This is a genomic window from Pseudomonas sp. W2Jun17 (genome assembly GCF_023127795.1).
GTDB lineage: Bacteria > Pseudomonadota > Gammaproteobacteria > Pseudomonadales > Pseudomonadaceae > Aquipseudomonas > Aquipseudomonas synxantha_A.
In genome coordinates this window covers 73,021-130,691 of the sequence record NZ_SPKO01000032.1, presented here as the reverse complement: position 1 = coordinate 130,691, position 57,671 = coordinate 73,021, and the positions used below count along the sequence as shown (strand labels likewise).

The window sequence follows — 57,671 nt, the reverse complement described above, 5'->3', positions numbered from 1 at the left end:
ACGTCATCAGGGTCACCGCCAAGCCGTGCTGGGCGCCGCTGACCACCAGTACCTGCTCGGCGGCCACCGTGAGTCCTCGATTCAACAAGTGCCGGGCCATGGCGGCGCGCTCATGCACGCGCCCTGCATGGGGCTGGTAACGCAGCAGTGCCTCCAGATCGCCCGACAACGCCAACTGGCGCAACGCCGTGCGCAACAGCTCGGCCTGCCCAGGCAAGGACGGGTAGTTGAAATTCAGGTCGAGCAGGCCCGGCGCCACCGTCATCTGCCCGCTGCCCTGCCCCGGCGGCAAGGTGATTTCACGCACGTAGGTACCGCGACCGGTCTCGCCACTGACCAGGCCCATGGCTTCCAACTCGCTGTACACCCGGCTCGCGGTGACCAGTGCCAAGCCATGCTCAGCGGCCAACTGACGATGGGTGGGCAAGCGCGCGCCGGCAGGCATCTGCCCACTGCGGATGGCCTCGGCGAAGGTATCGACCAGCAATTTGTAGCGCGCACGGGGCATCGGGATGTATCCATGACAATTTTTTGATTGTCCTAATCTTCAGCCCTAGGATGAGCCGCACGCAACCCCACTTTCGGACATACCGCCATGGAACGCATCGCCCGCTTCGGCACCCTGGATGTCAGCACTCAGGGTTGGATCAACGGTTTTATCGGCGTGGTGATTTTCAGCGGATCGCTGCCGGCCACGCGCCTGGCGGTCATGGAGTTCGACCCGGTGTTCCTGACCATGATCCGCGCCACCCTCGCCGCCCTGCTGGGGGGCTGCCTGTTGTGGCTATTCAAGCAAAAACGCCCCACCCGTCAGCAATGGGCTCCCTTGGTGATCGTCGCTCTGGGCGTGGTGATCGGCTTCCCACTGCTCACAGCCCTGGCCCTGCAATACGTGACCTCGGCCCATTCAATCGTCTTCATCGGCCTGCTGCCCCTGGCCACGGCGGTATTTGGCGTGCTGCGTGGCGGCGAGCGACCCAGGCCAGTGTTCTGGTTGTTTTCCATCCTGGGCAGCCTGTTGGTGATGGGTTACGCCTTTGCCCAAGGCTTGAGCGCCGCCCCTGCAGGCGACTTGTTGATGCTGTTGGCGGTGCTGGTCTGCGGCCTGGGTTATGCCGAAGGCGCCAAGCTGTCGCGCAGCCTGGGTGGCTGGCAGGTGATTTGTTGGGCGCTGGTGGTGTCGCTGCCGCTGGTGGCACCGTTGAGCCTGCTGCTGGCGCCTTCGACCCTCAGCGGCATTAGCCTGCCGGCGTGGCTGAGCCTGGGGTACGTGGCGCTGTTCAGCATGTTGATCGGCTTTGTGTTCTGGTACCGCGGCCTGGCCCAGGGCGGCATTGCTGCAGTCGGCCAGTTGCAGCTGCTGCAACCTTTCTTCGGCCTGGCGCTGGCCGCGGGCCTGCTGCATGAGCAGGTCAGCCTGGGCATGGTGCTGGTGACGTTCGCGGTGATCGGCTGCGTGGCCGGGGCGAAGAAGTTTGCCCGCTGACGCGTGGCCTGCTAAACAGGGAAGTCGCCTGAACAATAACAAGGACTTTGCATGACCACCGCTTCTCTCCAAGACATCACCGCGCCAGAAGGCATCTGCTACGGCTGCGGCAGCAGCAACCCCCATGGCCTGCATATCAAGAGCCGCTGGGCCGAAGATGGCGTACACGTGGTCGCCGAGCATCAACCCGAAGCCAAATATAGCGGCTGGCCAGACCTGGTCTACGGCGGCCTGATCGCCATGCTGGTGGATTGCCATTCCAACTGGACCGCCATGGCCTACCACTACCGCGCCGAACAGCGCGAACCCGGCAGCCTGCCGCGCATCGACTGCGTCACCGGCAACCTGGGGATCAAATTCATCAAGCCCACACCGATGGGCGTGCCGCTGACCCTGCGCGCACGGGTCGAAGGCGACATCGGGCGCAAAAGCCGCGTGGTCTGCGAGGTGTACGCCGGTGACGTGCTCACGGCCATCGGCGATTCAGTTTTCGTACGCGTCGACACCGGGCAATTGGCCGCGGCCGCCCATGGTCGCGAGGCGTGATCCTGGTCTACAGTGACTGCAACCGCTGATCGAGGACTGCACCCATGCCCCGTCTTACCGCCAAGGACTTTGCTCCCGAACTGCTGGAACTCTACGACGGCTACGCCCACGGCAAGATCAACCGCCGCGAGTTTCTCGACCGTGCCGCGCTGTTCACCTTGGGCGGCCTCACCGCCTCGGCGCTGCTGGCAGCCCTGAGCCCCAACTACGCCCTGGCCGAACAGGTGAAATTCACCGATCCGGATATCGTCGCCGACTACATCACCTACCCTTCGCCCAAGGGCAACGGCACGGTGCGCGGCTACCTGGTGCGCCCGTCCAAGGCTGCGGCAAAACTGCCCGCCGTGGTGGTGGTGCATGAAAACCGTGGCCTGAACCCCTATATCGAAGACGTGGCCCGGCGCCTGGCCAAAGCCGGCTTCATTGCCCTGGCACCCGATGGCCTGACGTCCGTGGGCGGCTACCCCGGCAACGATGAAAAAGGCGTGGCGCTGCAACAGACTGTCGACCCGACCAAACTGATGAACGACTTCTTCGCCGCCATCGAATGGCTGATGCACCACGACAGCAGTACCGGCAAAGTCGGCATCACCGGCTTCTGTTACGGCGGCGGCGTGACCAACGCGGCGGCGGTGGCCTACCCGGAACTGGGCGCTGCGGTGTCGTTCTACGGGCGCCAACCCGAGGCCAAAGACGTGCCGCGCATCAAGGCACCGATCATGTTGCATTTCGGGGAACTGGATACGCGGATCAATGAGGGTTGGCCGGCGTATGAGCAGGCGTTGAAAGCTGCGGGCACGACGTATGAGGCTTACATCTACAAAGGCGCCAACCACGGTTTTCACAACGATTCGACACCGCGGTATGACGAGGCAGCAGCCAACCTGGCGTGGGAGCGCACCCTGGGCTGGTTCCGCAAATACCTCGCCTAACCGCCGCCTTCCACATTCTTATTCAATACACGTCTGCAACCACCCCTTGAACGCCAACATCGCGGGTGTCTCGTTGCGTGACTGCAAACGGGTCAACCAATAACTGCCGGTCGTGATCCCCACATCGAACGGCTGGCGGATCACATCGCTTTCCAACTGGCGTGAAAACATCAACGCTGGCGCCAGGGCCACACCGCTGCCTTGCAAGGCGGCCTCCATCATCGCCAGCGACGAGTCGAACACGATACTGCGCGGCACCAGGGTGTCTGCCGGCAACCCGGCAGCCTGCAACCAAAGGCTCCACTCATCGGCACGGTAAGAGCGCAGCAAGGTGTGCTTCAACACGTCGGCGGGGCTGTGCAATTGCTCGGCAATCTGCGGCACACACAACACCGTCAGCGGGGCTTCCAGCAAAGGGCAGGCCTCGGTGCCATGCCAGGCGCCTGCGCCAAACCGAATGGCGTAATCCAGGCCCTCGGCAGCGACATCAACGCGGTTGTTGTGAGTGGACAGGCGCAAATCAATAAACGGATAGCGGCTGTGGAAATCCGCCAAACGAGGCAATAGCCAGCCCACGGCGAAGGTGCCGACCGCGCCCACTGTCAGCACCTCGCGGTAGTGACCGCCCTCGAACTGGCCCAGGGTGTGGGCAATACGGTCGAAGGCTTCACGCAACACCGGCAACAGGGTTTCGCCTTCGCGAGTGAGCATCAGGCCGCGTGGCAGGCGCTTGAACAGCGTGACATTGAGCTGCGCCTCGAGGCTTTTGACTTGATGGCTGACTGCGGCTTGGGTCACGCATAGCTCGATGGCCGCGCGGGTAAAGCTCAAATGGCGCGCCGAGGCTTCAAAAGCGCGCAGGGCATTGAGGGGCAGATGGGAACGCAACAAGGCTTACCCCAATTTTTCTAATGGCTGGTGCGAGATATCATCGTTTGCTCCGGGTATAAAATCCACCTAGATTTGCCACGCCTGCGCAGGCTCTGATCATCATTGCCACTTTTACATGGAAGCGAATCACCATGAAATATCAGCCAAAGTACCTGGTTTCAGCTTTGCTGCTCGTATCCGGCGGCTGTATGGCCGCCACCGATATACGCCAGGTCGTGGACAGCAACGTCAAACCCTTGATGCAACAGCAAGGCATCCCCGGCCTTGCAGTCGCGGTGGTGAACCAGGGCAAGGTGCAATACTTTAATTACGGCGTAGCCGCCAAGGACACCCAGGCCGCGGTCACTCAAAACACGCTGTTCGAAATCGGCTCGGTAAGTAAAACCTTCACCGCTACCCTTGGTGGTTATGCCCAGGCCATCGGCAAGCTCAAGCTGTCGGACACAGCCAGCCAGTACTTGCCGTCCCTGGCCGGCAGCGCGTTCGATCGCATCAGCCTGCTGCAACTGGCGACCTATACCCCTGGCGGCTTGCCGCTGCAATTTCCGGATGCAGCCGACAGTGCATCGACCATGCTGGGCTACTTCCAGCATTGGAAGCCCACTTACGCTGCGGGTGAACAACGCTTGTACTCCAACCCCAGCATCGGCCTGTTCGGCTACCTGACCGCGCAAAGCCTGGGCCAGCCGTTCAACGTTGCCATGGAGAAGACGCTGCTGCCCAAGCTAGGGTTGACCAACACCTATGTCAGCGTGCGCACGGACAAAGCCAGCCAATATGCCCAAGGCTATGACAAGCAGCAAAAACCTGTGCGCGTCAGCCCCGGCGCGCTGGACAGTGAAGCCTACGGGCTCAAGACCACCAGCCAGGACCTCGCCCGCTATGTCATTGCGAACATGCACCCGCAAACCCTGGAACAGCCCGTGCAACAGGCCATCGCCGCCACCCACGCTGGCTACTACACCGTGAACGGCATGACCCAGGGCCTGGGCTGGGAGCGCTACCCCTACCCCATCACCCTGCAAGCGTTGATCGACGGTAACTCCACACCGATGGCAATGGAGCCGCACAAGGTCACCTGGCTCAACCCGGCCCAGGCGCAGCCGGCCAACGTGTTGTACAACAAGACCGGCTCTACCGGTGGCTTTGGTGCGTATGTGGCGTATGTGCCGAGCAAGGATATGGGCGTGGTGATTCTGGCCAACAAGAACTACCCGAATGCCGAGCGGGTAAAAGTGGCCCATGCGATCTTGAGTGCGATGGATCAGTAAGGCCGAAACAATCAACAAATGTGGGAGGGGGCAATCCCTCCCACCTTACATCCCCAGCCAATGCGGCAGCGCAAGGGAAATGAATGGCAAGTAAGTCACCATGATCAGGAACACCAGCAAAATCATCAGCCACGGCATCGCCGCGCAAATGGTCTGCCCCAATGTCAGCCCGGTCACCGCCGAGGTCACGAACAGGTTCAGTCCCACCGGCGGATGAACCAGGCCGATTTCCATATTCACCACCATCACGATCCCCAGATGAATCGGGTCAATCCCGAGCTTCATCGCGACCGGGAAGAAGATCGGCGCCAGGATCAGCACGATGGCCGACGGTTCCATAAAGCTGCCGGCAATCAGCAGCACCACGTTGACCATGATCAGAAAACCAATCGGCGTCAGCCCTTCGGAGATCACCCACGCAGTGATTTCCTGGGGGATCTGCTCCGTGGTCAGCACATGGGCAAACAGCATGGCGTTGGCGATGATGAACATCAGCATGATCGACAAGCGCCCCGACTCCAGCAGCACCTTGGGGCAGTCGCGCAGCGTCATGTCCTTGTAGATGAACAGCGCGACAAACGCCGAGTACACCGCCGCCACCGCTGCGGCTTCAGTCGGGGTGAACATGCCGCTGTAGATACCGCCGAGGATGATCACCAACAGCAACAGGCCCCAGAACGCCCGGCGTGCGCAACTGAGCCACTCGCGGAACGTCGCCCGTGGTTGCGCGGGTAGCTTCTTGATACGCGCGACGATGTAGATCGCGATCATCAACATCAGGCCCAGCAACAGTCCCGGGATCACCCCAGCCATGAACAGCTTGCCCACTGAGGTTTCGGTCGCCGCCGAATACACCACCATCACAATCGAAGGCGGAATCAGGATACCCAAGGTCCCGGCGTTGCAGATGATCCCCGCACCAAACTCCTTCGGATAACCGGAACGCACCATGCCTGCCACGGCAATCGAGCCCACCGCTGCCACCGTGGCCGGTGACGAGCCGGACAGCGCGGCAAACAACATGCAGGCCAGCACCGCCGCAATCGCCAGACCGCCACGGATATGACCGACACAGGCATTGGCAAAGTCGATCAGCCGCTGAGCCACGCCACCAGTGGTCATAAAGGCACCGGACAGCAGGAAGAACGGGATCGCCAGGAAGGTGTAGGCATCGCTGGTTTCAAACAGCTTGATCGCCAGGGAGCTCACCGAGTCCTGGCTGAACATCAGGATCGACACCGCGCCGGACAGCCCGAGGGAAATCGCAATCGGCACGCCAAGGAACATGAACACGAACAACAGCAGAAACAGACAGAGCACGGCCATCAGTGACGCTCCTCATGGCTGCCGGCCAACTTGCTGGCCTCCCCGGCCTCATCGGCCAATCCCAACCCGACCTGGCGGTGGGTAAAAATGCGGTAGAAAATTTCCAGGTAGCGAATCAATACCAAGGCAAAACCGATAGGCACGATCACCACGATGTCACCGACGTCGATACCGAACTGGTCAAGGTCCTCGGCACCGATATGCGCGGTCATTACCGCACTCACCCACTTGTAGCTGGCGACCATGAACAGGCCGGCGTAGGCCAGGCAGCACAGGCAGGCGAGCATCCCGAGCAAGCGTTGTACCGGGCGTTTGGTCAACCTGACCAGCGCGTCCACGCCCAGGTGGCCGGCGGTGCGTACTCCGTAGGAAATGCCGAAGAAAATCAACCAGCCGAACATGGCCTTGGTCAGCGCCACGCTCCAGGTCATGTCCTGGGCCCAGGTCATGGCGGTGTCGCCCAGGGCATTGAAGAAGTGACTGCTCCAGGCCCATTTATCCGCCAGAGCAAAGAACAGGGTGTAGATGTTGTTGAGCATGACGTAGACGAATGTCACCAGGGTCATGGCGGCCAGCAGGAAGGCAATAAAGCCTTCCTCCAGGTGCTCCCAGACGCGCCTTAGCGTTTGCATGGCAAAACCTCGCGAGGCAAATGAAATACCAGGGTGGAACTTGCCCAAATGTAGGAGGGGGCTTGCTCCCGATAGCAGTGTGTCAGCTTGCAGATCTGTCTCTGATCCACCGCTATCGGGAGCAAGCCGCCTCCCACATTGGATCTCAGTACACCCTGGGATTATTGGTTGGAAGCGTCCGCTGCCTTGATCAGCTCAGCCCCGATCTGGCCTTCGAACTTCTGCCACACCGGGCGCATGGCTTCGCGCCAGAGCGTGCGTTGCTCGGGGGTAAGTTCGATGATCTCGCTGGTCTTGGCATCGATGATCTTCTGCCTGGCCGACTGGTTCAGCGCTTCGGCCTGCTTGTTCACCTCGACAGTGACTTCGGCCATGATCTGCTCCAGCGTGCTGCGCACATCCGGCGCCAGGCCGTTCCAGAACTTGGCGTTGGTGATCACCATGTAGTCGATCAGGCCATGGTTGGACTCGGTGAAATACTTCTGCACCTCGTTGACCTTCTGGCTTTCATAGTTCGACCAAGTGTTCTCAGTGCCATTCACGGTGCCGGTCTGCAAGCCCTGGTAAACCTCGGCAAAGCTCATCTTGCGCGGGTTGGCGCGGATCGCCTTGAACTGCTCTTCAAGCACGCTGGAGGCTTGCACGCGAAACTTCAGGCCACGGGCGTCCTTGGGTTCGTGCAGGGCCTTGTTGGCGGAGAGTTGCTTGAGGCCGTTGTGCCAATAGGCCAGGCCGAGAATGTTCTTGTCCTGCATCGCAGTCAGCAGTTGCTTGCCCTGGGCGGCCTGGAAACGGTCGACGGCAGCCAGGTCGTTGAACAGGAACGGCAGGTCGTAGATCTGCACCTGTTTGGTGTACTGCTCGAACTTGGCCAGGGACGGCGCCAGCATCTGCACGTCACCCAACAGCAACGCTTCCATTTCCTTGCCATCGCCGAACAGCGACGAGTTGGGGTACACCTCGACCTTGACCTTGCCGGGCAGGCGTTCTTCGGCGAGCTTCTTGAACAGCAGCGCGCCCTGGCCTTTGGGCGTGTTCTCGGCCACCACGTGGGCGAACTTGATCACAATCGGGTCAGCCGCCTGGGCCAGGCCCGCGGCGAACAAGGTGGCGGCGCACAGCAGCGCCCGAGAGAGCTTGAGCATGGGAAATCACCTTCTTATTGTTGTGTTGTAAGGCAAAGTGCCTGATGTGCTGCATATTGAGAATTTCGAATTTTAGATACCTGCGTTCGGCCTGGCCGAACACCAACCTCAAGGAGCATGTCGATCCTGTGGGAAGGCTTATCCAGTCAGGGTTGGGCAGCCAGCAGTCTTTGTGCCCGCAGCAACACCGGCGCATCCACCATCTGCCCATCAATCTGATAGGCCCCTGCCCCATGGGCACTCGCCTCCACTACCCGCTTGGCCCAGGCCAGGTCTTCAGCGCTGGGCGCCAACGCCTGATGAATCACCCGAACCTGCTTGGGATGGATACACAACGCCCCGGCAAAACCCATTTCATAGGCGTGCCGGATCGAACTGCGCAGGCCCTCAGGGTCGTCGATGGCCGGATGTACGCCGTCCAGCGGTGCCACCAGATCGGCGGCGCGCGAATGCACGATCAGTGACAGGCGCGCCTGGTCGAGGGCAAACTCAGCAGCGCGGGAATGGCTGCTCAGGTTCAGATCCAGGGCCAGGTCCAAGCCACCGAACGACAGCCGCTCTACCAGCGGAGCATGGGCAATCTCGGCCACCGCCAACAAGCCGCGAGCGCTTTCGATGATCGGCCAGATGGGTTTGCCGGTGGCAGCCACTACGGCGACCTGGGCTGCGCTCTCGACCTTGGGGAGCAGCACACCCGCGACATTTGCATGAGCCTTGCAGAACGCCACATCCTCAAAATGCTCGACGTGTTCCGGCGCATTGATGCGCACCCACACCTGAGCCTCGGGGTGGGCCTGCAGGAACATCCCCAGGTTGCCCCGGGCCTGGCGCTTGAGCGGCTCTTCCACGGCGTCTTCAAAATCCACAATGACTGCGTCGGCGCCGCTGGCCAAGGCTTTGGCGAACCGCTCCGGGCGGCTGCCCGGCACAAACAACGCTGAACGAACTAAAGGCTTTGGCATCGCACACTTCCTGATCAGATAACGCCGCGCGCACGCAGGCTGTCGATGGCCTCACCGGAATAACCCAGCTGGTCGAGAATGCCCTGGCTGTGTTGCCCCAGTGCCGGCACACCATCCATGCGCGGGGTAAACGCGGCGTTACGCGCTGGTGGCAGCAGCGAGGGCAACGGCCCGGCCGGGCTGTCGACTTCACGCCAACTGTCGCGGGCCTTGAGTTGAGGGTGGGCCCATACGCCTTGCATATCGTTGACCCGCGCGCTGGCGATCTGCGCATCCTCCAGACGCTGAATCACCGCCTCGGCGTCCAACCGGGCAAAACTGTCCACGATAATCTGGCGCAGCGCCTCGCGGTTGGCCGAACGCTTGAAGTTGGCGCTGAAACGTTCGTCCGTCGCCAGCGCCGGGGTGAGCAGTACCTTGTCGCAGAACGCCGCCCACTCGCGCTCATTCTGCAACCCGAGCATCACCGTGCCGCCATCACCAGTGGGAAACGGCCCATAGGGGTAAATCGTCGAATGTGCTGCGCCCGCACGCGGGGGCGGCGGCGCGCCGTCGAAGGCGTAATACATCGGGTAGCCCATCCACTCCACCAGGCTTTCCAACATGCTCACATCGATACGGCTGCCCTTGCCGGTCGTGCCCCGCAGCAGCAACGCCGAAAGAATGCCGCTGTAGGCATACATGCCCGCGGAGATATCCGCGATGGAGCAGCCGGCCTTGGCCATCTGCTCATCACCCGGGCCGCCAGTCACCGACAGGAAGCCGCCTTCGCTCTGGATCAGCAGGTCGTAGGCTTTCTTTTTCTCGTAGGGCCCGCCTTCGCCATAGCCGGAAATATCGCAGACGATCAGCCTTGGAAAACGTTGATGCAGTGCCTCGAACGACAAGCCCATGCGCGCCGCCGCGCCGGGTGCAAGGTTTTGCACCAGCACATCGGCATCGGCCAGCAGCGCTTCAAGGATGGCGCCCGCCTCGCCCTGCTTGAGGTCCAGGGTCAGGCTTTCCTTTGAACGGTTGGTCCAGACGAAATGCGATGCCAGGCCGCGCACGCGTTCGTCATAACCTCGGGCAAAGTCACCGGCACCGGGGCGCTCGACCTTGATCACGCGGGCGCCGAGATCGGCCAATTGGCGGGTACAGAATGGCGCGGCAATCGCGTGTTCCAGGCTGACAACCGTGATGCCGTCCAGCGGTCGTTGATTACTCATGACAAATCCCTCAAAGCCAATGGGCCATGGACGCGGTGTTACGCAGGTTCCATACCTGCTCGATCAGGCCACTGGCCTGGGCGGGGGTACGGGCTCCGCTGAAGTGAGTCAGGCGCTGGAACTTATCCGCCAGTTCGGCGCGGCTCAGGGTGTTGCCCGGGTCGCCCTTGGGCTCGTCGATGGCACCGTGCAGCGTGCGCCCGTCAGTGGTGGTGACGATGACACGGCCCAGCCAGCGTTGCGGATAGGCACTATCGACCTCAGGGTCGAGGGTCATGCTGACCTTGTCGCGAAAGGCCGCGACCGCAGGGTCGGTCAACGCCAGCTGATGGAACTCGGGCAACCCTGCTTTGCCATGCACCGCGATCAGGCCAAGCACGGTGCCCATGGAGAATTTGGCCTGGTGCACGGTGGCCGGCACCGTCACCCGGCCGAGCACATCAATGGCGCCTTGATGCACGCGGGTTTCCACTCGGGAGATTTGCGCCGCGCTCAAGCCTTCACGCTGCATCACGTCCAGTAGCGCATCCGCAGCGGGATGGGTGTGGCGGCAGGAGGCGTGGAACTTGAACGAGGTTTCCACCAGCGCCCAGCGGCTACCCAAATCAGCGGACAACTTGCTAGGTTCTGAATCACTGGACATGCCCGCCGCCAAGCCTTGATCGCCTTCAAGGATATTGCGCGCACCGGTCAATCCATCGGCTGTCAGGTAAGCTGCCAGCAAGCCATCCGCTGCGGCTTTGGCCGTGTGCAGTTGCTTGGAGTCGGCGGCATCACGCAAGAACTCCCACAGCCCTGCCGCTTGAGTGCCGGCACTGCCGAGCAGGTTGATGAACTGTTCCTGGTTGAAGTCGAGCAATTTGCCCACGGCGACCGCCGCCGCCAGGGTGCCGACGGTGGCCGTGGTGTGGAAGATGCGGTAGTGCGAGCGGCCCAGGAACTCGCCGATGCGAATCCCGGCCTCATAACCGGCCACCGCAGCCAGCAACAGATCGCGACCCGATTTGCCCAGGTCCTGGGCGGCCGCCAGCGCGGCGGGAAACACCACCGTGGCCGGGTGCAGCACCGAACTGTTGTGCAGGTCATCCTGCTCCACCAGATGCGACGATGCCGCATTGACCAGTGCCGCAAAATACGCGCTGCTGCTGGCGCCGCTGACGATCACCTGGGCCGGGCCGCTGCTCGGCCCCATCTTCTGCGCATAGCGCTCGAACAGGGGAATCGGGTGTGCGCCCTGGCTGGCCAGCGCCGAGGCGAGCCAATCCAGATACAGCTCCTCGATGCGATCCAGTACGTGCTCGGGCAACTGCGAGTAGGTCAGATCAGCGAGGAATTGGCACAGGGCTTGGGTATGACGCATGCTCAGGCCCTCAGAAACTGCGTGGCAGTTCGAGCAGATGCTCGGCCACGTAGGACAGGATCAGGTTGGTGGAAATCGGCGCCACCTGGTACAAGCGCGTCTCGCGGAATTTGCGTTCCACGTCGTATTCGCAGGCAAAACCAAAGCCACCGTGGGTTTGCAGGCAAGCGTTGGCTGCTTCCCACGACGCCTTGGCCGCCAGGTACTTGGCCATATTGGCGCTGGCGCCGGCGTTCTTGCCGCTGTCGTATTCCTCGCAGGCACGCCAGCGCATCAAGTCGGCCGCTTCGATCTCGATATGCGCTTCGGCAATCGGGAATTGCACGCCCTGGTTCTGCCCGATTGGCCGGCCGAACACCACGCGGTCGCGAGCATAGGCGCTGGCCTTTTCGATAAACCAGCGGCCGTCGCCGATGCACTCGGCGGCGATCAGGGTGCGCTCGGCATTGAGGCCATCGAGGATGTATTTGAAGCCCTTGCCCTCTTCGCCAATCAGGCTGTCGGCCGGCAGCTCCAGGTTGTCGAAGAACAGCTCGTTGGTCTCATGGTTGACCATATTGGCGATGGGCTGCACGGTCAGGCCGTTACCGATGGCCTCGCGCAGGTCGACCAGGAAGATCGACATGCCTTCGGACTTTTTCTTCACCTCGGCCAAGGGTGTAGTGCGCGCCAGCAGGATCATCAGGTCGGAATGCTGCACTCGCGAGATCCAGACTTTCTGGCCGTTGATCACGTACTTGTCGCCGCGTTTGATCGCGGTGGTCTTGATCTTGGTGGTGTCAGTGCCGGTGGTGGGCTCGGTGACGCCCATTGATTGCAGGCGCAGTTCACCGCTGGCCAGCTTGGGCAGGTAGAAGCGCTTTTGCGCCGCGCTGCCGTGACGCAACAGGGTGAACATGTTGTACATCTGGCCATGCACGGTGCCGGAGTTACCGCCGCAACGGTTGACCTCTTCGAGGATCACCGACGCTTCGGCCAGGCCCAGGCCGGAACCGCCGTACTCTTCGGGGATCATTGCCGACAGCCAGCCGGCAGCGGTCAGGGCCTTGACGAAGGCTTCGGGGAAGCCTTTGTCTTCGTCGATCCTGCGCCAGTAGGCGGCATCGAACTCGGCGCACAAGGCGCGCACGCCTTCGCGGATGGCATTGAGTTCTTCGTTGTCATTGGGGTTCATGCGCGGCTCTCCGCCTGTTGTTCTTGGGTTATTCGAAATGCACCTGGGCGGTCTGCGCCAGACCTTCAGCGTTGCCGGCCCAAAGTTCTGCGACGCCGGTTGCGCTGATGCGCCCGCCTACTTCAAACGGCTGCGGTGCAATCAACGGGCGCACGCCGCGATAGATGAAACGGCGCAGCGTGGCTTCAGGGTGCGCCCGGCAGAACGCGCGCAGGCTCAAGGTAGCGATCAGTGGGCCATGCACCACCAAGCCGCTGTAGCCTTCAGTGGCGGTGACATAGGGATAGTCGTAATGGATGCGGTGGCCGTTGAAGGTCACGGCGCTGTAGCGGAACAACAGGGTTGGTGTCGGTTCCACCGCTTCTGTCCATTCGCCCCGGACCAGGGCATCGCCGCTGCCGGGTTTGGGCGGCGTGGGCTCGCGATAGACGATGTCCTGTTCCTCGCGGATCGCCAGGCGCCCGGCCTGGGAATAGTCGTGGCGCACCGTGACAAACAACAGCGAACCGGTGCGACCGGTCTTTTCTTCGACCTGAGTGATGGTCGACACGCGGGTCGCCGCCTCGCCGGCTCGCAGCGGGTGCACAAACTCGATACGCCCACCGGCCCACATGCGATTACGGTTATCGGCCGGTGGCAAGAACCCGCCGCGAGCCGGGTGGCCATCGCTGCCCAGGGCCGACTCCGGCAGCGGGTCCTGGAAAAAGCACCATTGCCACAATGCGGGTACGGCTGCACCGTCGGCAGGCACCCCTTCACCGAACGTGGCGGCGATGCGCTTGAGCAGGTTATGGCTCAGGTGGTCGTGAGCGGTCTCGCTTCGGCCGATCCAATCAGTGGCGCTCATCGGGTGCAGATCCTCAGGCAGTGGGTGTCTGCTGCCGATCATGCAAGGGCCTGCCCGTTCTGAGAATTTGCATTTCAATAAACCAGCGTTCGGTTATGCTGAACGCTGCCACCCTGTACCGGGAGTCTTGCATGCACTTTGATCTCGCCGACCTGCGCCTGTTTATCCATATCGCCGAATCCCCCAGCCTGACCCAGGGCGCCAAGCGCGCGTTTCTGTCGCCGGCCGCCGCGAGTGCGCGGATCAAGGCCCTGGAAGGTCAGCTCGACACCCGCCTGTTGTACCGCGACAGCCGTGGCGTGGAGATCACCCCGGCGGGCGAGCGCCTGTTGCACCATGCGCGATTGATCATGCGTCAGGTGGACTACCTGAAAAGCGAGTTCACCCAATACGGCGTGGACTCAGCCGGGCATATCCGCATCTTCGCCAACACCACGGCGGTCACCGAGTTCTTGCCGGAAGTGCTGGCGGGCTTTTTGTCCCAGCGCCCAGGCGTGACCGTCGACCTGCAGGAGCGCCTGTCTCGGGACATCGTGCGCGGCGTACTCGATGGCACCAGCGACATGGGCATTATTGCCGGTCCCGTGGAAGCTGCTGGCTTGCAGGTGCTGCATTTCAGTACGGATGAATTGGTGCTGATGGTGCCCGTCGGGCATCCCTTGGCCGATCAGCCTTCGGTCACCCTCGAACAAACCCTCGCCTACCAGCATATCGGCCTGCATGAAGGCAGCACGCTGCTGAGTTTCCTGCGCGAACACGTCGAGCGCCTGGGCAAGCAGTTGTCGCTGCGCATCCAGGTGTCGAGCTTCGAGGCGATCTGCCGGATGGTCGAGGCCGGCGTGGGCATCGGGATCATTCCCGAGTCCGCCGCCCAGCGCCACAGCCGCACCATGCAGTTGGTGACGGTGAAGCTGGACGAGCCTTGGGCGATTCGCGAGCGCAGCATTCTGGTGCGCGAGTTGGAGGCATTGCCGGGGACCATTCGGGCACTGATCGCCACATTGATGCCCTGATCTTGTAGGCGCGAGCAAGTTCGCTCCTACAGTTGGCCGTTAACAGTCTTTGACAGTTTCCCGACAAAGCACTCAAAGATTCTCAGCCCCCGCCGCCCTAGCATTCCAGCATCCAAATCATCATTCGGGTGCTCTTGATGTTTCGTAGACTGCGCGGTATCCCGCTATTGGGTTGCCTGCTGAGCAGTATCGGTTGCCACTCGCAACCGCCTGCTCCGCCGCCGATTCAAAAAGGCGATTACGGCGCGATCATCCGTTACCTGCAAACCCGCATACCCCGGGAGATGGTCCGGGAAAATGTGGCAGGCTTGTCGATTGCCCTGGTCAATGGCCAGGAGTTGATCTGGGCCCGTGGCTTTGGCCTGGCCGACAAGGCCCAGGGCGTGCCGGTTACGCCCAACACGGCGTTTCGCGCCGGGGGGATTTCCAAACTGATCACCGCCACAGCGGCGCTGCAGTTGGTGGAGCAACAGCGCCTGGCACTGGATGCACCGATCCAGCAAACCCTGCGTGAATTTTACGTACGCTCGCGCTTTCATGACGACCAGGCCGAAGCAGATCGCGCCATCACGTTACGGCGTTTGCTCAGCCATCAATCCGGCCTGCCCAGTGAGCACCTGCGTGACCTGCACAGCACCTATGCCATGGGGCAGATGCCGATGCGCGTGTCGGGCGTATGGCTGAGCAGCCCGCCCGGGTTTCAGGTGGCTTATTCCAACCTCGGCTATTCGCTGGTGGGTGCCGCCATCGAGCGCAGCAGCGGCAAAAGCTTCGAAGCCCAGCTACAAAGCAGCCTCTTGACCCCCTTGCACATGAACCAGTCCAGTTTCCTCGGCACCGGCGCGCAATTGAGCTTTCGCGCCCTGGGTTATGAGGACGGCAACGCCAGCACCGACGCCCAGGTACGCGACCTTGCCGCCGTTGGCCTGTGGGCCAGCCCCAAGGATCTGAGTCACTACGTGCAGATGTTGTTTGCCAAAGGCACCTACAAGGGCAACCGCGTGCTGGGCAGCGCTTCAATAGATCAAATGTTCACCCAGCAAAACACCGGCAACGCCTTGGATTTTGACTGCCAGATGGGCCTGGGCTGGTTTCTGGCGCCATGCGGTGACGAGCCGATTGCCCCCGGTGTGCGTACTTACCAGCACAGCGGCGGCGGCGATGATTTCGCCGCCCAGGTGACCCTGCTGCCGGACCAGCAACTGGCCGTGATCATCATGGCCAACGACAGCAATGCCGAAGAGATGGTGGTGTCGCTGTCCACCGACAGCCTGCGCCTGATGCTTGAAGCACAAACCGGCGAGCGCGCCTGCGCCGACGACTGCCAGGCTCCCGGCCACGGTCTAAAACTGCGCCACGTGCCAGCGGCCGTCGACCGCAAGCGCCTGGCCGGGTTCTACGCGACCCCCTGGGGCATATTCCGTATCAAGGATGACCGTGAGCGCCTGGCCGGCGAACTGGCCGGCTACACCTTCGACTTGTTGCGCGATGACCAGGGCTGGCTGCGTGCGCAGAAAAAGGTCCTGGGTTTTTGGCTCAAGGACCTGGGCGACCTGGGTCGCATCCAGCTTGATGTAGTGACGGTACAAGGCCGGCAGATGCTCACGGCCCGCAGCCACGGCCAACGCATTGCTATCGGTGAGCGCATCGAGCCGCCGACCCTGTCTACGGCTTGGGCCGACACCATCGGCACCTATCAGGTACTCAATAGCCATGAACCCGACGCACCGTTGAGCGGTATCAGCGTGCGCCTGGAAGACGGCTTCCTGGTGATACGCGGCCAATTGCACGACGAGCCTCTGACTGACTACATCCTGCTGCCGGTCGACAACGCCCACGCGGTACTCGCCGGCACCGGCTACGGCCTGGGCGACACCGTCAGCCGCCAGGTCAACGGGCTGAGCGCTTCGGGTTATTCCTTCAAACGCACCCAGTCCCCCCACACACCCTTGAATTTCTAACCTGGAGAAACACCTGATGCACGCAAAAAACCTGTGCCTGTCAGTGACCTCACTGTGCCTGCTTGCCGCCGCCGACACGGCGCTTGCCGAAGACTGGCAATACAGCCTCAAGGCCGGCATAGCCAACGCCCCCCGCTACAGTGGCAGCGACGAACGCATGACGGCGCCTGTGCTGGGCGGCAAAATCATCAGCCCTTGGGGCGTCTTCCTCGACACTGATACGGGCCTGGGCTGGGGTTATGAAGGCAATGCCTTGAGCTTCAGCGCATACGTTGGCGCAAGCGATTCGCGCAAGGATAAAAACGAAAGCATGCATGCCGGCTCCAAACGCCTCAAAGGCATGGGCGAGATCAAGTCACGCCCGCAATTGGGGGTGAGTGCCGCCTACAACCTCGGCGGTGTGATCATTGGCGCCACCCTGGAACATGCGCTTGAAGAAGATAAACACAAGGACACCGGCAAGGCTTTTACCCATCTGGAGTTGAGCCTGGGGACCAATCTCTATGAAGGCCGTTACGGTTCCGTCGATACCGCCATCAACAGCCACTTTGGTGACCGCGACTACCTGCAGACCTGGTACGGCGTGACCACCGGCCAAGCCGCGCGCAGCCGCTTCAAGGCATACAAGGCCAGCGGCGGCAATATCAGCAATGGCATGAACCTTACGTGGAGCTTGCCAATCAGCGAGCACACACAGTTCTCGACGCTGCTGGATGTGCAGTACCTGGCGGATAAAGCGGGCAAGAGCCCGATTGTGGAGCGCCGCTTGCAGACGTCGGTGATGGGGATGGTGGAATACACCTTCTGATTCAAGTTGGTAACCCAATCAAAATGTGGGAGGGGCAGTGCAGTATTCAAAAGGTGTTACTCGCCATACGCCCAGGTCATCCGAAACGACGCCCCGCCCCACTCCGAATCCAGCACTTCCACCTGCCCGCCATGCCACTGGCTGACGCGTTTGACCAATGCCAGGCCCAAGCCAAACCCTCCAGTACGGCGGTCGCGGCTGGCATCGAGGCGCAGGAACGGTTCGAAGATCTTGGTGCGGCCCTCCAGCGGCACGCCTGGGCCATCGTCATTGACCCGTACTTCATAGCCGTTGCCGAACTTGACCAGCGACACTTCCACGCGGCGATCGGCATAACGGATGGCGTTACGCAGCAGGTTGATCACCGCCCGCGCCATAAAGCGTGGCTCGATGCGGATAAAGTCGACCTCACAGGTACGCAGTGATAACTGCAACCCCTGTGCTTCGGCCTCCAGGGCCACACTGCCGATCACGCTGTCGAGCCAGCTGTGGGCTTCGATGTTCTCGCGGGTGACCTGGGTGGCACCGCGCTCCAGGCTGGCGTAGGTCAACAGTTCGGAAACCATTTCTTCCAGCTCGCCGAGGTCGGCGTACATATCGGCAATCAACTCGCTGCTCTGGCGTGGATCGATCTGCTGGCGCAGTTGATCAAGTTCAAACGACAAGCGCGCAATCGGCGTGCGCAATTCGTGAGATACGGCGTTGGTGAGTTCGCGCTGGTTGGCGATCAGGCTCTCGATGCGCTCGGCCATCTGGTTGAAGTGCCCTGCCAGTTCGCGAACGGTGGAGCGCCTTGGCAACAGGATGCGTGAGCCGAGGTCATTGTCACCAAAACGTTGCGCCGCCAGGCGGATATGCTCCAGGTCACGCCAGTGCGGGCGTACCCAGAAATACAGGACGATGGCCAGGCCTGCGCCCAGAAAGCCATAAGCCCACAGGTACAGCCATTTGGGTTCTTCCGGCAGCTGAATCTCAAGTAATTGCGGGCCGCCGTCAATCGCTGACAGGAACTTCATAAAATCCTCGCGTACCACCACTTGGTCACTCGCCAGGAGTTTCTGTTCGCGCTCGCTCAGGTGCTGGGCGTCGCGCTGCACCAGTTTCAGGCGCAAGCCATAATGCGGCTGCAGCTCATCCAGGCGTGCCTGGCGCGCCTCTCCCTGTACCGGTCGCAATTGTTCCACCAGGGCCCACGCCGGGCCGCGCAAGGCTTCACGGTTATACGTTTCGTTGGACTCGGGCATGTAAGCGTCCAGGCCATAGTTGACCAGCCAGACCGACCCGGCCAGGCCGAGCGCGAGGATCACATAGAGGCGCAGATACAAGCGCAGCATCTAAACCTCCCACGCGAACGGATTGAACAGGTAACCCTTGCCCCAGATGGTTTTGATGCACACCGGCTCGCGTGGGTTGTCGTTGAGCTTGCCGCGCAATTTGCTGATGTAGACGTCAACGCTGCGATTGAGGCCATCAAAGGCAATACCACGCATACGGTTGAGGATGTCATCGCGCGAGAGGATCTTGCCCGAGCTGCTGGCCAGTAACCACAGCAACTCGAACTCCATGGTCGTCAGATCGATGGTCTGACCGCCCAGGCTGACGACCCGGCAACTGCGATCAATCGACAAGCGGCCGAACTCCAGGGCACCCCGCGCCGCGGGCTCGGGCACCTGGCGGCGCTGCAACGCACGCAAACGTGCAAGCAGCACCGGCGGCTTGATCGGCTTGATCACGTAATCGTCAGCCCCAGACTCAAGGCCCAGGATATGGTCCAGATCGTCTTCCTTGGCTGTCAGGATCACGATGGGCGTGTCTGACACAGTGCGAATTTCGCGGCAAACATGCAGCCCGCTCTGGCCCGGAAGCATCAAATCGAGCACGACAATCCTGGGTTTGAAGTCCAGGAACGCTGCCAGGGCTTCATCGCCCCGGTGCACGACACGCGCCTCAAAACCATGCTGCGACAGGAACTGCGCGATCAGCCCTGCCAGCTTTTCATCGTCCTCAACGAGCAGGACCTTGCCCAGACCCAGGTTTTCCATAAGTTCTCAGTGTAGAAACGCAGATTGAAGTGCGCGCATTATAGGTAGCAAGCAGGCGCACAGAAGCAGCTGGCCAGTACGAGCCGATGAAACTTCATGCTTTTAAGAGTTTTTAACAAATAGCCTGCAATCTTTAACGCCATTCTCAAGGAGTTGTATGCGCAAGGATTACCTGGCGTTCTTCGTTTCGCTGTTCCTCTCGCGGCTGGCCGACCAGATCCTGCTGTTCATCGTGCCGCTGATCGTGTTCCAGACCACTCAAAGCGTGTCGTGGGCGGGCCTGGCGTTTTTTGTCGAATCGCTGCCGCGCTATCTGGCATTTCCGGTGTGCGGAGCCTTGTGCGACAGGTTTTCACCCGTACGCATTCTGCATATCAGCCAGGTGTATCGCGCGCTGGCCTGCGTGGTGGCGGTGGCGCTGTATGGGCTGTTCGACGGGATCCATTGGCTGGTGATGCTGTCCGCGTTGTGCGGGGTATTGACCACTCAGGGCATCATGGCGCGGGAGGTGGTGATGCCGCATGTCTTCCAGCATTACACCTACGCCAAGACCTTGTCCTATTCGCAGATTGCCGACCAGAGCGGCCTGGTGCTCGGGCCGTTGCTGGCAGCGTTGATGCTGCAGGTTTGGGCCTGGCCCTGGGTGGTGCTGGCCATCGCCGCACTGTTTGTTCTCGCTGACCTGGCAATGCTGATCTGGCAGCGCAACACCACGGTGAGCCCGCAAAGCCATGGGCAGCACCCGGGTATCTGGCTGCAACCGCTGCGCACCGCGTTTGGCCACATCCGCAACCTGGTGGAACTCAAGCGCATCATCATTCTGGCAGTCGGCGTGAACCTGATTATCGGGGTCACACTGGCCACCTCGGCCGCCATGGTTACCGGCCAATACGCCGCCGACAAGGATGCCTACGCCCTGCTGCAAGCCGCCGGCGCGCTGGTCACCATCGGGATTCTGTTTTACCTGGCACGCTCATCACTGCCGTTGAAAGTAATGGGTGGGCTGTCGTATTCGATGATTGCAGTCGGCGCGCTGATCACCGCCGTCAGCCCCGGTGTGTGGGCGTATGCCGTGGGCTTCCTGCTGGTGACGGGCTTTGACAAGATGTTCAACGTGTACCTGCGCAGCACCCGTCAAAAAGTGATCCCGGTGCAGGATTTCGGCAAGACGGTAGGCGTGATCACCTTGCTCAACAACCTGCCGCAGCCGTTGGCGGGCCTGATGATCGCCGTGCTGGCAGCGCCGTTGGGCACGCAAATGGTGATCCTGCTGCTCGCCGGGATCACCGCCTTGATCGGCGTGGCGGTGGCCTCAGGCTGGCACGCCACTGTGAAAGCGGAACTCGATGTCGGGTGATTCGATCAGCTCCTGCTCGGCCGCCCTCACCCGCTCGATCACCTGGGCGATGTCCTTGGCGTCGCCATACTGGTAGGCCAGCTTCAAGTAACCCTGGAAGTGCCGGGCTTCGCTTTTGAGCAAACCGAAGTAGAACTTGCCGAGCTCTTCGTCCAAATGCGGCACCAATGCTTCGAAACGCTCGCAGCTGCGTGCTTCGATAAAAGCGCCGACCACCAGGGTGTCCACCAGCTTGACCGGCTCGTGGCTGCGCACCACCTTGCGCAAACCCGAGGCATAACGGCCCGCGTGCAGTTGGCGCAGTTCAACCTTGCGCTTCTTCATCAGGCGCATGACTTGCTCGTGGTGCACCAGTTCTTCGCGGGCCAGGCGCGACATCATATTGATCAGGTCAACATGGCCGTGGTACTTGGCCATCAGGCTCAGGGCGGTGCTGGCGGCTTTGAATTCGCAGTTCTTGTGGTCGATCAGCAGGGTTTCCTGATCGGCCAGAGCGGCCTGGACCCAGGCGTCGGGGGTGCGGCAGCCGAGGAATTCGTGGATTTCGGGCAGGTTCATCGGGCTCACGGGCAAAGGATCACAAAAGGGCGCCGATTATACCGACCCCGCCGCAGACCACCAGCCACCGGCCTTGATGTGCATCAACATGACGTCTGGCGGGCAGCAACTATAGTTGTTGCATGCCTCTTCCTGGAGATCCCGATCATGCAAGCCATCCGCAGCATCCTGGTGGTCATCGAGCCCGAGCATTCGGAAAGCCTGGCCCTCAAGCGTGGCAAGCTGATTGCCGGGGTGACCGACGCACATCTGCACTTGCTGGTCTGCGACAAGAAACACGAGCATTCGGCGCTGTTGAGTGTGCTCAAGGAGGGTTTAAAGAACGACGGTTACAGCGTCTCCACCGAGCAGGCGTGGAACGAAAGCCTGCATGACACCATTATCGAGGTGCAGCAAGCCGAAGGCTGCGGCCTGGTGATCAAACAGCACTTTCCCGACAGCCCGCTGAAAAAAGCCCTGTTGACGCCGGCGGACTGGAAGCTGCTGCGCTATTGCCCGACGCCGGTGCTATTGGTCAAGACTGCTACGCCATGGGCTGGCGGAGTGATTCTGGCGGCCATCGATGTAGGCAATACCGACAGCGAGCACCGCTCACTGCACAATGCGATCATCGACCATGGCTTTGATATCGCCAGCCTGGCCAAGGCGCAACTGCATGTGATCAGCGCCCACCCGTCGCCGATGCTGTCGGCAGCCGACCCGACCTTCCAGCTCAAGGAAACCATCGAGGCGCGCTATCGCGAACAATGCAAGGCATTCCAGGACGAGTTCGACGTGGACGGCAGGCACCTGCATATCAAGGAAGGCCCGGCCGATGTGCTGATCCCGCATATGGCCCATCAGCTGCACGCGGCGGTGACCATCATCGGCACCGTGGCCCGCACTGGGATTTCGGGGGCGTTGATCGGTAATACAGCGGAGGTGGTGCTGGATGCGGTGGAAAGCGACGTGCTGGTGCTCAAGCCACAGACGTTGATGGATCACCTGCAAGAGCTTGCGACCAAGCCCTGACACCGATCCTTCAGGCAATGGAGATCAAATGTGGGAGCTGGCTTGCCTGCGATTGCGGTGGGTCAGCTGGCGCATTTGCTTCTGATACACCGCTATCGCAGGCAAGCCAGCTCCCACATTGAGCTCGTCAATCAGTTAGCCCAGCGCATCTTTCAAGAATCCCGGGGCGATATAGCGCTGGTAATGCGCCTCGGACAAGATAAAGAACTCCCGATCAATCGCATCGCGCAGGTCCGGCAAGGGCCAGTCGCGAAACTCCGGCAACAGCACCATGCCGTACGCCTCAAGGTTATTGATCACCCGCGCCCCGCGTGCGATCAACTGGTAGGCCCAGCAATACTCGGACTGGTGCGGCACGAAGCGGATCTTGCGTTGCTCCAACTGCCCGCGCAGGGTCTTGGGGTCAAACACCTCCACTTTGCCGGCCATCACCTGCACCAGCAGTTGCTCAAGCCTGAGCCAGACTGCACGCTTTTCTTCTTCGTTATAGCCATTCCACTGGATCACTTCATGGTGGAAGCGCTTGCAGCCGCGGCACACGAGGTCGCCGTAGACCGTGGAGCAGAGGCCGACGCAGGGGGTCTTGATGGTTTGGTTGGACATGGGCGACAACACGCAAATCAGCGAAACAGTGCGCCATGTTAGCCCTTTGTCTAAGGTTGATCACCCAGCAAACTTGGCCAGGCAACTTACCTTTAGATTTTTTTTGCCGTAGAATCACCCGGCCTTGTAAGGCGCCAATAATCCGCTGGAAGCTGTTTTCAAAGCGTCACGAGCACAGTCGTTCCTTCAGAACGGTGTTGGCGTGGTTTCGACCCGGTAGGTCAGAGCCCACGCCAACCCTCATCAGCTCCGTTCTGCAGGCGTAAAACTTTGAAAGCAGCTTCTGTAAAGGAATGCCGGCAGCGCTGGCTTTGCGGCCCAAAAAGCCCCTGAGCGCATGCGTGCCGTTCATTTCTGGATGAGCGTCCCGTGGGACCACTGATGAGGGTAATAACTGTGCTTGAAGCCTACCGCAAACATATCGAAGAGCGTGCAGCACTGGGTATCGTTCCCCAGCCGCTTAACGCCGAACAAACCGCAGGCCTGGTCGAGCTGCTGAAAAATCCTCCGGCTGGCGAAGAAGAATTCCTCGTTGACCTGATCACCAACCGCATTCCACCAGGCGTTGACGAAGCTGCCTACGTCAAGGCCGGTTTCCTGTCTGCCCTGGCCAAGGGCGAAGCCACTTCCCCCCTGATCGACAAGAAACGCGCTGTTGAACTGCTCGGCACCATGCAAGGCGGCTACAACATCGTGACGTTGGTCGAGCTGCTGGACGACGCCACCCTGGCGCCCGTCGCGGCCGCCCAACTCAAGCACACCCTGCTGATGTTCGATGCGTTCCACGACGTCGCCGAAAAAGCCCGCAACGGCAACGAACACGCCAAAGGCGTGATCCAGTCCTGGGCTGACGGCGAGTGGTTCCGCAACCGCCCTACCCTGGCCGACAAGATCAGCCTGCGCGTGTTCAAGGTTACCGGCGAAACCAACACCGACGACCTGTCCCCGGCGCCTGACGCCTGGTCCCGCCCTGACATCCCGCTGCACGCCCTGGCCATGCTGAAAATGGCTCGTGAAGGCATCGTGCCGGACGAGCAAGGCAAGACCGGCCCGATGAAGCAGATCGAAGAAATGCGCGGCCAAGGCTTCCCGATCGCCTACGTCGGTGACGTGGTCGGTACCGGTTCGTCGCGTAAGTCGGCCACCAACTCGGTACTGTGGTTCTTCGGTGACGACGTGCCTTACGTGCCGAACAAGCGTGCTGGCGGTTTCTGCTTCGGCAGCAAGATCGCTCCGATCTTCTACAACACCATGGAAGATGCTGGCGCATTGCCAATCGAATTCGACGTCACCAACATGAACATGGGCGACGTGATCGACCTGTACCCTCATGCTGGCAAAGTCTGCAAACACGGCACCGACGAAGTCCTGACCACCTTCGAAATGAAGACTCCGGTACTGTTGGACGAAGTTCGCGCCGGCGGCCGTATCCCGCTGATCATCGGTCGCGGCCTGACCGACAAGGCCCGCGCCGAACTGGGCCTGGGCCCTACCGACCTGTTCAAGCTGCCTGAAGCGCCTGTCGACACCGGCAAGGGCTTCACCCTGGCACAGAAGATGGTCGGCAAGGCGTGCGGCCTGCCGGAAGGCAAAGGCGTTCGCCCTGGCACCTACTGCGAGCCGAAGATGACCACCGTGGGCTCCCAGGACACCACCGGTCCCATGACCCGTGATGAACTGAAAGACCTGGCGTGCCTGGGCTTCTCGACCGACCTGGTGATGCAGTCGTTCTGCCACACCGCGGCGTACCCGAAGCCGATCGACGTGACCACCCACCACACCCTGCCTGACTTCATCATGACCCGTGGCGGTGTATCGCTGCGTCCGGGCGACGGTATCATCCACAGCTGGCTCAACCGTATGCTGCTGCCGGACACCGTCGGTACCGGTGGTGACTCCCACACCCGTTTCCCGATGGGCATCTCGTTCCCGGCCGGTTCCGGTCTGGTCGCGTTCGCCGCAGCCACTGGCGTGATGCCACTGGACATGCCGGAATCGATCCTGGTGCGCTTCAAAGGCAAGATGAAGCCTGGCATCACCCTGCGTGACCTGGTTCATGCCATTCCTTACTACGCGATCCAGGCTGGCCTGCTGACCGTAGAGAAGAAAGGCAAGAAAAACGCCTTCTCCGGCCGCATCCTGGAAATCGAAGGCCTGAACGATCTGACGCTGGAACAGGCTTTCGAGCTGTCCGACGCCTCGGCTGAACGTTCGGCTGCCGGTTGCACCATCAAGCTGTCCAAAGAGTCCGTTACCGAGTACCTGAACTCCAACATCACCCTGCTGCGCTGGATGATCGGTGAAGGCTACGGCGATGCCCGCACCCTGGAACGTCGCGCCCAAGCGATGGAAGCCTGGGTTGCCAACCCGGAACTGATGGAAGCCGATGCCGACGCCGAATACGCCGAAATCATCGAGATCGACCTGTCGGAAATCAACGAGCCGATCCTCTGCGCGCCTAACGACCCGGACGATGCCCGTCTGTTGTCCAGCGTTGCCGGCGAGAAAATCGACGAAGTGTTCATCGGTTCGTGCATGACCAACATCGGTCACTTCCGCGCTGCCGGTAAGCTGCTGGAGCAGGTCAAGGGCCAGCTGCCGACTCGTCTGTGGCTGTCGCCGCCGACCAAGATGGACGCTCACCAGTTGACCGAAGAAGGCTACTACGGCATCTACGGCAAGGCTGGCGCACGCATGGAAATGCCGGGCTGCTCGCTGTGCATGGGTAACCAGGCACGTGTAGAACCGAACTCCACCGTCGTGTCGACGTCGACCCGTAACTTCCCGAACCGCCTGGGTGACGGTGCAAACGTCTACCTGGCATCGGCCGAACTGGCGGCAGTGGCCTCTACCCTGGGTCGCCTGCCGACTGTCGAAGAGTACATGGGCTACGCAGCGAAACTGGACACCATGGCCAGTGACGTCTACCGCTACCTGAACTTCGACCAGATCGCCGAGTTCCGCAAGATCGCAGCAAGCGCCAACATCCCGGTGATTCAAGCTTAAGGGTGTGTTGATGTGAAAGACGCCGCGTATCGCAAGATACGCGGCGTTTTTTTATGCCTGGAACTAACCTTTACTGCCAACACAAAACCAATGTGGGAGCTGGCTTGCCTGCGATAGCGGTGTATCAGTCATGAATTTAATGACTGACACATAGCTATCGCAGGCAAGCCAGCTCCCACACTTTTAGAGCTGTGCAGTCAGATAGACCGCATCAGGGCTTAGGCAACCAGCGAATACACCAATGCCGTAATCGCCACCAGGCCGACGGCGGTGACAAACACATTCGATGCCTGCCCACGGTACTTGGCCATGGCCGGCACCTTGCGGATCGCATACATCGGCATCAGGAACAGGATCGACGCAATCACCGGCCCCCCCAGGGTCTCGATCATACCGAGGATGCTTGGGTTAAGCGTGGCGACGATCCAGCACACCACCAGCATGAAGGCGGCGGTCATGCGGTCCAGGGTCTTCGGTGCCGGGCGGCGACCGGTCTTGACCACCAGCCCCTTGAGACCCTCGCTGGCACCGATGTAGTGGCCCAGGAACGACTTGGCAATCGCCACGAACGCAATCAACGGGGCGGCAAAGGCGATGGTCGGGTTGTCGAAGTGGTTGGCCAGGTACGACAGGATCGACAGGTTCTGCGCTTTCGCCTCGGCCAGTTGCGCGGGCGACAGGGTCAGCACGCAACTGAACACGAAGAACAGCACCATCGCCACCATCAGCAAGTGAGCGCGGGACAGGATCTGCGAACTGCGCTCCTCGGCGTGTGCGCCGTACTGACGCTTCTGGTCAACCGCAAAGGCCGAGATGATCGGCGAATGGTTGAACGAGAACACCATCACCGGAATCGCCAGCCACAGCGTATTGAGCAGCGCCGACGGTGCCGGCACCTCGCTGGCAGTGCTGAGAATGCCGCCATTCCAGTGCGGCACCAGGTACACGGCCAGGAACAGCAAGGCGACGATAAACGGATACACCATCAGGCTCATGGCCTTGACGATCACTTGCTCACCGCAGCGCACCACGGCCAGCAGGCCGAGGATCAGCACAAACGCCAGGATCGCACGAGGCGGCGGCATGATGTGCAGTTGGTGTTCCATGAAGCTGCTCACGGTATTGGTCAGTGCCACGCTGTAGATCAGCAGGATCGGGAAGATCGCGAAGAAATACAGCAAGGTGATCAACGCACCCGCCTTGATACCGAAATGCTCTTCGACCACGTCGGTGATGTCTGAGCCTTCACGGCCAGACAGCACGAAACGGGTCAGCCCACGGTGGGCAAAGAACGTCATCGGGAACGCCAGTAACGCCAGGATCACCAGCGGCCAGAAGCCCCCCAGGCCCGCGTTGATTGGCAGAAACAAAGTACCGGCGCCAATGGCGGTACCGAATAGCCCGAGCATCCAGGTGGTGTCCTGGCGGCTCCAGCTTGTGAGGGTTGCAGGTGTCGTTGCATAGCGTTCGTCGACGCTATTGGCCTGATCATTCATCCGGTCGGATCTCCGCATTCACATGGCCAGCACGAGTCAGAAAAACCTGACAGGCAGCGCCCTGGCCGTAACAAGGGCCGGATTGTCCGGGATTCTCTTGAATAAGCAAAGACTTAGATGAGGAACGGTAATGCAGTGCAAAGGCTGGAAGGCAGCCCATGGGGCGGCTCAGTTGATTCAACGCCAGATGTCCACCGCCTTTACCCACCTCACGAACGCCCCTGCCAGCGGGGCATTGGGAGGGTCGATCACGCAAGGCCGACGAAGCTTTGTTTAAATAAACCCAGTCACTCAAAGTTCGCCAGTGGGGAGCCGCTGACAGAGACCCAATATCAATTAAAGTTAAACACCCTCACATATAAGAAAGTTCTTACATACAGTTAATCAACGCCTCTCGATTGAAACTCTAATGATTGCGGCATTTGTTGCAAGGGTTTTCCCAGGCATTGAGAGCCCCTTCTATCACGTTTATATTCCAGTCCAGTTCAAAAAAACAAAAGCATCTAAACCCACCACAGCAGAATTAAAAACCTCACTCATCAGGAGCGACTAGATGAACAAACACAACCTTATTTTCTCCCTGATACTTGCCACCGGAATACTCAGCCCATTGGCCAGCCAAGCACAACCGGCAGTAGAAAACTCAGACGCAAGTGCCCTGGGTACATCCCCCCGCTGGCTGACGACAAAAGTTTATATAGAAGGCGCCCCGGAGATCGACGTAAAGGACAAGTACCCAGGTGTCGTTGGAATATCAGTGTGGGACCCTGAACGTAATCGCTACGAATTTTTCTACACCGATACCGGGCTATCAAAATATGACAACGGCGGCGGCGGTTACTTCATGGTAACGGGTGACAAGAAAAACCATATCCTGATACCGGATAAAGGTGCAACGAAAACCATCGTCAGAAAACTTGAGACGTTGAACAATCAGGAATTCACTTATTCTCGTGAAGTGCCGCGCGACATGATCGACGCCAACCCTCTTGTTCGAATACATGTGGTTCATGCGCCCTATACCGGATCAGTCAAAACTACCCCCACCCACTAACCCTCAACACTCATCCCACGAGTAGCGACAATACTCATAAAAGGCCTCACTCAATGAAAACACTATTAAAGCCTTTATTGGCGTCTGTTTTATTGCTCTCTACCCTTGTTTCAGGCGGCCTTCATGCGCAGGCTTCCACGTCAGGAAAACCTGTCGCCATCAGCGCTGACAATGCGGTCATGTTGACCGTCTTCCTCAAACATGACCAATCTCGCAACTTGAACGAAATAAGAACAAAACTCACCGAACAGGAACTCTTTAAAGTATTCCCTCCTGAAGGGGTAGAGATTGTCAGTTGGAACATCGCCATGGGGATCGGTCACGTCATCGTTCTACGCTTCCCCGCCTCGCGCCTGCGGGAAGTCAATCTCGCCATCGAACGCTCTGCATGGGGCCCCTTCAGGACGGAGTTCTTTCCTACCTACGATTACATGGACATCGTAGCGGCCGAACAGAGCAAGGTACGCAAGCCCGTAGCCGCTAAATAATTCGCACGCGTGCAAACAGCGTCTCCCGCTCGCCGAGACGCTGGCACTTTTCGCAAAATCAGGGGCGCTTTCTCAGCGCCCTCAGCATTTCGCGCAACAAAAATGCAGCATACTCCGAGCATCGAACTCACCGGAGAGCTGCCCCATGCCCACCACCGTTCTAGTCCTGGTTGAAACCATCAACGAATACCTGCAAATCATCGAGAGCAATGACTTTCATGTGATTCTGGCGCCGACGCCCGCCGAACGCGCTCAGGCGATCAAGTTGCACGGTGGGCAGATCAAGGCCGTGCTGACCCGTGGCCCGCTGGGGTTGTACGCTGATGAAATCGCCGCACTGCCGTTGCTGGAAATCATCTGCGTGATCGGTGCCGGCTACGAACACGTGGACCTGCAAGCGGCAAGCAACCGTGGGATCGTGGTCACCAACGGTGCCGGCGTGAACGCCCCCTCGGTGGCCGATCACGCCATGGCGCTGCTGCTCTCGCTGGTGCGCGGGATTCCCCAGACCGATGCCGCCGTGCGGCGCAGCGAATGGCCGAAGGTCATGCGCCCTTCCCTGGCCGGCAAGCAACTGGGAATTCTCGGGCTCGGTGCCGTGGGGATGGAAATCGCCAGGCGCGCCGCCCTCGGCTTCGGCATGGAGGTGAGCTATCACAACCGCCAACCCCGCGATGACGTGGATTACACCTACTGTTCAACGGCCGTCGAACTGGCGCGCACCTCGGACTTCCTGATCCTGGCCACGCCAGGTGGGGCCAGCACTCGCCATCTGATCGATAAACATGCGCTGGATGCGTTGGGCCCCAATGGCTATCTGGTGAACATTGGCCGCGGCAGCGTGGTGGTGACCGCTGACCTCGTGGCTGCCCTGGAGCAACGGCGTATCGGCGGCGCCGCGCTGGATGTATTCGACGACGAACCCAAGGTGCCCGACGCCCTCAAGCGCCTGAGCAATACCGTCCTGACCTCCCATGTGGCCGGCCTGTCACCGGAGGCTGCCCATGACACCGTGCAGCGGGTGGCCGACAACCTGGTGGAATACTTCGCCGGCCGTCCTGTGCTCACGCCGGTTGCGCTGCCAGCGCCCGCAAAATGACCGATCAGGCACGCTGATCACCCTTCAACACGCTAACCTATTAAGCCGCCCCGACCTTGTCGCTGGGCGGCGGTGCGCATTAGATTAGGAAATAGTCCAAGGCCTTTAGAATAAGCAGAAGGGATAAGCATGGCGCTGAACGACCAATCGACCCAGATTCGCCCCGGCGAAGAACTTGATGCCAGCCTGATCGATCCCTACCTCAAGGCCCACATTCCGGGCTTGAACGGCACGCCTGCGATCAGTCAGTTCCCCGGCGGCGCATCGAACCTGACCTACCTGCTGGAATATCCAGGCCAGGAATTCGTGCTGCGTCGCCCGCCGTTTGGCCACAAGGCCAAGTCCGCCCACGACATGGGCCGCGAATACCGCATTCTCAACCAGCTCAAAGATGGTTTTCCGTATTGCCCCAAGGCATACGTGCACTGCACCGATGAATCAGTGATCGGTGCCGAGTTCTATGTGATGGAACGGGTCAACGGCATCATCCTGCGCTCTGACCTGCCGCCCGAACTGGGCCTGGACGCGGCCAAGACTCAAGCGCTGTGCAAAAGCTTTATCGACAAGTTCGTCGAACTGCATCAAGTCGACTACAGCGCCTGCGGCCTGGCCGACCTGGGCAAGCCTGAAGGCTACGTGGCGCGGCAGATTCGTGGCTGGGGCGAGCGCTACGAAAAAGCCCTGACCCCTGATGCGCCAAAATGGGAAGCGGTGCGCGCCTGGCTCAACGACAAAATGCCAGCCGATTCGCCCACATCCAGCATCGTGCATAACGACTACCGCTTCGATAACGTGATCCTCGACCCGCATAACCCGATGCAAATCATCGGTGTGCTGGATTGGGAACTGACCACTCTGGGCGACCCGCTGATGGACCTGGGCAACACCCTCGCCTACTGGATCGAAGCCGCAGACCCGGCGCCGGTGCAACTGATGCGGCGCCAGCCGAGCAACGCCCCGGGGATGCTCACCCGCCGTCAGTTTGTCGACTACTACGCCGAGCGCTCGGGGCTTGCGATCGACAATTTCGATTTCTATTACACCTACGGCCTGTTCCGGCTGGCCGGCATCGTGCAGCAGATCTACTACCGCTTTTTCCACGGCCAGACCCAGGACAAACGCTTTGCGCAGTTCATCCACATGAACAAGCTGCTGGAGCAAATGAGCCTGAATGTCATTGGCAAATCAGCGCTCTGATCGCAACCACAAGGAACCCTTATGTCCAAGACCAACCTGTTTGACCTTGACGGCAAGATCGCCTTCGTTTCCGGCGCCAGCCGTGGTATCGGCGAGGCCATTGCCAAGCTGCTGGCCCAGCAAGGCGCCCACGTGATCGTCTCCAGCCGCAAGCTGGAAGGTTGCCAGCACGTCGCCGACGCGATCATTGCCGACGGCGGCAAGGCCACGGCGATTGCCTGCCATATCGGTGAAATGGAGCAGATTACCCGGGTGTTCGCCGGCATCCGCGAACAGTTCGGCCGCCTGGATATTCTGGTCAACAACGCCGCGACCAACCCGCAGTTCTGCAACGTGCTGGATACCGACCTTGGCGCATTCCAGAAGACGGTCGACGTGAATATCCGCGGTTACTTCTTCATGTCGGTGGAAGCCGGCAAGCTGATGCGCGAGAACGGCGGCGGCAGCATCATCAACGTGGCATCGATCAACGGTATTTCGCCGGGCGTGTTCCAGGGCATCTACTCGGTCACCAAGGCTGCCGTGATCAACATGACCAAGGTGTTCGCCAAGGAATGCGCGGCATTCGGCATCCGTTGCAACGCACTGCTGCCGGGCCTGACTGATACCAAATTCGCCTCGGCGCTGGTCAAGAACGATTCGATCCTGAAAGTGGCCCTGGCGCAGATCCCCCTCAAGCGCGTCGCCGACCCCAGCGAAATGGCCGGCGCGGTGTTGTATCTGGCCAGCGATGCGTCAAGCTACACCACCGGTGTGTCGTTGAATGTAGACGGCGGCTTCCTGTCCTGACGCTGCCTGGTTTCTTCAGATCGATTTGCGCGTAACCTTGGCGCGGATCGATCTGTCTCCAGGATGAAACATGGAACTGCACCTCGTCATCAATGGCCGCAAGGACCTGGCTGCCCAGCTTTATCAGCAACTGCGCGAAGCTATCGCCACCGGGCGACTGTCGGCGGGTGCGCAACTGCCACCGAGCCGCCTGCTCGCCGAACAACTGGGCGTATCGCGCAAGACGGTGTCGGATACCTACACCACACTCACGTACGAAGGCCTGCTGATCGGCAAGATCGGCCGCGGCACTTTCGTCAATGCGTGGGCGCCCCAACCCGATCGTGTGCAAACCGCCACCGACCTGGCCTGCGCCGCCAACCTGGGCAAGTGGGCAGCACTGCCCTCGCCCATGGGCCACCCGTCCCGTGAGGGCATCCTGCGCTACGAATTTATCGGCGGCGCGACTGCACGCAACCAATTCCCCCAGGACGAATGGCGACGCTGCACCCAGGATGCGCTGCGCCGTATCGCCCAGAACAGTGGTTTCTACAGCCAACCGGAAGGGTTACCGGCATTGCGCGAGGCCATCGCCGGGCATATCGCGTTTTCCCGAGGGGTCAAATGCCGCGCCAGCGATATCGTGGTCACCAATGGCGCGCAGCAGGCGCTGGACCTGATTGCCCGCGTGGTGCTGGAACCCGGCAGCATGGTCGCGATGGAAGACCCAGGCTATAGCCCCGCGCGCCAAATGTTCGTAGCGATGGGCGCCAGCGTCGCCAGCGTGGCCGTCGACGAACAGGGGCTCCAGGTCGACCAGATCCCCGATGGCACCCGTCTGATCTATGTAACCCCGTCCCACCAGTTCCCCCTCGGCATGCCGATGAGTCAGAGGCGCCGCCAGGCACTGCTGGACCGCGCAATCGAGCTGGGTGCGATCATCATCGAAGACGACTACGACAGCGAATTTCGCTACGAAGGGCGCCCCACCGACTCCCTGCAAAGCCTGGACACCCGAGGCGTGGTCACCTACGTCGGGACCTTTTCCAAAACCCTGTTGCCCGAGTTGCGCCTGGGCTACGCGGTGCTGCCGCCAGCGATCTATGGCGCGGTGCTCAAGGCCAAGCAGTTGACCGACCAGCACAGCTCTACCCTGCCGCAGTGGGCATTGGCGAAGTTCATCAGCGAAGGCTACCTGCTCAAGCATATTCGCCGTTGCCACAGCATCTACGCGGGGCGTCGCGAACGAATACTGCAGCGTCTGGCGGGCGATCTGTCACCGTGGTTCGAGGCGGTTCCGACGGTGGCGGGCTTTCACCTGGCGGCATTGTGCAAGGTGGCGTTGAATATCCCATTGCTGATAGAACAGGCGCGTCAGGTCGAGGTGGGGTTGTACCCCCTGGACGTATTCTTCCAAGACGTGCCATTACGCTCGGGGCTGATTTTCGGCTTCGGCGCCATCGAGACCCTGGACATCGATCCGGCGCTGGACAAGGTGCGCGATATTCTCCGGCAGATTGGCTAAGGGGTTTTCCGGCGTATTGGTCATTGGTGGCGTACAGGCTACGGCGTAGGGTGAAGAGGTCTCGAACTACGCGGAATCCTGATCATGAAACGATTGCTCGCCACCACGCTGATGCTCACCTCCCTCAGCGCATTTGCCCACGACCCGGTATACAACCAGGAAACGCTCAAGGTGCTGCAGGAGCACCCCTTGACCAACGTGCCCGGCAAGAAAACCATCATGCTCACCGTTGACTACGCCCCCGGCCAGGCCACCGTGCCCCATAGCCACACCGGCACCGCCGTGGCTTATGTGCTCGAAGGCGAGATCACCTCGCGGGTCAATGATGAAAAGGCGATCACCTACAAAGCCGGGCAATCGTTCTACGAACCGGCCGGCTCGCGGCATTTTGAGTCAAGCAATGCCAGCCAGACCCAACCGGCCAGGCTGCTGGTGGTGATGGTGCTGGATGACAAGGCTGAGGTACTCACCCCGCTTCCCAAATAATCAGCAACACCACAAAACCCATGGGGGAGCTGGCTTGCCTGCTCCCACAGTTTTAACCGTGTCTGGTCAGGGACGTTTGAATAGGTCGCGCTGGTGTTCAATGCGCAGCCGGCACTCGCAACCCTCCAGATGATCATTGACCATCCCCATCGCCTGCATCAACGCATACATCGTGGTCGGGCCGACGAAGGTCCAGCCGCGTTTCTTCAGGGCCTTGGACAAGCGCATCGAAGCCGCTGAGGTCGGATTGGCCGTCCAGTAAGCCATGTCCACCACTGCCGGCCGCTCTTCTGCGGCGGGCTCGAACGCCCACAGCCAGCGCGCCAGCGAGCCGGTCTCCTCCACAAGTTCACAGGCCCGGCGTGCGTTGTTGATGGCCGAGATGATCTTTGCCCGATTGCGCACGATGCCCGGCTCGCTCATCAACCGCTCAATGTCCGCTTCGCCGTACTGCGCCACCCGGCGAAAATCAAAACCCTCGAACGCCTGCCGAAAGTTATCGCGCTTGCGCAGAATGGTGATCCACGCCATCCCAGCCTGAAACCCCTCCAGGCAGATCTTCTCGTACAACGCGATGTCATCCGCCACCGGCACACCCCACTCGTGGTCGTGGTAATGCAGGTACGCAGGCGCTGCAGTGCGCCAGGCGCAATACATGCGCCCTGCTTCGTCGGTTGTAAGCCCTGATTGGTCCATCCATCACCTCGTATGCCCAAGGCGATGATACGCAAAAAAAATTAATCCCCGTCAACCGCTCAAGCACCGTACTTACCGACCAACTGGTCAGACCGGGACCTGCCAACCGCTGAATATTTACTTGTTGTTTGAAAAAAACCAAGCGTAGACTGGCCGCGCACTGGACTTACCGGTAAGACCACAACAATTAAGCCCTGGAACCACCAGGGCACCGAATAGAGATCCCTCCCATGCTCAGATGGTGCTCGCGTTCGATTTTCCTGCAAGTCGTGATTGGCCTGATGCTCGGCATCGCCTGCGGCCTGGCCCTTCCCGAATTTTCCTCACAACTCAAACCCCTGGGCGACGGCTTTATCAAGCTGATCAAAATGCTGATCGGCCTGATCGTGTTCTGTGTCGTGGTCAGCGGTATTTCCGGCGCCGGCGATTTGAAGAAGGTCGGGCGTATCGGGCTCAAGTCGGTGATCTACTTTGAAGTGCTGACCACCGTCGCCCTGGTGCTTGGCCTGATCATGGCCTTCAGCACCGGCATCGGCAGCGGCGCCAATATTCATCTTGAGCAACTCTCTTCCGCCGGCTTGAATGAGCTGGCCGACAAGGGCCAACACATCAAGGGCACCAGCCAGTTCCTGATGGACCTGATTCCCAACTCGGTGATCGGTGCGTTTGCCGATAACAACGTGTTGCAGGTGCTGCTGTTCTCGGTGCTGTTCGGCAGTGCGCTGAACCTGGTGGGCGAAGCGGCCAGCGGTATCTCGCGGCTGATCAATGAGCTTAGCCATGTGATCTTCCGCATCATGGGCATGATCGTGCGCCTGGCGCCGATTGGCGTATTCGGTGCCATCGCGTTCACCACCAGCACCTACGGCCTGGACTCGCTGCAACACCTGGGCAGCCTGGTTGGGCTGTTCTACCTGACGTGCTTTGCCTTTGTCGCGCTGATCCTCGGGCTGGTAATGCGCTTGTCCGGCCTGCGGATGCTGCCGCTGCTCAAGTACCTGCGCGAAGAGCTGCTGATCGTGATGGGCACCGCTTCGTCCGACGCTGTGCTGCCGCAGATCATGCGCAAGCTGGAACATTTGGGCATTGGCAGTTCCACCGTGGGTTTGGTAATTCCCACCGGGTACTCGTTCAACCTCGACGGTTTCTCGATCTACCTGACCCTGGCCATCGTGTTTATCGCCAACGCCACCGGTACACCGCTGTCGATGACCGACTTGTTGACCATCCTCCTGGTATCGTTGATCACCTCCAAAGGCGCCCACGGCATTCCGGGCTCGGCACTGGTGATTCTAGCGGCGACACTCACGGCGATCCCGGCAATTCCGGTGGTGGGCCTGGTGTTGGTGCTGGCGGTGGACTGGTTCATGGGGATCGGTCGTGCGCTGACCAACCTGATCGGCAACTGCGTGGCTACCGTGGCGATTGCTCGCTGGGAAAAAGATATCGATATCCAGCGTGCCAACAAGGTGCTCGACGGCCAGCAGGGCTATGCCTTTCAGGCCAAGAAGCCGGTGCTGCCGGCGCATCAGGAGTTCTAGGACAACACCCATCCAATGTGGGAGCTGGCTTGCCTGCGATAGCGGTGAGTCAGCGTCAAATGTAGTGCCTGACACTCAGTCATCGCAGGCAAGCCAGCTCCCACATTGGCCCTTTGCCAGACTGAATACTGTATGAGCAACATCAAGGAGCCTTCGACGTGATCAGCACCTCAACCGTCGTCAATTCAGTGGTAGAAAAACTGCGCGCCGCCTTGGCGCGAGGCCAGTGGCGCCGCGGTGAAATGCTGCCAGGCCAGCGTGAGCTGGCCGAGCAACTGGGTATCAGCCGCCCGAGCCTGCGTGAAGCGGTGATCGTGCTGGAGACCTTGGGCCTGGTGCGTTCCATGCCGGGCAAAGGTGTGGTGGTACTGGAAACCAGCGTCAGCGAGCCGCAGTCGAGCGACGCGGTGGCCGACGCCAGCCTGGAAGACATCCTGCAACTGCGCTATACCCTCGAACCCTTCATCGTCGGCCTGGTCGCCCAATCCATCAGCAGCAAGGAAATCGGCCAACTGCGCCTGACGCTGATGGACATGCGCGAAGCCCTGGATGCCGGCGACGCCGAGGCGGGCATGAACGCCTACATCGACTTTCACGAAGAACTGTTTGCCCTGACCTCCAACCCGATCTTCCAGAACGTGGTGCAGCAAACCAGCACCGCGCTCAAACAAAGCGCCCAGGTATTGCGCAACTCCCCTGAACACCTGGCCGAACGCCTGCAAGAGAACGAAGCCGTGGTACGCGCCATCCGCAACAAGAACAGCGCCCTGGCCAGTGCCGAATTGCGTCGGCACATCCTGCAGGAAGGCTTGCGCATGGGCATTCGCTTGAATATCCCGGATGACCATCTGGGCAGCTGAATAATTGGAGACCGGCCATGAACGTCCACGCCCTGCAACGTGACCCTCTGCCCTGCCTGCGCCTGGTGTCGGGCAAGAAGCCTTCGGTTGACGACATCTACCCGCGCTTGTTCGACGCGATCCTTGAGCAACGCATTGCGCCTGCCAGCCGCTTCACCGAAGAAGGCCTGGGCGAACTCTTTGGCGTGAGCCGCAGCGTGATTCGCCGGGTGCTCGCCAAGCTGTCCCATCAGCAAGTGGTCATCCTGCGCCCCAACCAGCGCGCCCAGGTCGCCGCGCCGGATGCCCAGCACACACGGCAGATTCTTGAAGCACGGCGCCTGACCGAAATGACCGTGGTGCAACTGGCCTGCGCCCAGGCCACAGCGATGCAAATCCGCCAACTGCGCGAGCTGATTGCGCAGGAGCGCGACGCCATTGAGCGTGACCAGCGTGGGCCGGCGATCCGGTTTTCTGGAGAGTTTCATCTGCAACTGGCGCACATGGCAGGCAATGCGCCGTTGGCACAGTTTCTCAACAGCCTGGTGCCGTTGACGTCGTTGATCATTGCGCAATTTGAAACGAAGGCCTGCACGTATTGTGCGTGGCAGGAGCATGTGGCGATTGTGGATGCCGTGGAACAGCGCGACGCCCACACGGCTGTCGCCCTGATGACTCAGCACCTGGATCACCTGGAAACCCGGCTACTCAAACACCACTGATTCCGAATGAAGTTCAAACTGTGGGAGCTGGCTTGCCTGCGATAGCGGTGTACCAGTGACTCGATTATTAACTGACCCACCGCTATCGCAGGCAAGCCAGCTCCCACATTGATCGCATTCCAGATCAAATAAAAAGCCCCCGCATCTCACGATGCGGGGGCTTTTGGTTTACCGAAGCATCAAGCCGGCTGCAACACCGACTGACCACTCAACGCCAGGTCCAGCAACTCACGATTGGCCACCGCGTACATGGCGTAGTCCGTGCCAACCGCAGCACGAATTTCCACCATCATGGCACGCCAGCGATCAGCCATGTCCTGGTGCTGTTCAAGCCACAGGGCCACGCGGGCTTCCATGTCTTGTGGCGCGTCGGCCATTTGCAGTACCGAAATGGTAATCGCCCGTTGCTGCCAGTCCACGTCATCGCGGAAGGCTTCGCGGGCCTGGGCCTGCCAGTTGTTGGCGACAGGCAGATCGCTGATCTGCTGCAGGTACCACGGCAGGTCCAGGGCGCTGCCGACGGCGAAGTAGGCTTTGGCCACTTCGGCGGCGTCATGCCCGGTCACGTCGGCGGCTTCGATGATCGGCAGCAAGGTGTATAGGTGGGTTGTGCCTGCAACCATGCGTGCCAACAACTCCGGTACGCCGGCCTGGGTGTAGGCCTGGTAACGGTTCTGCCAGCCTTCACGGGTCGGACCTTCCAGCAGTTCGTCGAGCTTGAGGCCCAATGCTGCCAGATGCGGACCGAAGTGCGCAGTGTCACGCCCGGCGTCCTGTTCGTTGCGACGGCTGCGCAGGAACCAGCGCGTAGCACGACGGCCCAGGCGCATCAGCTCGTCCATCAGCTCCAGTTGCACGTCGGCCGACACCTGGTGGTCCAGGGCTTCGATCTGACGGAACCAGTGCGGGAGGTGGAAGATATCGCGCACGATCACATAGGCACCGGCGACGTTCGCCGGGCTCATGCCGGTCGACTCTTTGAGTCGCTGCACGAAGGTGATGCCCATGTGGTTGACCAGGTCGTTGGCGATCTGGGTGCTGACGATCTCGCGCTTGAGGCGATGGCGACGCATGGCTTCGGAGAACTTGGCCACCAGGCTCGGTGGGAACGCGGTCTCCATGTCACGGGTCAGGTATTCGTCATCCGGCACCAGGGATTTGAGCAGCGCTTCCTTGAGGTCGATCTTGCTGTACGAAATCAGCACCGACAACTCCGGACGGGTCAAGCCCTTGCCGGTCGAAGCGCGCTCGGTGAGCTGCTCTTCGGTCGGCAGGTACTCGATGGCGCGGTCCAGCTTGCCACGGCCTTCCAGGTCACTCATCAGGCGTTTGTACTCGGCGGCGCGCTCGTAAGCCTTGCGTGCGGCCAGGGACAGGGCCTGGGTCTGCTTGTAGTTGTTGCCCAACACCAGGTGGCCGACTTCGTCGGTCATGCTCGCCAGCAACTGGTTGCGCTGCTTGTCGGTCATGTCACCGGCCTGCACCACTTCGTTGAGCAGGATCTTGATGTTCACTTCGTGGTCGGAGCAGTCCACGCCACCGGCGTTGTCGATGAAGTCGGTGTTGGAACCGCCGCCATTGAGGCCGAATTCCACACGGCCCAGTTGGGTCATGCCCAGGTTACCGCCCTCGCCCACCACCTTGCAGCGCAGCTCGTTGCCGTTGACACGCAGCGCGTCGTTGGCCTTGTCGCCCACGTCGGCATGGCTTTCGGTGCTGGCCTTGACGTAGGTACCGATACCGCCGTTCCACAACAGGTCCACCGGCGCCTTGAGCAAGGCGTTGAGCAGTTCGGTCGGGGTCAGCTTGTCGGCCTGGATGTCGAAACGCTCTTTCATCTGTGGGGAGATGGCGATGCTCTTGGCGCTTCGCGAGAAGATACCGCCGCCTTCAGACATGATGCTGGTGTCGTAGTCGGTCCAGGACGAACGCGGCAGCTCGAACATGCGCTGGCGCTCGACGAAGCTGGTGGCCGGGTTCGGGTTCGGGTCGATGAAGATGTGCAGGTGGTTGAAGGCCGCGACCAGTTGCAGCTTGTCGGACATCAGCAAACCATTACCGAACACGTCACCGGCCATATCGCCGACGCCCACTACGGTGATGCTGTCTTCCTGCACGTTGATGCCGCGCTCACGGAAGTGACGCTGCACACCGACCCACGCGCCCTTGGCGGTGATGCCCATTTTCTTGTGGTCGTAACCGGCAGAACCGCCGGAAGCGAACGCGTCACCCAGCCAGAAACCGTAGTCGATAGCGATGCCGTTGGCGATGTCGGAGAAGGTTGCAGTGCCCTTGTCCGCCGCCACCACCAGGTAGGGGTCATCGTCGTCATGACGCACGACGTTGGCCGGTGGCACCAGGGCGCCGTCCTTCAGGTTGTCGGTAATGTCCAACAGGCCGGAAATGAAGATGCGGTAGCAGGCGATGCCCTCGGCCGCGATCTCGTCCCGGCTGCCGCCCAATGGCAGGCGACGCGGCAGGAAGCCGCCCTTGGCGCCCACCGGCACGATCACCGAGTTTTTCACTTGCTGGGCTTTTACCAGGCCGAGCACTTCGGTACGGAAGTCTTCTTCACGGTCGGACCAGCGCAGGCCGCCGCGAGCGACGTTGCCGAAGCGCAGATGCACGCCTTCAACACGGGGCGAGTACACGAAGATTTCAAACTTCGGCACCGGCTTGGGCAGCTCGGGGATCGCGTGCGGGTTGAACTTGAAGCTGAAGTACGACTTGTTCTGGCCGTTGGCGTCAGTCTGGTAGAAGTTGGTACGCAGGGTCGCCTTGATCAGGTCCAGGTAGCGACGCAGGATACGGTCTTCGTTGAGCACCTGAACGTCGTCCAGGGCGGTGAGGATCGCTTGTTCCAGGCGTTGCTGCTTGTCTTCCAGGTCGTCGGCGGTGAGCTTGCGCGCCAGGTAGAAGCGGGTCTTGAACAACCGGGTCAACTCGCGGGCGATGTCGGTGTGGTTGTTCAGGGTGCTGGCGATATAGCCCAGGTCGAAGCCCAGGCGGATCTGCTTGAGGTAGCGAGCATAAGCACGCAGCAACGCGACGTCGCGCCATGGCAGGCCGGCGGTCAATACCAGGCGGTTGAACGCATCGTTCTCGGCATCGCCATGCACGATGTGCACGAATGCGTCCTGCAGGGTGTCGTTGAGCTGCTGGATATCCAGGTTCACGCCTTCGGCGGCGATGAATGCAAAGTCATGGATCCAGAACTCACGGCCATTGGCATGGCGCAGGCGATACGGAAACTCGCCCAGCACGCGCAGGCCGAGGTTTTCCAGGATCGGCAGCACGTCGGACAGCGCCAGCGGGGTGTCAGCGTGATAGAGCTTGCAATGCAGTTCGCGCTGACCGGAGACCTGGCCCAGCGGCTGATAGAAGCTCATCACCAGCGGGTTGGCTTCGGTGAGGCTGTTCAGATGCTGCATATCGACCACGGCCGAATGCGCGGCGAAACGCTCGCGGTAGCCGGCCGGGAAGCCTTTGGGGAAGTCCGCCAGCACGTTGGTGCCGTGGGCTTCGCCGAAACTCTCCACCACCAGACTGGCGTAGTCGTCCTGCCAGCTGCGGCAGGCTTGCACCACTTCTTTTTCCAGTTGCAGCGGGTCGATGTCCAGGCGGTTCTTCGGGTCGACCCGCAGAATCAGTTGCACACGGGCCAGCACGGACTCGGAGAAGAAGGTCCAGAACTCGCAGTCCGAAGCCTTGAGGCGATCCATCAGCACTTGCTGGATCTTCTGACGCACTTCGGTGGAATAGATATCGCGCGGCACATAGGCCAGGCAGTAGCAGAAACGACCGTACGGATCTTTGCGCAGGAACACGCGGATCTTGTTGCGTTCCTGGATCTGCACGATCGACATCACGGTGCTGAACAGCTCGTCGACCGGGGTCTGGAACAGGTCGTCACGGGGCAGCACTTCAACCACTTGGGCCAGTTCCTTGCCCAGATGCGCCTTGGCCTGGAAGCCCGAGCGACGCTCGATTTCCGCTACCTTGCGGCGAATGTACGGGATCACTCGCACGCTTTCGCCGTACACCGAGGAGGTGTAGAGGCCCATGAAGCGGTGTTCCTTGATGACCTTGCCGTCGGCACTGATCTCGCGGATCGACACGTAGTCCGGATACGCCGGGCGGTGCACGCGGCTTGGGTGTGCAGCCTTGGCGAACGACAGCACCGTCGGTTCACGCAGGTAGGCCACGGCGTAGTCTTCGATGCGCAGGTCTTCGGCGGTGAGGCCGGCGCGCAACAGCTTGGTCAGACCGAGGAAGGAGCTGGCGTCATATTCGATATGACCGCCGTCCGCCTCGTCACGTACCACGAACTCTTCATAGCCCAGGAAGGTGAAGTGGTTGCCCACCAGCCATTCCAGGAAGTTCTTGATCTCGGCTTTTTCTTCACCGTCGATCGTGAATGCGCTGGCGTCGATACCGGCCAGCAGGTCCTGGACCTTGGCTTTCATCGGTTCGAAATCGGCCACGGCCACGCGAACTTCGCCCAGCACCTGCTCCAGCTCTTTGCTCAGCACGTTCAGCTCGGCGGCGTTGGCGCAGCGGTCGATTTCCAGGTACATCAGCGATTCTTGCAGGATGCCTTCGCCCTGGGTGCCCTTGGGCAGGATTTCCAGCAACTCACCCTTGCTGCCACGGCGCACGCTGAGCACGGTGGTTTGCAGGGTATGGATGCTGTAGCCACGGCGGTTCAGCTCGGTACGGACCGAGTCCACCAGAAATGGCAGGTCATGGTGCAGCACTTCGACCGCGGTGTGGGTCGATTGCCAGCCATGACGTTCGTAATCGGGGTTGTAGACCCGCACTTGCGGTTGGGTGTGATCGAAGCGCTCAAGCAGGCGCCAGGCAGACAGGGTGCAACCGGCCAGGTCGGAAAGGCGACGCTGGGTCAGTTCGTCCAGGGAAATGATGCCGAAGAATTGCTCAGCGAACAGCGCCACTTGTGGCAGTGCCTGTTCACTGATGTGCTGCGCCAGTGCCGCTTGCAGTTGATGCTGGAAGTCGGCCTTGCTGGCTGCGGTGAAGAACGCCATCTGTGGTACTCCGCTTGGGCTTGTTATTGATGGAAGCGTCGCGTGTTATCCCCTTGCGGGGAGACCGTCAGCTCTGTTCGTGGGTCACGATAAACGAATCAGGCCGACAGGTGGGTGAAGCTGGACAGGACAGTCAGGTCACATACAACTTCCACAAGATGCACACCTTGCCGGGTGACGGTACGACGGGCAGGTCAGGCGCCGGGCGCGGGGCACATCCGTTGCGCAGCTTAACGAGTGTAGGAAGACCGCTGCTTGCGACGCTGCGACATATTCGGTCATCGGTAAGCAGGCAATAGGTTGCAACTTGGGCAACCGCGTTTTTCCGGGCAAAAAACCTGCGTTTTTCAGCCCTCTGAGTACCGAAAATGGCTGATACCGCACGCCAGGTCATGCCCTGGGTCTGACACACCCTGCAGCATAAAATTCGCCGCAATGGCACAATTGCCAGCGCAACGCCCTCCTCCACACAGGATTTCCCATGCTGCAGCTGAAAACCGACGCCCTGATGGCCACCCCGTGCGACGAAGAAGAAGACAACATGGCCATGCTTTGCTGCCACGGCAAGAACGGCGAAATGTTCATGTTGAGCCGCTACCCGGATGAAGAGGAAGTGGAACTGACCTGGGATTACGAGCCGTCGACGCTGGATGGGCTGAAGATCACCTTGAGTGCCACGACGTTGCTGATCGAACTTGCAGCCGGTGATGCCGATGCATTGGGTGGCAAGGATCATCTGGAGATCACCCACGCCACGGCCGCATCCGACCTGGCTGAAGTGGAGGAAACCTTGCAGAAAATCCTCGCAGGCACTGGCACTTTCATCCGGACTTGAGCTGCACCCTGGTTCAAATGTGGGAAGGGGCTTGCCCCCGATAGCGGCGGGCCAGTTAATACATCGGTGCCCGACACACGGGCATCGGCGGCAAGCCCCCTCCCACATTGACCGTGTTCCCACACCAAAAGCCTACAAGTTTTTCTGAAAATACCCGTGACGTCGTTAGTCGTCACCCCCTTCGATGCATTAAAGTAAGCCTCCCAAGCCTGGCGCTCGCGCTCCACCATCAGGCTCATCTTTCCAGGAACCGTCATCGATGGAACATCGTGAAGCGCTGCTTGCGCTGCGAACCTTTCTTTCTACGCAGATTCTCGGCCAGGAAAAACTCATCGATCGCCTGCTGATCGCCCTGCTCGCCGACGGCCATATGCTGGTCGAAGGCGCACCGGGGCTGGCCAAGACCAAGGCGATCAAGGAGCTGGCCGAAGGCATCGAAGCGCAGTTCCATCGTATCCAGTTCACCCCTGACCTGCTGCCCGCCGACATCACCGGCACCGAGATCTATCGCCCGGAAACCGGCAGTTTCGTGTTCCAGCAGGGGCCGATATTCCATAACCTGGTGCTCGCCGACGAAATCAACCGCGCCCCGGCCAAGGTCCAGTCGGCCTTGCTTGAAGCGATGGCCGAGCGCCAGGTCAGCGTGGGCCGCAGCACTTACGAGCTATCGCCGCTGTTTTTGGTGATGGCCACGCAGAACCCCATCGAGCAGGAAGGCACCTACCCTCTGCCCGAAGCCCAGCTCGACCGCTTCCTCATGCACGTGAAGATCGGTTTCCCGGACGCCGCCGTCGAACGGCGCATCCTTCAGCAGGCCCGCGGCGAAGCGCTCAATGGCGAAACCAAGCCCGAGCGGCGCGTCAGCCAACAGGCGATCTTTGCCGCCCGCAAGGAAATCCTTGGCCTGTACATGGCCGATGCGGTAGAGGAATACCTGGTGCAACTGGTCATGGCCACGCGTACGCCTTCCAAGTTCGACCCGGAAATGGCCGAGTGGATCGCCTATGGCGCCAGCCCCCGAGGCTCCATCGCCCTGGACCGTTGCGCCCGCGCCCACGCCTGGCTGGCCGGTCGCGACTTCGTGAGCCCCGAGGATATCCAGGCGGTGCTGTTCGACGTGCTGCGTCACCGCATCATCCTGTCGTTCGAAGCCGAAGCTGCCGGGATCGACCAGGACCGCGTGGTGCAACGCATTCTTGACGTTGTTGCCGTCGCTTGAAGCCGATGAACGCCAGCGATGGTATACGCGTAACCCTCAGTGAACTGATTGAGATGCGTCACCACGTGCGCGAAGTGCAGCTGTTCTCCACGCCCGGCCAGCGCAGCCCGTTGATCGGCCTGCACCACTCCAAGCTGCGCGGGCGCGGTGTGGACTTCGATCAGGTGCGGGTGTACCAGGCGGGCGACGACGTGCGCACCATCGACTGGCGCGTGACAGCGCGCACCCAGGAACCGCACACCAAGTTGTTCCACGAAGAACGCGAACGGCCGATCTTTATCATGGTGGAGCAAAGCTGCCGTCTGTTCTTCGGCTCGGGGCAGATGTTCAAGTCGGTGCTCGCCGCACAAGCGGCCAGCCTGATCGGCTGGGCGGCCCTGGGGCATAACGATCGGGTCGGCGGACTGGTGTTCGGCGACAGCGAGCACTACGAAATCAAGCCTCGACGCAGCAAACAAAGCCTGTTGCAGCTGCTTAACCGCCTGGTGCGGGTCAACCAGAGCCTGAACACCGAAAGCCGCCCCGAAGCTGATGCCCTGGGCATGGCCTTGCGCCGTGGCCGTGAAGTGTTGCGACCGGGCAGCCTGGGGATTGTGATCTGCGATGAACGGGCGCTGACTGACAGCGCCGAGCAACAGCTGAGCCTGCTGTCGCGACATTGCGACCTGCTGCTGCTGCCCATTTCCGACCCGCTTGATCACGCCCTGCCCGCCGCCGGGTTACTGCGCTTCGCAGAACGCGGCGCACAGCTGGAACTGGACACCCTGAACATTGATTTGCGCCAGGCCTACAAAGCCCAGGCCGAAGCGCGTATCGCCCGCTGGGAACGGCTCGCGCAAAAGCTGCGGGTGTTGTTGATGCCGTTGAGCACACAGAGTGAAATGGTCGAGCAATTGCGCGAGTACCTCAACCCGCAACGCCCGGTTAAAAAACAATGAGCAGCCTGGACCAACTGCAACCGCTGATCGCGCCGCCGGCCATCGGCTTCTGGCCGCCTGCGCCCGGCTGGTGGCTGTTGCTGCTGGTGATCCCGCTGCTCGGCTGGGGCCTGTGGTGGTTGCGCCGCTTCCTGCCAACCCGCCGCCCCGTGGCCCGCGCCGAACAACCGCTGGACCCGCTGCGCATCGCCGCCCTCGCCGAACTGGCCTTGATGCCCAAGCCCTACGACGGCGCGCCCGCAGGTGCCTGGCTGCAACAACTCAACGGCCTGCTCAAGCGCCTGTGCCGTAACGACTACCCGTATAGCCAGAGCCATACCCTCAACGGCCGCAAATGGCTGGCCTTCCTCGACAACCGCTGCCCCGCCGCCGGCCTGACGCGCTGGATGGTACTGGTGGAAGGCGCCTACAAGCCCGAATGCAAACTCGACGACAAAGCTATCGCCGGCCTGACTCAAGCTGTCGACACCTGGATTCGCAAACATGTTTGAGTTCGCCTGGCCGTGGATCTTTACCCTGTTGCCATTGCCCTGGTTGATGCGCCTGATCCTGCCCGCGGCCGACAGCGGCGAACCGGCATTGAAAGTCAGCTACCTGAGCGACCTCGAAGGCTTGGCCCGCCGTCGCGCCCGCGCCAACCTGCCAGGCTGGCGCCAGCAGGCCCCCTTCGTGGTGCTGTGGCTGCTGCTGTTGACTGCCGCCGCACGCCCGCAATGGCTGGGCGAGCCTTTGCCAATTGCCGCCAGTGGCCGGGACTTGCTGGTGGCGGTCGACGTGTCAGGCTCCATGGATTTCCCCGACATGCACTGGCAGGGTGAGGACGTGAGTCGCCTGGCCCTGGTCAAACACCTGCTCGGGGACTTTCTTGAAGAACGCGAAGGTGACCGCGTGGGCTTGATCCTGTTTGGTACTCAAGCCTACCTGCAGGCACCGCTGACCTTTGATCGGCGCACCGTACGTACCTGGCTGGACGAAGCGCGTATCGGCATTGCCGGCAAGAACACCGCCATCGGCGATGCCATTGGCCTGGCCTTGAAACGCCTGCGCCAACGCCCGGCGCAAAGCCGTGTGCTGATCCTGATCACCGACGGCGCCAATAACGCCGGGCAGATCGACCCGTTGACGGCAGCGCGACTGGCGGCCGAAGAAGGCGTGAAGATTTACCCGATCGGCATTGGCGCCGACCCGGAGCAAACCGGTTCCCTGGGCATTCTCGGCGTAAATCCGAGCCTGGACCTCGACGAGCCGGCGCTCAAGGCGATGGCCGAGGCCACCGGCGGTCAATATTTCCGCGCCCATGACGGCGAGGAACTGCAGCAGATCAAGGAGACCCTCGACACCCTGGAGCCCGTCGAACAACAACCCACCCAAGCGCGACCGGCCCAGGCGTTGTACAGCGGCCCGCTGGCGCTGGCGCTGATCTTGAGCCTGTTGCTGGTGATCCAGGAACGCTGGCCCAACAACGCCTTGCAACGCGGGTTCAACAAGCTGTCGAGCAAAGGGATCTTCCTGCAACAACACCCTGAATGGCGCCAGCGCCTCAAGCGCTTGCGTTTGCGGAGACGTCGATGATCGCCCTGTGGCCGCACTGGTTCCGGCCCTGGTGGCTATTGCTGCTGCCGCTGCTCGGCTGGTTGCTGTGGCAGTTGTGGCACCGACAAAAGCGCGCCGGCCGCTGGCAGATGATCCTGCCACCGGCCTTCCATGCCGTACTGCTCAGTGGCGGCAACGGCCGCGAGAGCAAATCGCCGTGGGTGCTGCTGGGCATCGCCTGGCTGTTGGCCGTGCTGGCGTTGCTGGGGCCCAGTTGGCAACGGGTTGAACAGCCCAGTCAGAAACCCGCTGACCCGCTGGTGGTACTGCTGGAACTGACCCCGGAAATGCTTGCCACCGACAGCCCGCCCAACCGCCTGGAGCAGGCGCGGCGCAAGCTGTATGACCTGCTGCAAGCACGCACCGATGCGCAAACCGCCATCGTCGTGTATGCGGGCAGCGCCCATACGCTGGTGCCGCTGTCGGACGACCTGGCCACCAGCCGCAATCTGCTGGAGGCCCTGCGCCCTTCGATCATGCCCGAGCCCGGCCATCGCGCCGATCTGGCCGTGGAAAAAGCCCTCGGCCTGCTCAAGCAAGGCGGGCTCGGCCAGGGGCGCCTGCTGCTGATCGGCTCCTCGCTGTCGAAACAGGAGCGCCAGGGCATCCGCCTGCAACTGCAAAGCGCCCAGGCACCGCCCTTGTCGATCCTCGGCATCGGCAGCCGTGAAGGCACACCGGTGACCCAGGAAAGCGGCGAGTTCCTCAAGGACGACCAGGGCGCGATCCTGGTGCCACGCCTCGACAGCCCGACGCTCAAGGCCTTCGCCAGTGAAATGGGTGGCCGCTACCGTGCAGCGCGCCTGGATGACAAGGACCTGCGCCAACTGGGTATGCTCGACAGCGTACAAGCCCTGCGCAACGACGGCCAAGTGCTGCACCTGGACACCTGGGCCGATCAGGGTTACTGGCTGCTGCTGCCGCTGTTACTGCTGGCCGCCTGCGCCGGGCGTCGCGGCTGGCTGTTCTGCCTGCCGTTGCTGTTGCTGGGCGCGCCACAACCCAGTTACGCCTTTGGCCTTCAGGACCTGTGGCTGCGCCCCGACCAGCAAGGTCAATACCTGCTCAAGCACAAGCGCCCAGCCGAAGCCGCCGAACACTTTCAAGACCCGCAATGGCAAGGTGTAGCCCTGTACGAAGCCGGCAATTACGCCGAGGCGATCAAACGTTTTGCCCAGGGCAACGACGCTTATTCCCACTACAATCGAGGCAATGCCCTGGCCAAAGCCGGTGAACTTGAAGCCGCTATCGACGCCTACGAGCAAGCCCTGGAAGCCCAGCCCGATCTGCAACCGGCGCTGAAAAACAAGGCCCTGGTTGAAACCCTGATGCAAGAGCAAGCCGAGCCCGAGCCGACCCAGCCTGCAAAAAACGAAGATGACGAAAGCCCCCAACCCGGCCAAACTGCGCAACCGGGGGCCAGCGGGCAAACGGGCCAGAGTGGCGAACAATCGCCCCAGGGCCAGGGCGAAGCCAGCAGCGGTGAAACTCAGGCCGGCGCCACCCCACAGCCAGGCCACAATGAAGTGCCGGGCAGCGAACTGGGCGACGAGCACACCACCACGCCGCCCCTGCGCCCTGTCGACACCCGCCTTGAAGGTGAACGCCGCCAGGCGCTGGAGCAATGGCTGCAAGAAATCCCGGACAATCCCGGTGAGCTGCTGCGGCGCAAATTCTGGTACGAACAGCAACAACATCAGGACACGACTCGATGAGCCGCCGCACCACCCTTTTGCTTCTGCTCGCGTTGTCGGCAGGCCACGCCCAGGCGGCGAACCTGGTTGCCAGCGTTGACCGTAACCGCCTCAACTCCGGGGAAACGGTGGAGCTGACGGTGGAGTCCAGCGATGTAACCCAATTCGGCAAGCCGGACCTGTCGCCCCTGGACGCACAGTTTGAAGTCAGCGGCACCCGCCAGATCAACCAGCTCACCACCCTGGGCGGCGATAACCACGCCACCACCCGCTGGATCATCACCCTGCTGCCCAAGGAAAACGGCAACGTGATCATCCCGCCGTTGCAAGTGGGCGCACTCAAGACCCAGCCGATCACCCTGCAAGTGGTCGAAACCGCCAGCCAGAACACCAGCACCGAGCTGGCCCCAGTATTTATCGAGGCCAACCTCGACCAGACCGCCGTGTACGTCCAGGCCCAAGCGCTGTTGACCGTACGCGTGTACCACTCGGTATCGCTGTATGACGACAGCAGCCTCACGCCCTTGCAGATTCCCGATGCACGTGTCGAACAACTGGGCGAGTCGCGTACCTATGAGAAGGTCATCAACAGCATCCGCCATGGCGTGATCGAGACCCGCTACGCTGTCTACCCGCAGCACAGCGGCACGGTGGTGATTCCGGCGCAGACCTTCAGCGCTACCCTGGTCGAATCGCGCCCACCCCAGGAAAACACACTGCAGGGCACCAAGCCGGGCAAGATGATCCACGTCAGCTCTGCGGCCCTGCCGTTGACGATCAAACCCAAGCCGGACCTCTACCCCGCCGACGCTCCCTGGCTGCCGGCGCGCAGCCTGACCCTGAGCGAAGGCTGGAACCCTACGCCGGACCACGTGCAGGTCGGCGACTCTCTGACTCGCAGCCTCACCGTGCAGGCCGAGGGCTTATCCAGCGCACAGTTGCCGGCGCTGCCCAGCGCCGACGTCAACGGCCTGCGCCGCTACCCGGACCAACCGGTACTGGGCAACCAGACCAGCGACCGCGGCCTGATCGGCAGCCGTGAAGACCGCGAAGCCCTGGTGCCAACCCGCGCCGGCGAGCTGGAACTGCCGCCGGTGGAAGTGGTGTGGTGGAACACCCACGAAGATCACCTGGAACGCACCAGCCTGCCGGCGCGCACTGTGCAAGTGGCGGTCAATCCCAGCCTGGTGGTGGACGCACCCGCCACGCCGACCATCATCACTGCACCCGACGATGAGCGCCTGTGGCTGTGGCAACTGAGCACACTGATCCTGGCATGCACCACGTTGCTGGGCTTCGGCCTGTGGTGGCGCGCCCGTCGGCAGCCGGCCGTACAGCGCGCCGCGCAAACCGGCCCGAGCCCGCGCACCCTGCTCGACGACCTCAAGCGCGCCACCCAGGCCAACGATCCGCAAGCCACCCGCCAGGCCCTCGATGCCTGGGCGCGTCAACAGCCGGAAACCCTGGCCGACATGGCGGCGCGGTTTGTGCCATTGTCAGATGCCCTGGATGGCTTGAACGGCGCGCTGTACAGCGAAAGCGGCCAGTACTGGCTGGGTGAAGACCTGTGGCGTGCGATCAAGGCCATCCCCGTGGCCGAACGCGAGCAGGACCCGGCGACCGACACCACCAGCTTGCCGCCGTTGTATCCCAAGTAATACCGCAAACTCATGTGGGAGGGGGCTTGCTCCCGATGGCAGAGTTTCAGTTGATACATCTTTAACTGACCCACCACTATCGGGAGCAAGCCCCCTCCCACAGTTGCCCTGTGTCGCCTGTTCGACATCCATCTGGATGTTAGTGATTACGGCGCGGCACCTTCCATTCACGATGGGGGAATTTGTACAGATAGTTCAGGTTATCCATATCGAACCGGCCATCTTCCTTGCCGGGGCCACCAAAGAAGCTGATGCCGATATCCAGCTTGCGCAGCAGTTCGGGGCGTGACAACAACTCCAGTGCCGTGTGGTGTGCCTCTGGAGAAAATGACCTGTCGCTGGCTATCAGACCGGCCGCTTCTTTCAATTCATTGAAGTTTACGTAGCTGTCTGTCGCCCCGGCGGCGAACTCGCGAAAGTGGTCGCGGACCAGCCCTATCAGTTGCCGGTCGGTCACTCCACCAAAAGGACGCGCGTGAGGGGCGCCGGCTTGGGCCTCAGCGCTTCGCGCTTGCCGATGGCTGGACGAGGGTGAGGTTTTTTCAGGGTTCACCTGCTGAGGCATCACGTGAAAAGGACTAATAGGGGATGCATTTATTGAAACTGTCATGGTGAGTCTCTGATTCCGAAGGTTAATTAAGGCGTCCACGTGAGTGTGTGGTCCTCCCCTGCCCAACCGTTCCCCACGGCTGGCGCCCAACGCGACATGGCCCGCGCAATGGCCTGCCTGCCCCCCCCAACCCCGTCAACACCCATAACCCCTGTGGGAGGGGGCTTGCTCCCGATAGCGGTGGATCAGCCAATTAATCCATATCTGATTCACCGTCATCGGGGCAAGTCCTCTGCTATATCGGGTCTGGGCCACTGGCAGGCACTGTGTGCGTGTTTACAGGTAAACTCCCCTCCTTTTCATCTTCTCCACGGAGTTCGCCTTGCGTCTGTTTCACACCTCCGACTGGCACCTGGGCCAAAACCTCCACGGCCAGGAACGCGACTTCGAACATGCCTGTTTCCTTGAGTGGCTGCTGGGCCAACTGAAGGCCCAACGCCCGGATGCGTTGTTGATCGCTGGCGATATCTTCGACACGGTCAACCCGCCGCTCAAGGCCCAGGAACGCCTGTATGACTTCATCATCAGCGCCCATGAGCAAAACCCGACGCTGACGATTGTGATGATCGCCGGCAACCATGACTCCGGCTCGCGTATCGAGCTGCCCGCGCCGTTGATGCGCCGCCTGCGCACTCATGCCCTGGGCCGGGTGTTGTGGCTTGACGATGGCCAGTTGGACGCCGAACGCCTGCTGATCCCCTTGCCGGATGCCAAAGGCAAGATTGCCGCCTGGTGCCTGGCGCTGCCATTCCTGCGCCCGGCGGAAGTTACCGGTGCGCATCTGGGAGACGACTACTTGCGGGGTATCGGCCAGGTGCATGAATGGCTGATCGCCGCCGCCAATGCCAAACGCAAAAAAGGCCAGGCACTGATAGCCATCAGTCATGCGCACATGGCCGGGGGGTCGGTATCGGAAGACTCCGAGCGCAGCCTGATCATCGGCAATGCCGAGGCACTGCCGGCCAGCCTGTTCGACAAAACCGTCGGCTATGTTGCCCTCGGCCACTTGCACAAGCCGCAACAGGTCAATGGCGAAGAGCGCATTCGCTACAGCGGCTCGCCGATTCCGCTGTCGTTTTCCGAGATTGGCTACAAGCATCAGGTGCTCGACGTGACGTTCCAGGGTGAACGGCTGGTGGGCGTCGAACCGCTGCTGATCCCCCGTTCAGTCAACCTGCAACGTCTGGAAGCCGCACCGCTGGCGGACATCCTCAAGCAGCTGCGCGACCTGCCGGACATCGACCTGCTGGCCGAAACCCAACGTCACCCTTGGCTGGAAGTGCGGGTACGCCTCGACGAACCACAGCCAGACCTGCGCCAGCAGATCGAAACCGCCCTGCAAGGCAAGGCCGTACGCCTGGTGCGCATCGCCGCCGAATACGCCGGCCAGCGCGGCAACAGCGAAAGCGACGATGAGCGCTTGATCGAACTCGACCAGCTCACGCCCCAGGAATTGTTCAGCCGTGCCTGGCAGGACAGCTATGGCAGCGAAGTGGATGAACAAACCCTGAAGGATTTCGCCGTGCTGCTCCAGGAAGTGCAACAGGAGGGCGAACAGCCATGAAGATCCTCGCTATCCGCCTGAAAAACCTCGCCTCCCTGGCCGGGCCGTTCGAGATCGACTTCACCGCCGAGCCCCTGGCCAGTGCGGGCCTGTTCGCTATCACCGGGCCGACCGGCGCGGGTAAAAGCACGCTGCTTGACGCATTGTGCCTGGCGTTGTTCGGCGCGGTGCCGCGCCTGGGCGATACCGGCCAGGCCAAGATGCCGGACGCCGACACCGATATCTCCATCGGCGATCCGCGCACGCTGATTCGGCGCGGCACCGGCGGCGGTTATGCCGAAGTGGATTTCGTCGGCGTCAGTGGCCGTCGCTACCGTGCGCGCTGGGAAGCCAACCGCGCCCGCGACAAGGCCGGCGGCAAGTTGCAGAACAGCCGGCAAAGCTTGATCGACCTGGACAGCGAGCAACTGCTGGCCAGCCAGAAAACCGAATACAAGACTCAGCTTGAGCTGGCCCTGGGCCTGAACTTCGAGCAGTTCACCCGTGCGGTGTTGCTGGCGCAAAGCGAGTTCAGCGCCTTCCTCAAGGCCAATGACAATGAGCGCAGCGAACTGCTGGAAAAGCTCACCGACACCGCGCTGTACACCCAACTGGGGCGACGTGCATTCGACAAGGCCAAGGAGGCCAGGGACGCCCACAAACAGTTGCAAGACCAGGCCACCGGCGTAGTGCCCTTGGCACCTGAAGCCCGCGCCGAACTCGATCAACAGTTGGCCGAGGCCCAGCAACAACTCAAGACCCAGCAGGCCCAGCTCAAGCAGTTGGAGTTGCAGCACACCTGGCTTAAAGAGTTGCGTGAGTGGCAAGAGCGCCAGCTCAGCGCCGTCGAACAACTGCAGCAGGCCCAGCAGCAGTGGGACAACCAAGGCCCGCAACGCCAGGACCTCAATCGCCTGGAGCAATTGGCACCGCAACGTCATCACTTCCTGCGCCAGGCTGAACTCGGCACCCTGCTGACGCCACTCGCGGCACAGATTCAGCAACAGCTGGAGCAGCAAGTCGCCCTGCATACCCGCCAGGACCAGGCGCAACAACAGCAAGTGGCCGCCCAAGCGGCGCTGGCCGACGCCCTGAAAAACCAGGCCGAGGCGGCTCCCCTGCTGCGCCAGGCCGTTGAAGAACAGAACACCCTCGCCCACTTGACCCGGGAACTGGCCAAGCGCAGCGAAGAAAAACAACAACAGCAAAGCGCCTGCAACGAAGGCCACGCCCTGCTCACGGGTCTGCAAGACACGCAAACCCAAGTCGCCGAGCGCCTGCACCGCCTGGCTGCCGAGCTTGAGCACAGCGCCGCCCTTGCCCCGCTGAGCGAAGCCTGGAACGCCTACCGCGACCGTCTGCAACAGCTGATGGTGATCGGCAATCGCCTCAACAAGGGCGAGGCCGAACTGCCGCAACTCGAACAGCGTGCCAGCGCCGCCGCCGATCAGTTCACCCAACAGCGCGAAGCCCTCGACCTGCTCTATCAGGAAGCCGGTGCCGAACCCCACGCGGTGGCCGAGCAAATTCAGTTGCTGGCCAGCCTGCTGCAGGATAATCGCAAGCAACAGCGTGCTTTCGAAGACCTGGCCCGCTTGTGGGACAGCCAGCAGCAACTGGATCAACAGACAGGCGCGCTGACACAACAACTCGCCGATGCCGCGCAACGCCGCGAGCGACTGAACCAGAGCGGTTTGCAAACCAAGGCCGAACTCAGCGTGGCTGAGCAAACCCTGACGGTGACCAAGCAACTGCTGGAACGTCAGCGCCTGGCCCGCAGCGCCAGCGTCGAAGAGTTGCGCGCGCAATTGCAGGATGACCAGCCCTGCCCGGTGTGCGGCAGCCACGAGCATCCGTATCACCAGCCCGAAGCCCTGTTGCAGAGCCTGGGTCGCCATGACGAGAACGAAGAAGCCACGGCGCAAAAGGCGGTCGACGACCTCAAGGAAAAACTCAATGAACTGCGCGGTGAAGTCGGTGGACTGATCGCCGAACAGAAGGAGTTCCTGCGCCAACAGGAACAGCTGGCGATACAACAGCAAGGCCTGGCACAGAGCCTGGAGGCCCATCCGCTGTACGCCTCGTTGTTCAATCAGGACGCGGCCAAACGCAGCGGCTGGCTGGCTCAGCAACTGGCCCAACTGACCCAGAGCCTCACTCAGGACGAACAACGCCAGGACGCCCTGCTCAACCTGCAACAAAACGCCGGGCGCCTTCAGCAGCAGTTGCAAGCCGCTCAGGAGGCCAGCCAGCAAACCCGGCAGTTGCTGGTGGACCAGCAACGGGAATTGGCCAAGGACCGCGAACGCCTCGACGCAGAACTCGCCACCTTCGCCACCCTGTTGCCCACCCAAACCCTGGAGGGTTTGCGCAGTGCGCCTGCGGCGACCTTCATGCAGCTCGACCAGCAGGTCAGTCAACGCCTTGAGCAGTTGGGCCATCAGCGCGATGAACTGGCCGAGCAGCAGGAGCGCCAGCAGGCCATCGAGAAACAGCAGACCCACCAGCAACATCGCCAGCAGCAGCTCGACGCGCTCACGCTGCAAGTCACCGAAGTGGCCTCACAGCAACAAGCTGTTCAAGAAAAACTCAGCGCCTTGCTGGGCGACCACGCCAGCGCCGAACACTGGCAGCAGCAACTGGAGCAGACCGTCGCGCAGTCACGCCAAAGCGAGACCGACGCCAACCACGAGCTGCACACCGTGCACACGGCCCTGGTCCAACTGGCTGCTGACCTTAAGGCCCAGCAGGACCGCCAGCACGCGCTGCAAGCGGAACAACAAGCGCTTGAAACACGCATCAATGAATGGCGCACGCTGCACCCCGATCTGGATAACCAGGGCCTGTCACGTTTATTAGCCTTCGATGAGGCTCAGATCGCGCAGCTACGCCAGGACCTGAACAGCAGCGAAAAAACTGTCGAGCAAGCCAAGGTGCTGCTGCAAGAGCGCGAACAGCGCTTGGCCGAACACCAGGCCTTGCACAACGGCAATCTCGACGCCGATCAACTGGACCACACCCTGGCGGCGCTCAATCAGCGGCTGGCCGAAGGCGAGAAGCATTGCGCCGAACTGCGCGCCCGCCAAGCCGAAGATCAACGCCGCCAGGACGCCAACCAGGCCCTGGCCGAACAGATCACCAAGGCCTATGAAGAATGGCAGCGCTGGGCGCGCCTGAATGCGTTGATCGGTTCGGCCACCGGCGACACCTTCCGCAAGATCGCCCAGGCCTACAACCTCGATTTGCTGGTGCACCATGCCAACGTGCAGTTGCGCCAACTGGTGCGCCGCTACCGGCTTAAACGCGGCGGCAGTATGCTCGGGCTGTTGGTGATGGACACGGAGATGGGTGACGAATTGCGCTCGGTACACTCACTGTCCGGTGGCGAAACCTTCCTGGTGTCATTGGCGCTGGCCTTGGGCCTGGCGTCCATGGCCTCAAGCACCTTGAAGATCGAGTCGCTGTTTATCGATGAAGGTTTCGGCAGCCTCGACCCCGAGTCCCTGCAATTGGCCATGGACGCTTTGGATGGTTTGCAGGCTCAGGGCCGCAAAGTGGCGGTGATCTCTCACGTTCAGGAAATGCACGAGCGTATCCCGGTGCAAATCCAGGTCAAGCGCCAGGGCAATGGCCTGAGCACCCTGGAGGTCAAGTGAGCCAGGCGCTGCTGTATTCGTTCCGGCGCTGCCCTTATGCAATGCGGGCGCGATTGGCGCTGCGCTATTCAGGCGTGCCGGTGGACATTATCGAAGTGAGCCTGAAAGCCAAGCCGACCGAGATGCTGGCGCTGTCGCCCAAGGGCACGGTGCCGGTGTTGAGCGTCGAAGGCCGAGTGATCGAAGAAAGCCTGGAGATCATGCAGTGGGCGCTGGCACAGCACGATCCCGAGGATTGGTTGTTGCAGGGTGAGCCTGCGGTATTGGCGCTGATCAGCGAGAACGATCAGGTGTTCAAACATCACTTGAATCGATACAAGTACGCAGAACGCTACCCGGAGCAACCGATGGAACATTATCGGGCCGAGGGCGAGGTGTTTTTGCGCAAGCTGGAGGGTTTGCTGACAGAGCGGGAGTATTTGCTTGCCGATCACCTGAGCCTGGCAGATGCGGCGCTGGTGCCCTTTGTAAGGCAGTTTGCCCATGTGGATCGCGAGTGGTTTGCGGGGACGCCGTACTACCGGTTGCAGGCGTGGCTTCAACGGTTTCTGGAATCACCGCTGTTTATTGCGGTGATGGCAAAAACCTGAGTCTTACTCGACTAAATGTGGGAGGAGCTTGCTCCCGATAGCGGTGGGTCAGTCACAGGTGTGCTTACTGATACTCCCTCATCGGGGCATAGGTATCTACACAACTTCTGGTATGGCGCTGTACCTGTGGGAGGGGGCTTGCTCCCGATGGCGGCCTCAGGGCCGACCAGGATGCCGGATCAAACCGAGTACATATCCGTTATTTAGGCAACGGCTACTATTGGTTCCGCTCTTACA

At 61.2% G+C, this 57,671-nt stretch carries 48 protein-coding genes (1 of these 48 running past the window's edge); 30 read left to right on the top strand and 18 right to left on the bottom strand.

Annotated elements, in window-relative coordinates; translation table 11 throughout:
* Window positions 1-508, bottom strand: the 5' portion of a protein-coding gene (locus E4O98_RS19880) for a PLP-dependent aminotransferase family protein (protein WP_148853940.1). The gene continues 818 nt to the left of window position 1, outside the view; only the first 508 of its 1,326 coding nucleotides appear in the window; it begins with the start codon at window positions 506-508; its stop codon lies beyond the left edge, outside the window.
* An 87-nt stretch (window positions 509-595) separates the two neighbouring features.
* On the opposite strand from E4O98_RS19880, the gene E4O98_RS19875 reads away from it, so the two are divergent.
* From E4O98_RS19875 to yghX, 3 genes are read left to right on the top strand one after another with little or no spacing between them, the layout of a single operon-like run.
* Window positions 596-1,486 carry a DMT family transporter gene (locus E4O98_RS19875; RefSeq protein ID WP_148853939.1) on the top strand — a complete coding sequence of 297 codons (891 nt, stop codon included), beginning with the start codon at window positions 596-598 and terminating at the stop codon, window positions 1,484-1,486.
* A gap of 51 nt (window positions 1,487-1,537) precedes the next feature.
* Complete coding sequence (locus E4O98_RS19870; RefSeq protein ID WP_103735007.1) at window positions 1,538-2,032, top strand: thioesterase; 495 nt, start codon at window positions 1,538-1,540, stop codon at window positions 2,030-2,032.
* A 44-nt stretch (window positions 2,033-2,076) separates the two neighbouring features.
* The gene (yghX, locus tag E4O98_RS19865; protein ID WP_148853938.1) at window positions 2,077-2,964 is read left to right on the top strand and encodes a YghX family hydrolase; all 888 of its coding nucleotides are present in this window, start codon (window positions 2,077-2,079) and stop codon (window positions 2,962-2,964) included.
* 18 nt (window positions 2,965-2,982) lie between these two features.
* On the opposite strand, the gene E4O98_RS19860 is transcribed toward yghX, so the two are convergent.
* A complete protein-coding gene (locus tag E4O98_RS19860; RefSeq protein ID WP_148853937.1) occupies window positions 2,983-3,855 on the bottom strand; it encodes a LysR family transcriptional regulator in 873 nt (290 codons plus the stop codon).
* A 131-nt stretch (window positions 3,856-3,986) separates the two neighbouring features.
* Here E4O98_RS19860 and ampC point away from each other — a divergent pair, with 131 nt between their 5' ends.
* A complete protein-coding gene (gene ampC, locus E4O98_RS19855; protein WP_032880862.1) occupies window positions 3,987-5,126 on the top strand; it encodes a class C beta-lactamase in 1,140 nt (379 codons plus the stop codon).
* A 45-nt stretch (window positions 5,127-5,171) separates the two neighbouring features.
* On the opposite strand, the gene dctM is transcribed toward ampC, so the two are convergent.
* The 8 genes from dctM to E4O98_RS19815 form a co-directional block, all read right to left on the bottom strand.
* On the bottom strand, window positions 5,172-6,452 hold the full coding sequence (gene dctM, locus E4O98_RS19850) for a TRAP transporter large permease (RefSeq protein ID WP_248136058.1): 1,281 nt from the start codon (window positions 6,450-6,452) through the stop codon (window positions 5,172-5,174).
* Window positions 6,452-7,084 (bottom strand): TRAP transporter small permease, encoded by a 633-nt coding sequence (locus tag E4O98_RS19845; RefSeq protein ID WP_216091280.1) that lies wholly within the window; start codon window positions 7,082-7,084, stop codon window positions 6,452-6,454. Before E4O98_RS19845 ends, dctM begins: the two co-directional genes overlap by 1 nt.
* A 161-nt stretch (window positions 7,085-7,245) precedes the next feature.
* Window positions 7,246-8,229 (bottom strand): TRAP transporter substrate-binding protein, encoded by a 984-nt coding sequence (locus E4O98_RS19840; RefSeq protein WP_005787905.1) that lies wholly within the window; start codon window positions 8,227-8,229, stop codon window positions 7,246-7,248.
* Between the two features lie 146 nt (window positions 8,230-8,375).
* A complete protein-coding gene (locus E4O98_RS19835; protein ID WP_248136056.1) occupies window positions 8,376-9,191 on the bottom strand; it encodes a CoA ester lyase in 816 nt (271 codons plus the stop codon).
* Between the two features lie 14 nt (window positions 9,192-9,205).
* On the bottom strand, window positions 9,206-10,399 hold the full coding sequence (locus E4O98_RS19830; RefSeq protein WP_223018867.1) for a CaiB/BaiF CoA-transferase family protein: 1,194 nt from the start codon (window positions 10,397-10,399) through the stop codon (window positions 9,206-9,208).
* A 10-nt stretch (window positions 10,400-10,409) separates the two neighbouring features.
* Window positions 10,410-11,759 carry an MmgE/PrpD family protein gene (locus tag E4O98_RS19825; protein ID WP_248136054.1) on the bottom strand — a complete coding sequence of 450 codons (1,350 nt, stop codon included), beginning with the start codon at window positions 11,757-11,759 and terminating at the stop codon, window positions 10,410-10,412.
* Between the two features lie 10 nt (window positions 11,760-11,769).
* Window positions 11,770-12,933 carry an acyl-CoA dehydrogenase family protein gene (locus tag E4O98_RS19820; RefSeq protein ID WP_032880853.1) on the bottom strand — a complete coding sequence of 388 codons (1,164 nt, stop codon included), beginning with the start codon at window positions 12,931-12,933 and terminating at the stop codon, window positions 11,770-11,772.
* A gap of 28 nt (window positions 12,934-12,961) precedes the next feature.
* Window positions 12,962-13,780, bottom strand: coding sequence for a MaoC family dehydratase N-terminal domain-containing protein (locus E4O98_RS19815; protein WP_032880852.1), 819 nt, complete (start codon window positions 13,778-13,780; stop codon window positions 12,962-12,964).
* Between the two features lie 131 nt (window positions 13,781-13,911).
* Between E4O98_RS19815 and E4O98_RS19810 the strand changes: the two genes are divergently transcribed.
* The 3 genes from E4O98_RS19810 (at window position 13,912) to E4O98_RS19800 (ending at window position 17,562) form a co-directional block, all read left to right on the top strand.
* Window positions 13,912-14,793, top strand: coding sequence for a LysR family transcriptional regulator (locus tag E4O98_RS19810; RefSeq protein WP_032880850.1), 882 nt, complete (start codon window positions 13,912-13,914; stop codon window positions 14,791-14,793).
* Window positions 14,794-14,930: 137 nt separating this feature from the next.
* Complete coding sequence (locus E4O98_RS19805; protein ID WP_248136052.1) at window positions 14,931-16,754, top strand: serine hydrolase domain-containing protein; 1,824 nt, start codon at window positions 14,931-14,933, stop codon at window positions 16,752-16,754.
* A gap of 16 nt (window positions 16,755-16,770) precedes the next feature.
* Window positions 16,771-17,562: a MipA/OmpV family protein gene (locus E4O98_RS19800; protein ID WP_078821230.1), complete on the top strand. Its 792-nt coding sequence runs from the start codon at window positions 16,771-16,773 to the stop codon at window positions 17,560-17,562.
* 56 nt (window positions 17,563-17,618) lie between these two features.
* On the opposite strand, the gene E4O98_RS19795 is transcribed toward E4O98_RS19800, so the two are convergent.
* Entirely contained in the window at window positions 17,619-18,896 is a 1,278-nt protein-coding gene (locus E4O98_RS19795; RefSeq protein ID WP_223018863.1) for an ATP-binding protein, read from the bottom strand.
* The gene (locus E4O98_RS19790; RefSeq protein WP_223018862.1) at window positions 18,897-19,604 is read right to left on the bottom strand and encodes a winged helix-turn-helix domain-containing protein; all 708 of its coding nucleotides are present in this window, start codon (window positions 19,602-19,604) and stop codon (window positions 18,897-18,899) included. It lies immediately after the preceding gene.
* A gap of 157 nt (window positions 19,605-19,761) precedes the next feature.
* Here E4O98_RS19790 and E4O98_RS19785 point away from each other — a divergent pair, with 157 nt between their 5' ends.
* Window positions 19,762-20,961: an MFS transporter gene (locus tag E4O98_RS19785; protein WP_032880844.1), complete on the top strand. Its 1,200-nt coding sequence runs from the start codon at window positions 19,762-19,764 to the stop codon at window positions 20,959-20,961.
* Here E4O98_RS19785 and miaE read toward each other — a convergent pair.
* A complete protein-coding gene (miaE, locus tag E4O98_RS19780; RefSeq protein ID WP_032880843.1) occupies window positions 20,917-21,519 on the bottom strand; it encodes a tRNA isopentenyl-2-thiomethyl-A-37 hydroxylase MiaE in 603 nt (200 codons plus the stop codon). The genes E4O98_RS19785 and miaE overlap by 45 nt on opposite strands.
* Window positions 21,520-21,666: 147 nt before the next feature.
* Here miaE and E4O98_RS19775 point away from each other — a divergent pair, with 147 nt between their 5' ends.
* Entirely contained in the window at window positions 21,667-22,530 is an 864-nt protein-coding gene (locus E4O98_RS19775; RefSeq protein WP_103734994.1) for a universal stress protein, read from the top strand.
* A gap of 135 nt (window positions 22,531-22,665) precedes the next feature.
* Here E4O98_RS19775 and E4O98_RS19770 read toward each other — a convergent pair whose 3' ends face one another.
* A complete protein-coding gene (locus tag E4O98_RS19770) occupies window positions 22,666-23,133 on the bottom strand; it encodes a DUF1289 domain-containing protein (RefSeq protein WP_005787885.1) in 468 nt (155 codons plus the stop codon).
* Window positions 23,134-23,529: 396 nt separating this feature from the next.
* On the opposite strand from E4O98_RS19770, the gene acnB reads away from it, so the two are divergent.
* A complete protein-coding gene (gene acnB, locus E4O98_RS19765) occupies window positions 23,530-26,139 on the top strand; it encodes a bifunctional aconitate hydratase 2/2-methylisocitrate dehydratase (protein WP_005787883.1) in 2,610 nt (869 codons plus the stop codon).
* A 218-nt stretch (window positions 26,140-26,357) separates the two neighbouring features.
* On the opposite strand, the gene E4O98_RS19760 is transcribed toward acnB, so the two are convergent.
* A complete protein-coding gene (locus E4O98_RS19760) occupies window positions 26,358-27,635 on the bottom strand; it encodes a serine/threonine transporter (RefSeq protein WP_005787881.1) in 1,278 nt (425 codons plus the stop codon).
* A gap of 553 nt (window positions 27,636-28,188) precedes the next feature.
* Between E4O98_RS19760 and E4O98_RS19755 the strand changes: the two genes are divergently transcribed.
* The 7 genes from E4O98_RS19755 (at window position 28,189) to E4O98_RS19725 (ending at window position 34,252) form a co-directional block, all read left to right on the top strand.
* The gene (locus tag E4O98_RS19755) at window positions 28,189-28,689 is read left to right on the top strand and encodes a DUF4822 domain-containing protein (protein WP_032880841.1); all 501 of its coding nucleotides are present in this window, start codon (window positions 28,189-28,191) and stop codon (window positions 28,687-28,689) included.
* A gap of 53 nt (window positions 28,690-28,742) precedes the next feature.
* Window positions 28,743-29,177: a hypothetical protein gene (locus E4O98_RS19750; protein ID WP_078821223.1), complete on the top strand. Its 435-nt coding sequence runs from the start codon at window positions 28,743-28,745 to the stop codon at window positions 29,175-29,177.
* Between the two features lie 145 nt (window positions 29,178-29,322).
* Window positions 29,323-30,276, top strand: coding sequence for a 2-hydroxyacid dehydrogenase (locus E4O98_RS19745; protein ID WP_148853925.1), 954 nt, complete (start codon window positions 29,323-29,325; stop codon window positions 30,274-30,276).
* A 129-nt stretch (window positions 30,277-30,405) separates the two neighbouring features.
* Window positions 30,406-31,473, top strand: a complete 1,068-nt coding sequence (locus E4O98_RS19740) for a phosphotransferase family protein (RefSeq protein WP_032880838.1) — start codon at window positions 30,406-30,408, stop codon at window positions 31,471-31,473.
* Window positions 31,474-31,494: 21 nt separating this feature from the next.
* On the top strand, window positions 31,495-32,262 hold the full coding sequence (locus E4O98_RS19735; protein ID WP_223018860.1) for an SDR family oxidoreductase: 768 nt from the start codon (window positions 31,495-31,497) through the stop codon (window positions 32,260-32,262).
* Window positions 32,263-32,332: 70 nt separating this feature from the next.
* Window positions 32,333-33,766 carry a PLP-dependent aminotransferase family protein gene (locus E4O98_RS19730; protein WP_248136050.1) on the top strand — a complete coding sequence of 478 codons (1,434 nt, stop codon included), beginning with the start codon at window positions 32,333-32,335 and terminating at the stop codon, window positions 33,764-33,766.
* 84 nt (window positions 33,767-33,850) lie between these two features.
* A complete protein-coding gene (locus E4O98_RS19725) occupies window positions 33,851-34,252 on the top strand; it encodes a cupin domain-containing protein (protein ID WP_248128004.1) in 402 nt (133 codons plus the stop codon).
* A gap of 66 nt (window positions 34,253-34,318) precedes the next feature.
* Here the strand turns inward: E4O98_RS19725 and E4O98_RS19720 are convergent, their stop codons facing one another.
* Window positions 34,319-34,948 (bottom strand): DNA-3-methyladenine glycosylase I, encoded by a 630-nt coding sequence (locus E4O98_RS19720; RefSeq protein ID WP_282445154.1) that lies wholly within the window; start codon window positions 34,946-34,948, stop codon window positions 34,319-34,321.
* A 215-nt stretch (window positions 34,949-35,163) separates the two neighbouring features.
* Between E4O98_RS19720 and E4O98_RS19715 the strand changes: the two genes are divergently transcribed.
* The 3 genes from E4O98_RS19715 (at window position 35,164) to E4O98_RS19705 (ending at window position 38,050) form a co-directional block, all read left to right on the top strand.
* Window positions 35,164-36,489: a C4-dicarboxylate transporter DctA gene (locus E4O98_RS19715; protein WP_177327440.1), complete on the top strand. Its 1,326-nt coding sequence runs from the start codon at window positions 35,164-35,166 to the stop codon at window positions 36,487-36,489.
* A 158-nt stretch (window positions 36,490-36,647) separates the two neighbouring features.
* Entirely contained in the window at window positions 36,648-37,349 is a 702-nt protein-coding gene (locus tag E4O98_RS19710; RefSeq protein ID WP_248136049.1) for a FadR/GntR family transcriptional regulator, read from the top strand.
* Between the two features lie 17 nt (window positions 37,350-37,366).
* A complete protein-coding gene (locus tag E4O98_RS19705; protein ID WP_078821218.1) occupies window positions 37,367-38,050 on the top strand; it encodes a GntR family transcriptional regulator in 684 nt (227 codons plus the stop codon).
* A 179-nt stretch (window positions 38,051-38,229) separates the two neighbouring features.
* Here E4O98_RS19705 and E4O98_RS19700 read toward each other — a convergent pair whose 3' ends face one another.
* Entirely contained in the window at window positions 38,230-43,098 is a 4,869-nt protein-coding gene (locus tag E4O98_RS19700) for an NAD-glutamate dehydrogenase (protein ID WP_032880832.1), read from the bottom strand.
* A gap of 481 nt (window positions 43,099-43,579) precedes the next feature.
* On the opposite strand from E4O98_RS19700, the gene E4O98_RS19695 reads away from it, so the two are divergent.
* The 7 genes from E4O98_RS19695 to E4O98_RS19665 all read left to right on the top strand — a co-directional run bounded on the left by E4O98_RS19695 (window position 43,580) and on the right by E4O98_RS19665 (window position 51,035).
* Entirely contained in the window at window positions 43,580-43,933 is a 354-nt protein-coding gene (locus E4O98_RS19695) for a hypothetical protein (protein ID WP_078821216.1), read from the top strand.
* Window positions 43,934-44,192: 259 nt separating this feature from the next.
* On the top strand, window positions 44,193-45,152 hold the full coding sequence (locus tag E4O98_RS19690) for a MoxR family ATPase (RefSeq protein WP_005787860.1): 960 nt from the start codon (window positions 44,193-44,195) through the stop codon (window positions 45,150-45,152).
* Window positions 45,153-45,157: 5 nt separating this feature from the next.
* Entirely contained in the window at window positions 45,158-46,090 is a 933-nt protein-coding gene (locus E4O98_RS19685; RefSeq protein ID WP_005787858.1) for a DUF58 domain-containing protein, read from the top strand.
* Window positions 46,087-46,581, top strand: coding sequence for a DUF4381 domain-containing protein (locus E4O98_RS19680; RefSeq protein WP_017136650.1), 495 nt, complete (start codon window positions 46,087-46,089; stop codon window positions 46,579-46,581). The genes E4O98_RS19685 and E4O98_RS19680 overlap by 4 nt, the downstream gene beginning before the upstream one ends.
* Window positions 46,574-47,662, top strand: coding sequence for a VWA domain-containing protein (locus E4O98_RS19675; protein WP_248136048.1), 1,089 nt, complete (start codon window positions 46,574-46,576; stop codon window positions 47,660-47,662). Before E4O98_RS19680 ends, E4O98_RS19675 begins: the two co-directional genes overlap by 8 nt.
* On the top strand, window positions 47,659-49,398 hold the full coding sequence (locus E4O98_RS19670) for a tetratricopeptide repeat protein (RefSeq protein WP_078821215.1): 1,740 nt from the start codon (window positions 47,659-47,661) through the stop codon (window positions 49,396-49,398). Before E4O98_RS19675 ends, E4O98_RS19670 begins: the two co-directional genes overlap by 4 nt.
* Window positions 49,395-51,035 carry a BatD family protein gene (locus E4O98_RS19665; RefSeq protein WP_032880828.1) on the top strand — a complete coding sequence of 547 codons (1,641 nt, stop codon included), beginning with the start codon at window positions 49,395-49,397 and terminating at the stop codon, window positions 51,033-51,035. The genes E4O98_RS19670 and E4O98_RS19665 overlap by 4 nt, the downstream gene beginning before the upstream one ends.
* A gap of 139 nt (window positions 51,036-51,174) precedes the next feature.
* Here the strand turns inward: E4O98_RS19665 and E4O98_RS19660 are convergent, their stop codons facing one another.
* Entirely contained in the window at window positions 51,175-51,645 is a 471-nt protein-coding gene (locus E4O98_RS19660; protein WP_177327417.1) for a hypothetical protein, read from the bottom strand.
* A 322-nt stretch (window positions 51,646-51,967) separates the two neighbouring features.
* Between E4O98_RS19660 and E4O98_RS19655 the strand changes: the two genes are divergently transcribed.
* From E4O98_RS19655 to E4O98_RS19645, 3 genes are read left to right on the top strand one after another with little or no spacing between them, the layout of a single operon-like run.
* Complete coding sequence (locus E4O98_RS19655; protein ID WP_078821214.1) at window positions 51,968-53,209, top strand: exonuclease SbcCD subunit D C-terminal domain-containing protein; 1,242 nt, start codon at window positions 51,968-51,970, stop codon at window positions 53,207-53,209.
* Window positions 53,206-56,844, top strand: coding sequence for an AAA family ATPase (locus E4O98_RS19650; protein ID WP_248136047.1), 3,639 nt, complete (start codon window positions 53,206-53,208; stop codon window positions 56,842-56,844). Before E4O98_RS19655 ends, E4O98_RS19650 begins: the two co-directional genes overlap by 4 nt.
* Window positions 56,841-57,434 (top strand): glutathione S-transferase, encoded by a 594-nt coding sequence (locus E4O98_RS19645; RefSeq protein ID WP_103734988.1) that lies wholly within the window; start codon window positions 56,841-56,843, stop codon window positions 57,432-57,434. The genes E4O98_RS19650 and E4O98_RS19645 overlap by 4 nt, the downstream gene beginning before the upstream one ends.
* The last annotated feature ends 237 nt before the right edge of the window (window positions 57,435-57,671 follow it).

What these genes read in the sequence shown, in the direction of transcription:
- E4O98_RS19875 (WP_148853939.1), top strand. Translation starts at nt 596, where the DNA reads ATGGAACGCATCGCCCGCTTCGGCACCCTGGATGTCAGCACTCAGGGT.
- E4O98_RS19870 (WP_103735007.1), top strand. Translation starts at nt 1,538, where the DNA reads ATGACCACCGCTTCTCTCCAAGACATCACCGCGCCAGAAGGCATCTGC.
- yghX (WP_148853938.1), top strand. Translation starts at nt 2,077, where the DNA reads ATGCCCCGTCTTACCGCCAAGGACTTTGCTCCCGAACTGCTGGAACTC.
- ampC (WP_032880862.1), top strand. Translation starts at nt 3,987, where the DNA reads ATGAAATATCAGCCAAAGTACCTGGTTTCAGCTTTGCTGCTCGTATCC.
- dctM (WP_248136058.1), bottom strand. Translation starts at nt 6,452, where the DNA reads ATGGCCGTGCTCTGTCTGTTTCTGCTGTTGTTCGTGTTCATGTTCCTT.
- E4O98_RS19845 (WP_216091280.1), bottom strand. Translation starts at nt 7,084, where the DNA reads ATGCAAACGCTAAGGCGCGTCTGGGAGCACCTGGAGGAAGGCTTTATT.
- E4O98_RS19840 (WP_005787905.1), bottom strand. Translation starts at nt 8,229, where the DNA reads ATGCTCAAGCTCTCTCGGGCGCTGCTGTGCGCCGCCACCTTGTTCGCC.
- E4O98_RS19835 (WP_248136056.1), bottom strand. Translation starts at nt 9,191, where the DNA reads ATGCCAAAGCCTTTAGTTCGTTCAGCGTTGTTTGTGCCGGGCAGCCGC.
- E4O98_RS19830 (WP_223018867.1), bottom strand. Translation starts at nt 10,399, where the DNA reads ATGAGTAATCAACGACCGCTGGACGGCATCACGGTTGTCAGCCTGGAA.
- E4O98_RS19825 (WP_248136054.1), bottom strand. Translation starts at nt 11,759, where the DNA reads ATGCGTCATACCCAAGCCCTGTGCCAATTCCTCGCTGATCTGACCTAC.
- E4O98_RS19820 (WP_032880853.1), bottom strand. Translation starts at nt 12,933, where the DNA reads ATGAACCCCAATGACAACGAAGAACTCAATGCCATCCGCGAAGGCGTG.
- E4O98_RS19815 (WP_032880852.1), bottom strand. Translation starts at nt 13,780, where the DNA reads ATGAGCGCCACTGATTGGATCGGCCGAAGCGAGACCGCTCACGACCAC.
- E4O98_RS19810 (WP_032880850.1), top strand. Translation starts at nt 13,912, where the DNA reads ATGCACTTTGATCTCGCCGACCTGCGCCTGTTTATCCATATCGCCGAA.
- E4O98_RS19805 (WP_248136052.1), top strand. Translation starts at nt 14,931, where the DNA reads ATGTTTCGTAGACTGCGCGGTATCCCGCTATTGGGTTGCCTGCTGAGC.
- E4O98_RS19800 (WP_078821230.1), top strand. Translation starts at nt 16,771, where the DNA reads ATGCACGCAAAAAACCTGTGCCTGTCAGTGACCTCACTGTGCCTGCTT.
- E4O98_RS19795 (WP_223018863.1), bottom strand. Translation starts at nt 18,896, where the DNA reads ATGCTGCGCTTGTATCTGCGCCTCTATGTGATCCTCGCGCTCGGCCTG.
- E4O98_RS19790 (WP_223018862.1), bottom strand. Translation starts at nt 19,604, where the DNA reads ATGGAAAACCTGGGTCTGGGCAAGGTCCTGCTCGTTGAGGACGATGAA.
- E4O98_RS19785 (WP_032880844.1), top strand. Translation starts at nt 19,762, where the DNA reads ATGCGCAAGGATTACCTGGCGTTCTTCGTTTCGCTGTTCCTCTCGCGG.
- miaE (WP_032880843.1), bottom strand. Translation starts at nt 21,519, where the DNA reads ATGAACCTGCCCGAAATCCACGAATTCCTCGGCTGCCGCACCCCCGAC.
- E4O98_RS19775 (WP_103734994.1), top strand. Translation starts at nt 21,667, where the DNA reads ATGCAAGCCATCCGCAGCATCCTGGTGGTCATCGAGCCCGAGCATTCG.
- E4O98_RS19770 (WP_005787885.1), bottom strand. Translation starts at nt 23,133, where the DNA reads ATGTCCAACCAAACCATCAAGACCCCCTGCGTCGGCCTCTGCTCCACG.
- E4O98_RS19760 (WP_005787881.1), bottom strand. Translation starts at nt 27,635, where the DNA reads ATGAATGATCAGGCCAATAGCGTCGACGAACGCTATGCAACGACACCT.
- E4O98_RS19755 (WP_032880841.1), top strand. Translation starts at nt 28,189, where the DNA reads ATGAACAAACACAACCTTATTTTCTCCCTGATACTTGCCACCGGAATA.
- E4O98_RS19750 (WP_078821223.1), top strand. Translation starts at nt 28,743, where the DNA reads ATGAAAACACTATTAAAGCCTTTATTGGCGTCTGTTTTATTGCTCTCT.
- E4O98_RS19745 (WP_148853925.1), top strand. Translation starts at nt 29,323, where the DNA reads ATGCCCACCACCGTTCTAGTCCTGGTTGAAACCATCAACGAATACCTG.
- E4O98_RS19740 (WP_032880838.1), top strand. Translation starts at nt 30,406, where the DNA reads ATGGCGCTGAACGACCAATCGACCCAGATTCGCCCCGGCGAAGAACTT.
- E4O98_RS19735 (WP_223018860.1), top strand. Translation starts at nt 31,495, where the DNA reads ATGTCCAAGACCAACCTGTTTGACCTTGACGGCAAGATCGCCTTCGTT.
- E4O98_RS19730 (WP_248136050.1), top strand. Translation starts at nt 32,333, where the DNA reads ATGGAACTGCACCTCGTCATCAATGGCCGCAAGGACCTGGCTGCCCAG.
- E4O98_RS19725 (WP_248128004.1), top strand. Translation starts at nt 33,851, where the DNA reads ATGAAACGATTGCTCGCCACCACGCTGATGCTCACCTCCCTCAGCGCA.
- E4O98_RS19720 (WP_282445154.1), bottom strand. Translation starts at nt 34,948, where the DNA reads ATGGACCAATCAGGGCTTACAACCGACGAAGCAGGGCGCATGTATTGC.
- E4O98_RS19705 (WP_078821218.1), top strand. Translation starts at nt 37,367, where the DNA reads ATGAACGTCCACGCCCTGCAACGTGACCCTCTGCCCTGCCTGCGCCTG.
- E4O98_RS19700 (WP_032880832.1), bottom strand. Translation starts at nt 43,098, where the DNA reads ATGGCGTTCTTCACCGCAGCCAGCAAGGCCGACTTCCAGCATCAACTG.
- E4O98_RS19695 (WP_078821216.1), top strand. Translation starts at nt 43,580, where the DNA reads ATGCTGCAGCTGAAAACCGACGCCCTGATGGCCACCCCGTGCGACGAA.
- E4O98_RS19690 (WP_005787860.1), top strand. Translation starts at nt 44,193, where the DNA reads ATGGAACATCGTGAAGCGCTGCTTGCGCTGCGAACCTTTCTTTCTACG.
- E4O98_RS19685 (WP_005787858.1), top strand. Translation starts at nt 45,158, where the DNA reads ATGAACGCCAGCGATGGTATACGCGTAACCCTCAGTGAACTGATTGAG.
- E4O98_RS19680 (WP_017136650.1), top strand. Translation starts at nt 46,087, where the DNA reads ATGAGCAGCCTGGACCAACTGCAACCGCTGATCGCGCCGCCGGCCATC.
- E4O98_RS19675 (WP_248136048.1), top strand. Translation starts at nt 46,574, where the DNA reads ATGTTTGAGTTCGCCTGGCCGTGGATCTTTACCCTGTTGCCATTGCCC.
- E4O98_RS19670 (WP_078821215.1), top strand. Translation starts at nt 47,659, where the DNA reads ATGATCGCCCTGTGGCCGCACTGGTTCCGGCCCTGGTGGCTATTGCTG.
- E4O98_RS19665 (WP_032880828.1), top strand. Translation starts at nt 49,395, where the DNA reads ATGAGCCGCCGCACCACCCTTTTGCTTCTGCTCGCGTTGTCGGCAGGC.
- E4O98_RS19660 (WP_177327417.1), bottom strand. Translation starts at nt 51,645, where the DNA reads ATGACAGTTTCAATAAATGCATCCCCTATTAGTCCTTTTCACGTGATG.
- E4O98_RS19650 (WP_248136047.1), top strand. Translation starts at nt 53,206, where the DNA reads ATGAAGATCCTCGCTATCCGCCTGAAAAACCTCGCCTCCCTGGCCGGG.